Source organism: Acinetobacter pseudolwoffii, from assembly GCF_002803605.1.
GTDB lineage: Bacteria > Pseudomonadota > Gammaproteobacteria > Pseudomonadales > Moraxellaceae > Acinetobacter > Acinetobacter pseudolwoffii.
Genome location: NZ_PHRG01000001.1, coordinates 115,344 through 173,014, shown reverse-complemented (window position 1 = coordinate 173,014; position 57,671 = coordinate 115,344). Strand labels below are relative to the sequence as shown.

Genomic DNA, 57,671 nt, shown 5'->3' with positions numbered 1-57,671 from the left:
CAGGTGTTTCAGCAGCAGTTAAATCAGCAGTATGTTCCCCCGAAACTGGTTTTGTTCAATGGCATTGTGAATTCGGGTTGTGGTACGGCTCAGGCGGCGATGGGACCTTTCTACTGTCCGGCAGACCAGAAAGTTTATATCGATACCGCATTCTTTAAAGATATGCGTACTCAGATGGGGATTAGTGGGGAACAGAATGCCACCGAACTCTCCCGTAATGATCAGGCCGGAGATTTTGCGCAGGCTTATGTGGTGGCCCATGAAGTAGGTCATCATATCCAGACGATTTTGGGGATTTCCTCTCAAGTACAGCAGGCACGTCAGCAGGCAAGCGAGGTACAGAGTAACCAGCTTTCAGTGCGCCAAGAATTGCAGGCAGACTGTCTGGCTGGAGTCTGGGCCTACCATAATCATCAGCGCACCCAGTTTCTGGAACAGGGAGATGTGCAGGAAGCTATGGATGCCGCACATAAAATTGGTGATGACTATTTACAGAAACGTGCTCGCGGGCAGGTGGTACCGGACAGCTTTACCCATGGCAGCAGTGCGCAGCGCGTACAGTGGTTTAATACCGGCTTGAAATCGGGTCAGGTTTCGAATTGCGATACCTTTAACCAAAATATTTAGCTTGTTTCCAGATAAAAAAGGAGCAGGTGCCACTGCTTCTCATCATTTTAACTTTGGTTATAGTTTGAATCTATGACGTCATGAAATCCTGCTTTTGACAGGTCAAAAGCAGGCAAAAGTCTTTTGTTCGCCATACACAACATGCTTGTCGTGATGGCTAAGGTGTGACCTCCTTGTCACACTCGCATCTCCAAAATCTACTTAATTCAATTGTGGGGCAGCTGTGGAGCAGGCAATCCTTTTTTATTTATGCAGAAAACGCCGGAAATTTCTTAATATCTTGATACTGACAAATAAGGCGGCCAAAGCAAACAAGGCAATGGCAAAGACCGTATATTTGAGATTGTTGATGTCATTTTGATAGAACTGCTGCATATCATGGTTGGTATATTCGAGAGCCGTGACTTTGCCAGTCCGGCTATCTCTAAATTGAATTTTTTCAATATAAAACAGATTTCCCGCTTTAATTAGGTGGGCGCTCTGGATTTGACGGGTATGTGATTGATTGTCCTCATCACTACATAAAGCACTGTAATGCTCACAATTGATTTTGGCCACATAACCATTTCCTGCAATCAGAATAAAAATGGCATTGTCCGGTCGCTGGTTATTAGATACCAAAACATACTGTTCGCCAGTTGTACTTTTCAAGGGAATACGGGTTGCCTGCTGATAATGCTGTTCTGCCTGCAGAATCTCCTGAATTTTAGCGAAGCAGGTAAAACATAAGGATAAGGTGATCAGAAAAATCACGCTCGCAAAACAAAGACGAAAAATGGTTTTGACAGTTTGGTGCATGGGAGAAAAATTCAAAATAGAAAGATGGGAAAGCAAAAGCCGAGTGCTGATCTGTATGTTAAGTCATCATTCGGAAATACTGAAAAGAAACTTAACTCAATTCGATAAAAAGAGGATTAAACTTGTTTTGCTAGAATGCCTTTTTATTAATGCTCTGCTATTCAAATCTCTATTTTGACCATGCCGCTCGGCGCATATTGCTCCATCTCGCCCGACTTTAGGAAACCGAATGGGAAATTTCTTTTTTCTTCAGCTACTCACGGTGGTCTTTGCACTTTCCATTGCCACCACTATGTTTAATAAGCGTGTTTTAGGTTTTCCGCAAGCGATCGGTGTTCCGATTGTTTCGGCCATCTTTGTTTTTATTTTGCAATGGGGCGCCAGTTTATTACAAGGTAATCCATTCTTTAGTATTAATATTGACAATATCGAGCAGGCTGTTCGTAACATCGATTTTTATGACTTTCTGATCAATGGGGTGATCTGCTTTATTCTGACCTCATCTGCACTGAAGTTTAAGGTTTCAGATTTACGTAATCATTGGCGACCGATTGGTATTTTGGCAAGTTTAGCGCTGGTCTTTTGCGCGGTGTTCTTTGGTGCAGTTTTATATGGCTATCAGTTCCTGATTGGTAATCATGTGGATTTACTGGTGTTGTTATTACTTGGTGCGGCTTTAGGTGCGACTGATCCGATCGGCATTAAAGGCGTATTGAGTTCAGTTCGCGCACCGCATCATCTGATTGTCAAGCTGGAAGGCGAATCGTTATTTAATGATGCCATGTGTATCGCCTTATTTATGACCCTGCTCAATGTTCTGCAAGGCGAAAACTTTACGGTACTGGCTGTCATGCAAACTTTATTGTATGAGATTGTGGTGGCCGTACTGATTGGTCTGGGATTTGGCTTTGCAATATTAAGAATCTTGCGTGGCAAGCATGAAATGGAGTCACTGATTCTGACCACTGCTTTATTGGCATGTGGCTCTTATCTTATTGCTTTATTGGCCCATGCTTCAGCACCGATTGCCTGTGTCATTGGTGGCTTAATTGTCGGTAATAAATGGAAAGAAATTCTGGCCGATGCCGATATTGGTGACGTGAACCATTTCTGGCATACGGTTGAAGGGATTATTAACTCCTTCCTGTTTACTCTGATTGGCTTGGAGTTGTTTATTCTTGACCTGAGTACCAGTCTGGTCTTGGGCGGGATTGTGGCATTTATTATTTTACATCTAGCGCGCTTTGCTGCCAATCACTTGGCATTTGCCATGTTCCCCAAAATACGCCGAAAAAGCTATAACGGCAGTTTAACGATTTTGTCCTGGGGCGGTGTGCGTGGCGGGATTTCCCTGGCGCTTATTCTGGCGGTGGCCAATATTCCTCAGCTAGAGGCTTATAGCAGTATCTTGGTGGGCTATACCTTTATTGTGGTGCTCTTGTCGGGTCTGGTGTGTGGTCTGGGCTTACCTGCGGTGATGAATGCTTTTTACTATAATCCCGAGGAAGACACACAGGGCTTTAAAGGCTGGTACCAGCGTATGTGCCACAAGCTGAACCGTAAGGGTTTTCAATATATTGTTGGAGAAGATGTCAAAGGAAATGAAACCATCACTATTTTTCAGCCAGAGATTCTGATTGATCAGAAAGATATCGATGGTGTTGCTACTGTACATCATCCAGACAAAGTTCAAGAGGTAAAACGGCTGGAAAATCCAGATAATTTCTAAAGATAAAATCCAGAAGATAAAGCGCTACTGGATTATGTTTAATAGTGAAATGAGATCGCTTGACTCAGCATTTAATCAGGCGTGATTATTTTCCTATAGCTGTTAATAGGGGGATCAGGGCGTGATCTTTTATTTAAAGGTACTATTGAACAGATGAAATGCAGCAAGACAAGTTCAGCCAGTCAGGAAATGGCAGAGATGATTTTGACTGTGGTCAGTCAGATCCCTTATGCAAAAGTTGCAACCTATGGGCAGATTGCCAGACTGGCCGGTTTACCTCAACATGCACGTTTAGTGGGTCGGGTTTTAAGTCATCTGGAAGAAAATACCGACATTCCCTGGTATCGGGTGATCAATGCACAAGCTAAAATCAGTCTGAACAAGCTTGATTCATCTGGCCAGAATATTCAGCAACAAAAGCTGATACAGGAAGGGATTGTGCTGAATGGTGATCGTGTGGATTTAAAACGCTATCAGTGGGATGGTTGGGTCTAGATATAAAAAATCCCCGCTTTTAGAAAGTGGGGATTTTGAGTTTGATGCACGGATTACTTGCGAATAACCATCACTGGAATATCGGCCTGACCTAGAATGCTTTGAGCTACGCTGCCCAGGAACAGTTTCTTGAAGCCAGTACGGCCATGTGAACCAATTATGATCAGGTCAGAATTTAAATCTTTCGCTGCTTTGACAATCTCGCTATAAATCACCTGGCCTTCAAGTAGCTGGGTATCTACTTCAACACCTGCACCAGAGAATTTTGCTTTGGCTTCATCCAGAGTTTTTAAGATCGAGGTGCGAGCACGTTCAATCAGGTCGTTGGTTTGCGCTGCAGAGATATATTCCGCAGCAATATAAGGGTCGAGTGTCAGTACCTGTACCACTGTCACTTTACTGTTAAATGCTTTGGCAACTTCGACTGCTTTATCAACGGCAGCATAAGATGTTTCCGAACCGTCAATAGGAACTAAAATATGTTCAAAAGGCATTAGAATTCTCCTGTTGGGAATTAAGTGTTATAAAAATGATGACGCGTTAAACCGAGTACGAATAGTTGTTTATACTTTGATCATAGCCTGTATTGTATAAAAATAAAACCAAGTAAATACATAGGTATAATGTCTAATAGATTAAACAGTTAAACGCAGATTTCTGAGTTTTAAGCTTCATGGTTTATTAATTTTAAGTAATTGAATTATATGGATTTATAGAAATATTCAAGCTGATTGTCAATCACATTGAATGGATGCCGGGTCCAATTTGATTTGTGGTGCCAGTTGTTCATATTGATTTAAAATCGCCTGCGTCTCAGGTGCGAAAATTTGTTGTTGCAGTTGCTGGATTTTATGTTCGTTCACATGCAAACGTGCACAATAGAATGCAATCTGATTTTCTTTGGCAATGGCCAGTCGTTGAGTCTGATCATATTCCGGATAACGCTTGATTTGCTGTTGAGCCCGACTTAATTGCGCCAAGGTGCGTTTCTGTTGCATGCTCATGAATTGTTGATGATTAATCCACTGTGCCACATCGCGACGTACTCCATTGTAGTTGACAAAAATAGGAGAAATCACTTGGCAGGCGGTGATTGCTAAAGTGCTGAGCAAAAGAATCAGTATGTTAATTTTGTACATCGGTGAAAGCTCCAAGCATTAAAGTTCTTCATAAGAATATGTGAAATACCAAATAAAAAATCTAATATTGTTTAAAGTTTAAGAGTTTATTCTTCATTTGCATAAAGACTGAACATTTGTGTTTTAAAATGCTTGACGATAGCACCTGAAATTACGATAATGCGCACACAGTTTACGGCTATGTAGCTCAGTTGGTTAGAGCACCGCACTCATAATGCGGGGGTCACAAGTTCAAGTCTCGTCATAGCCACCATTTTAAAAGACCAAGCTCTCAGCTTGGTCTCTTTTTTTGTCTTTTAAAAAGTATGGCGCATGATAAAAATTATTTGAAGCATCCAGTAAAATTTCAGATATTTCCAAAATTATTTTTCTGTGATTGTTGATTAATTTTCTACTTTTAGCGTCGATATAAAAAAATCGCCCCAGTATTCACTCGGGCGATTCGATTTAAATAACTAAGAAAAGGGCTTAGTTACCTGCTTTCCAGCCATTGACGATTGGATAACGACGTTCGCGCCCATAAGAACGTGAACTGATTCGTGGTCCAATTGCACCTTGGCGGCGCTTGTATTCATTCATGTCGACCAGACGGATGACTTTTTTCACCACCTCGGCATCAAAACCTTTGTCAATAATATCGTCTTGACTCATGTCTTCTTCGATGTATGAATACAGGATGGCATCCAGAATGTCATACGAAGGTAAAGAGTCTTGATCGACCTGATCTGGACGCAGTTCTGCTGATGGTGGACGAGTAATAACACGTTCTGGAATCACGGGTGTTTCTGAAATACTGTTACGATATTTCGCCAGTTCAAATACAATGGTTTTGTACACATCTTTTAAGACGGCATAGCCACCAACCATGTCACCATACAGTGTGCAATAACCTACAGCCAGTTCAGATTTATTTCCGGTCGCAAGCACCAGATTGCCGAACTTGTTGGAAAGCGCCATTAATAAGGTGCCACGCGAACGTGCTTGCAGGTTTTCCTCAGTCGCATCTGCCGGGGCGCTTCCAAAGAACGGGAAGAGTACCTGCATAAAGCCGTTTACTACCGGATTGATTTCGGCAATACCAAAAGTTACACCCATATTTTTTGCTTGTTCAGCCGCATCTTCTACGCTGATTTGCGCGGTATAGGTATAAGGCATCATGACCGCCTGAACTTTGTCTGCACCAATGGCATCTGCAGCAATCGCAAGGGTCAGGGCAGAATCGATCCCACCCGATAGGCCCAGAATCACGCCGGGGAAGCCAGAACGCTGTACATAATCACGGGTTGCCATCACCAGGCTCTGATAGATCTCAGCCATGGTGTCCAGCGCAGGTGTAATTGTACCTTTGCTAAATTGAAGCTGTTCAGCATCATATTCTGCGATAGAAAGGCTTTCCTGGAAACTTGGGGCCTGTAGCGCGACTTCGCCAGATTTATTTAACACAAAGCTGGTACCGTCAAAGATCAGATCATCCTGACCACCGACCTGGTTACAATAGACCAGATTGATATTCAATTGTTTTACCAGAGCTGCCATGGTCTCGATACGGTGTTGTGGTTTACCCACTTCATATGGAGAGGCATTCAGTACCAGAGCAGTTTCGATATTGAGTTTTGCCAGCTGCTGTACAGTAGCTAAAGACCATGCGTCTTCACAAATCAGCACACCAAATTTGTGTCCGAGATATTCAAATACCAGATGTTGATGACCTTCACCGAAATAACGCTTTTCATCAAATACACCATAGTTTGGCAACACCTGTTTGTTATAAATACCCAGCACCTCACCATCTTTCATGACGGCTGCTGAGTTATAACGCTGGCCATCTTCAGTTTGATTTACAAAACCGAAGACCATCACAATATCTTTGACTTCAGTCAGTTTTTCAAAAGCAGCTTTGGTGCGTTTGGCCAGACTTGGACGAATTAATAGATCTTCTGCAGGGTAGCCCAAGATTGCAAGCTCAGGGAAGATAATCAGATCAGCCTTATCTTTTTTAGCCTGATTGGCCTGATCAATCATTTTTTGAGTATTTGCATCCAAATTGCCCACATGTGGAGAGAACTGAGCAATCGCAATTTTAAAACTTTTCATTCCAATTAAATCCTATTCCTATAGGTTAATACACTAAATCACTGATTTTTATAATTCTAATTATCCAGCTGAGTGCATTTTGATACTTAAAAAAATGCCAAATGGCAAAAGAAAAAACGTCTTTATCACATGATCGTTAAATCTTGATCTGCGAGCTAAAATATCATACTTGGGTTATTTTATCGAAATTTAATCCAGAAGCTAGAGCTGTTTTGCGAGAATGAATGTTGAAATGAAAAGTTATTATCCAAAAATAAAGAATATGTAGATTTTCTGCACATGAATAAATCTCAGGATTTAAATCATTTATTCATGGTCTTGATTTTCAAAATGCCAAATCAAGATGATATTTTGAATAAAAATGATTATATATCAATTGATTGTTTGACTATCTAAAATAATATTGGGTATTTTTTTAAGAAAAATATCTCGGGCAATATCACCTTGTTGTTCAATATTATACTGTGAAAATGATTTGTTGGGATTAAATTGATATTTGTAAGGATTATATTTCCCTAAGCTTAAAAGATAAGCACTTTGTAGAAATGCGCCCTTTAAAACCACATTAATCTGCTGTTGGTATTGATAAATATGGGTCATCTCATGAATAAACAGTGCCTGATAGGCCAAGCTTTCACATGAATAGTCTTCCCGATAATTTAAATTTCGTGCATGGATATAACCACTGGGTGCCATAATCACATGTCTGGATTGCCAGGGTAAATATGGGTGATTCATGATCCTGACTGCCGAATAGTCAATCAGATTGCCAAATACCTGCTGACAGATTCTGATTTCACCGGGCGTTAGGCTGCGGCACTTGAACTGTTCAAAACGGATGAATCTTAAAATAAACGGTAGGGCATACAACAACATCAAGTACAGATCCTGTTCAAGTTTTCAATCTATGAATATGGTCGAGGTTCATGCATTTTAAAAGGAATTAAAGAGGCTATATGTAGGATTTTGTCAGCACTAAAAAAACCACCCCAAAGGGTGGTTTTCTGTCTTGCAACGCCGTTCGAATTAACGAGCGATATCGCGTTGAACTTCACCAGTATAAAGCTGACGAGGACGACCGATCTTGTAAGGACCGCTGTGCATTTCTAACCAGTGGCTGATCCAGCCAACAGTACGTGCAAGCGCGAAGATCACAGTAAACATTTCTGTCGGGATACCAATCGCTTTAAGGATGATACCTGAGTAGAAGTCTACGTTCGGGTATAGGTTACGTTTGATGAAGTATTCGTCAGAAAGTGCAATACGTTCAAGTTCCATAGCCAAAGCAAGTTGTGGATCGTTGATGCCAAGCGCACCAAGAACTTCGTCACAAGTTTCTTTCATGACTTTCGCGCGTGGATCGAAGTTTTTGTAAACTCGGTGACCGAAGCCCATCAGTTTAACTTCTTTAGTCTTCACTTTTTCCATGAAGCCAGCAACGTTTTCTACAGAGCCGATTTCATCAAGCATCTTAAGAACAGCTTCGTTCGCGCCGCCATGAGCAGGGCCCCAAAGTGCCGAGATACCAGCAGCAATACATGCATACGGGTTAGCACCAGTAGAACCAGCTAAACGTACTGTAGACGTAGAGGCATTTTGTTCATGGTCAGCATGAAGCGTGAAGATACGATCCATTGCTTTAGCAAGGATAGGATCAACTTTGTAATCACGATCAGCAGGAGTCGCGAACATCATGTGAAGGAAGTTTTCAGCGTAGTTCAAGTCGTTACGTGGGTAAACAAACGGTTGACCGATTGTGTACTTGTAGCTCCAAGCCGCTAAAGTAGGGATCTTCGCAATTAAACGGATCGCTGTGATTTCACGGTGATCAACATTTTCGATGTCCAGATTGTTGTGGTAGAACGCAGATAACGCACCAACAACACCCACCATAATCGCCATAGGATGCGCATCACGACGGAAACCGTTATAGAAGCGGCTAACTTGGTCGTGAACCATTGTGTGGTTACGTACTTTAGCGTCGAATTCTTCTTTTTGCTCAGCAGTCGGAAGTTCGCCATTAAGAAGTAAATAGCAAGTTTCTAGGTAATCAGCTTTAGTCGCCAATTGATCAATTGGGTAGCCACGGTGTAAAAGTACACCTTTGTTACCGTCGATGAAGGTGATTTTAGACTCGCACGCCGCTGTTGCCATAAAACCAGGATCAAAAGTAAAGTGACCTGCAGCCAACACATCTTTAACGTCGATTACATCTGGGCCCAATGTGCCGCTGTAAATTGGTAGTTCAATTTCTTTGCCATCAAGCTGTAAAACGGCTTTCTTGCCAGTTGCTTCAGACATTCAATAGATCTCCTGTCCTGGTGAATGTATATCCGAGTTGTCTATCAATCTTTTAATGCACAAAACGGATGGATCAAAAATTTGCTATAAGATTAGTGAGTACTGAAATTTTGTCAATTATACTTATGGATGAAAAAATGACGCTTGCACAGCGGCTTAGTCACACCATCTTGGTATAAAAAGTTCAGTAAAATCACAGCATCAAACATCTATAATAAGTCAAATTTAAACAGAGGTGCAGAAAAAAATAGAGGGCCTGAATTATTTGTAAGCGTTTTTTCAGACTAAGAAATGCTGCGAAAAAGTATCGCTGATCTTATTGGGAGTTGTTAAAACTATATAAATCTCATAACTTACATGGTTTTTACTCATTTCCTTTGCACATGCAGAATTATAAATAAAAGCAATTAATTAAATTTTTGACTTGATTCAATTGATTAAAAAATAGCTTAATAAATGGCCAACTTTGCAGCAAAGGTCCCCAGTCTAAAAATAAATGAGTGATTTTTCGAATCCAAATCCTCTAAAGCGATCAAAAAATCCATCATCGAGTGCAGTCTAAGTGACTCTTTAAGCTCAGGTTATAATTATACCTGAAAGCAGACCCATCTTAATAACTGCTGCACTACCTGTATGAGCTTGATTTCCATTTAAATTAAATCGAGATTTTAAATAAGATTTGTGCTGCAACTGTGCATCTTTAGTCTAAATAGCGGTAATTGGCTTTAAAAAGAATAACAGAGTAAATTGATCAAGTTAATTATTTAAAAACAATTATATAGATGAAAGTTAGTGGATTCTTAGTCACTAAAGAACCTCATATGTTGTTGTTAATGATTCTTATTTAAAGGGTTTTTCTTGAAAAAGCCAAATCCATCTGTTTGTGTTTTAATAGTTGACGTTTTATAATTCAGTGTCGTTTTGATTTTAGGCATGTATTTGCCTAAGAATGCCAGCTTTCCTTCGAATTAATTCCAACAAACTCCGGATGGAGTTTTTACTTACAGGATGCCCGCTGTGAAAAGCAACAGACCTGTCAATTTGTCCATGGGTCAAGTTTTAGAAGTAAACTTAAAATCGCCCGTGGCTATTGCATCAATTCTACACCGTCTTTCAGGTGTTATCGTATTCTTACTCGTACCGGTCCTTCTCTGGATTTTAGACAAATCACTGTCTTCACCTGAAGGTTTTGCGCAAGTTCAAGAAATCATGAATGGTTTCATTGTTCGCTTCATTGTATGGGTATTTGTCGCCGGCTTGATTTTTCACTTTATTGCGGGTGTTAAGCATTTACTTGCTGACATTGGCGTTGCTGAAGAATTAGAAAGTGGCCGTGTCGCATCTACTATCGCATTAATCTTGTCTGCAATCGGTATTGTTGCAGCATTTGTATGGATCGTACTCTAATGAAAAGCGCTACTGGTTTAACAGGTTCAGGTTCTCGCGATTGGTTTCTCCAACGTGTTAGTGCTGTTATTTTGGCTGTTTATACCGTTGTTATTTTGGGTTGGATCCTGTGTAACAGTGGATTCAGCTATGAACAATGGTATGGCTTCATGATGACAACTCCAATGAAGATTCTATCTTTATTGTCAGTCTTATCTCTTGTTGCACACGCTTGGATTGGTATGTGGCAAGTTTTCACAGACTATGTGACGACTCGTCAAATGGGTCCTTCGGCGAATGGTTTGCGTATTGTACTGACTTCAGCAGTGATTATTGCTGTGTTGGCATATGCAATCTGGGCGATCCAGATTTTTTGGGCGAATTGATAGGAAACAATCATGGGCGCTATAAACCCTAAAGAAGATTACACAAATATTCCACACGAAACCTTCGATGCAGTCATCGTGGGTGGTGGTGGTTCAGGTATGCGTGCATCTTACCAACTTGCTCAAGCTGGTTTGAAAGTTGCGGTACTGACCAAAGTTTTCCCAACCCGTTCTCACACTGTGGCAGCGCAGGGTGGTATTGGTGCATCTCTTGGTAATATGCAAGAAGATAACTGGCACTACCATTTCTACGACACAGTAAAAGGTTCGGACTGGTTAGGTGACCAAGACGCAATCGAATTTATGACGCGTGAAGCACCTCAAGTGGTATACGAATTAGAACACTTGGGTATGCCATTTGACCGTAACGCTGATGGTACAATTTACCAGCGTCCATTCGGTGGCCACTCTGCGAACTACGGTGAAAAAGCGGTGCCACGTGCATGTGCTGCTGCCGACCGTACAGGTCACGCACTTCTTCACACGCTTTATCAAAGCAACGTGAAAATGGGTACACAATTCTTCGTAGAATGGATCGCACTTGATTTGATCCGTAACGAAGCAGGCGACGTACTTGGTGTCACTGCAATTGACCAGGAAACTGGTAAAATTGCTGTATTCCAAGGTAAAGCCACATTGTTTGCTACCGGTGGTGCGGGTCGTGTTTACCGTGCATCTACCAATGCCTATATCAATACTGGTGACGGTCTTGGCATGGCGGCGCGTGCAGGTATTCCATTGCAAGATATGGAATTCTGGCAGTTCCACCCTACGGGTGTTGCGGGTGCAGGTGTATTGTTGACTGAAGGCTGTCGTGGTGAAGGTGCAATCCTTCGTAACAAAGATGGCGAACCGTTCATGGAGCGTTATGCTCCAACTTTGAAAGACTTGGCGCCACGTGACTTCGTATCACGTTCTATGGACCAGGAAATCAAAGAGGGTCGTGGTTGTGGTCCTAAAGGTGACTATATCCTGCTTGATATGACGCATTTAGGTGCGGATACAATCATGAAGCGTCTGCCATCGGTATTCGAAATTGGCAAGAAATTCGCGAACGTGGATATCACCAAAGAACCAATTCCAGTAGTACCAACAATCCATTACCAAATGGGTGGTATTCCAACCAATATTCATGGTCAGGTTGTTGTGCCTGAGTCACGCGAAACTGAAGCGCTGGCGGCACATTACAACAAGGATACCGATGTTTATTCGACCAATGCAGCCGAACGTGATTTCACTAAGCCAGTGAAAGGTTTCTATGCAATTGGTGAATGTTCATGTGTATCTGTACATGGTGCAAACCGTTTAGGTACCAACTCACTGCTTGACTTGGTAGTATTTGGTAAGGCTGCGGGTAAACACATCATCGATTATGTGACTAAACATCACGGTGATGAGTACGAGCCACTACCAACAACTGTACTTGAGCAAACGGTTGCGCGTATTCGTAAACTTGACGAATCCACAACAGGTGAGAATGCTCAGGAAGTTGCAGATGCGATTCGTGACATCGTTCAAGATCATGCAGGTGTATTCCGTACATCGGCACTACTTGAGGAAGGTGTAAAGCAGATTCTTGCAATTGAACCACGTGTTCGTAATATTCATTTGAAAGACAAATCTAAAGTATTTAACACTGCACGTGTTGAAGCATTAGAAGTTGAAAACTTGTATGAAGTTGCAAAAGCGACCTTAATTTCAGCTGCTGCGCGTAAAGAATGTCGTGGTGCGCATACTGTGGTAGATTTCGAATTGTCACCGGATCATGCGGATTATCCATATGGTCGTCGTGATGATGAGTGGATGAAGCACACATTATGGTTCTCTGTGGACAACCGTCTTGAGTACAAGCCAGTTCGTTACCGTCCATTGTCGGTTGACGCGATTCCACCTAAACCACGTACATTCTAATCAGGAGAATTCAGATGAGTAGAGGTACTCGTACATTTCATATCTACCGCTATGATCCTGACAAGGATAAAGCACCGTACATGCAGACTTTTAAACTGGAATTGACTGACAAGCACCGTATGTTGCTTGATGCACTTCTAGCATTAAAAGTACAAGACGAATCTTTAACGTTCCGTCGTTCATGTCGTGAAGGTATTTGTGGTTCTGATGGTGTAAACATCAATGGTAAAAATGGTTTGGCGTGTCTTTGGAACCTGAACGATTTACCCAATGAAATTACTGTTCGTCCATTGCCTGGTCTTCCTGTAGTGAAAGATCTGGTGGTTGACATGAACCAGTTCTACGATCAGTACAACAAGATCCATCCATTCTTGATCAACAACCAGCCTGCGCCTCCAAAGGAACGTTTACAGTCTCCTGAAGAGCGTGAGCATCTTGATGGTCTGTATGAATGTATTCTATGTGCATGTTGTTCAACCTCATGCCCGTCATTCTGGTGGAATCCGGACAAGTTCCTAGGTCCTTCAGCATTGTTGAACGCTTACCGCTTCATCATTGACTCGCGTGATACTGGAACACAAGAGCGTTTGGCTCGTCTTGACGATCCATTCTCATTGTTCCGTTGTAAAGGCATCATGAACTGTGTATCTGTGTGTCCTAAAGGTTTGAACCCAACTAAAGCAATCGGTCACATCCGTAATATGCTTTTAGATATGGCAGGTTAATAGGCTGCTGATAGCAGTTTGGAAAAAAGCACACCACAAGGTGTGCTTTTTTTTGTGCAAACCATTGAAGCAAAATAAAAAATCATCAGATAAAAATAAAGATACTATACTTAAAATGTATAAAGTTGAGTCAGGTAGTCAGGAAATGACGGGTGATGTTAAGTGCCATAGAACAAGAACATGTAATTATTTGGGGTATTTATGATTTTTAGCTGTAAAACTGACCTGAAAAATAACAAGAACGATGTTATTATATAACGGAAATTTAAGGAGGGAGTGGATTGAAAGGTTTGCTCTCTTTTTATTTATCGGAAATGCTTAGGACTTAAGTCTACATTGAATCTATTTTTGAGATAAAGCACCATAGGTTAGAGTAAAATATCTGAACTGTATTTAGCCAATTTATGAAAGGTATGTGTCAAAAAAATCAATTGAAAACTTGAGAACATGTTAGCATTTAGCCTATGACTATCTTTAGAAAATGCCATTTCAGGTACATTTTTTAAACATTGCATAACCAGGGACTGGTATATAAAGGTAGGCTTGAGTCGCTTTAGAAAAAATCTTTGTTCCTACTTGTTTTTTCTAAGTCGATTTGCAAAAAATTGCCCGGTTTCGATCGGGTATTCAATGAGTAATGATACCGCTGAGGGGTGTTATTGTTCATTAAACATATCAAGATTTTCTTGGTGTGGTGATAACGCCTCATGGCTTATGCCTTATGGGGGACTAGTGTCATATTATCAATCTGACACTAATAATCCTGGGTTTTGCTTAAAAAGCATCCTGAAAATGTTTTTGCAATAGGAAATGGGTCCACAAATGCAAGAAGTTGCTGACGCTCTGCGTCTTGACACTGAACTTAGCGCTGATAGTGCAGCGTATATTGAAGAACTTTATGAGCAGTATTTGACGGCTCCGGATTCAGTAGGTGCTGACTGGCAAGAATACTTCGGTAAATTCCCAAAAGGTGATCAACCACACAGTAATGTACGTGAGCAATTCCTACTTTTAGGTCGTAATTCAAGCCGTATTCAGCCTGTTGTTCAATCAACTGTCAGCTCAGAGCATGAACGTCGCCAAATTGGCGTGTTGCAGCTGATTGCTGCATACCGTAATCGTGGTCACCAGAAAGCAAAACTGGATCCATTGGGTTTGGCGAAACGTGAAGTTGTGCCTGATCTAGATCTTGCTGCGCATGGTTTAACTCAGTCGGACCTAGATACGGTATTCAATACTGGCAACCTGGCGATCGGTAAAGAAGAAGCGACTTTGGCTGAGATGGTTCAGGCAATGGAAGCCACTTACTGTGGTTCAATCGGTGCTGAATACATGCACATCGTGGACACCAAAGAGAAACGTTGGATTCAACAACGTCTGGAAAGTGCACGCGGTCAATATGGTTTTAATGCTGAACAAAAGAAACATGTCCTTGAACGTTTAACCGCAGCTGAAGGCCTGGAAAAATATCTAGGTAATAAGTTTGTTGGTGCAAAACGTTTTGGCGTTGAAGGGGGTGAATCATTCATCCCGATGGTTAACGAAATTATTCAGCGTGCAGGTTCTGTTGGCTGTAAAGAAGTTGTAATCGGTATGCCTCACCGTGGCCGTTTGAACCTTCTGGTTAACATCATGGGTAAAAACCCGGCTGACCTGTTTGGTGAATTTGAAGGTAAATCGATTCACAAGAAAGGTTCTGGTGACGTTAAGTACCATCAAGGCTTCTCTTCAAACGTGATGACCCAAGGTGGCGAAGTTCACTTGGCATTGGCGTTTAACCCGTCACATTTGGAAATCGTTGGCCCTGTGGTTGAGGGTTCGGTACGTGCACGTCAAGTCCGTCGTAAAGACATTGGCGGCGATGACGTATTGCCATTAATCGTACATGGTGATGCTGCATTTGCAGGTCAGGGCGTCAACCAGGAAACTTTCCAGATGTCACAAACTCGCGGTTATACCGTGGGTGGTACAGTGCACATTGTGATTAATAACCAGGTGGGTTTCACCACTTCTGATCCACGTGATGCGCGTTCTACAGAATACTGTACTGATATCGCGAAAATGATCCAGGCGCCGATCTTCCATGTCAATGGGGATGATCCTGAAGCTGTGGTGTTCATTTCACAATTGGCACATGACTTCCGTCATACTTTCCGTAAAGACGTTGTGATTGACATGTTCTGCTACCGTCGTCGTGGTCATAACGAAGCGGATGAGCCGGCTGCAACTCAACCAATGATGTATCAAGTGATTAGCAAGAAAGCGACCACGCGTACGCTTTATGCGGATCAACTGGTACAACAGGGTGTTCTTGATCGTGCAAATGCAGATCAAATGGTTGAAAATTACCGTGCAGATCTGGAAGCGGGTAATCACGTTGCCAATGCGCTGGTACTTGAACCGAACAAGAAAATGTTTGTGGACTGGACGCCTTACTTGGGTCATGACTACACAGACGAATGGGATACGACTTTCCCGATCGAGCGTCTAAAAGAACTTGGCGCGAAAATGCGCGAACTTCCTGAAGGCTTCGTGATGCAGCGTCAGGTTGCGAAAGTGATCGATGACCGTCTGAAAATGCAAACGGGTGAAATGCCACTGAACTGGGGTGCTGCTGAAACTCTGGCGTATGCAACTGTACTAGATGATGGTTACTTGCTTCGTTTAACCGGTGAAGACGTAGGTCGTGGTACCTTCTCACACCGTCATGCAAAACTGCATAACCAGGTCGATGGTTCAACTTATCTTCCGCTGTGTAACCTGAAAGAAAACCAGCCGCGTACTGCAATCTATGACTCATTGTTGTCAGAAATGGCGGTATTGGCATTTGAATATGGTTATGCGACGACTCTTCCTAAGAGCTTGATCATTTGGGAAGCGCAATTCGGTGACTTCGCGAACTGTGCACAGGTTGTGATTGACCAGTTCATCTCGTCTGGTGAAACCAAATGGGAACGTGTCTGTGGTTTGACCATGCTTCTTCCACACGGTTTTGAAGGTCAGGGTCCGGAACATTCATCTGCACGTTTAGAGCGTTTCTTACAGCTATGTGCTGAAGACAACATGCAAGTGATCACACCGACGACGCCTGCACAGATTTATCATGCTTTACGTCGTCAAGCGATTCGTCCAATCCGTAAGCCATTGATCGTGACTTCACCGAAGTCTCTTCTTCGTCACAAACTTGCAACGTCTACGCTAGAAGAACTTGCAAACGGTAGCTTCCAGACCGTGATTGATGAAGTGGACAACATCAACAAGTCAGATGTAACCCGTCTGGTTCTGTGTGGTGGTAAGGTGTATTACGACCTGATTGAAAAACGTCGTGAAAAAGAATTGAACAATACTGCGATTGTGCGTATTGAACAATTATATCCATACCCAGAAAAACGCCTGACAGAAGTCCTTGCACAATATCCAAATGTGAAAGAACTGGTTTGGGCACAAGAAGAGCCTAAAAACCAAGGTGCTTGGTTGTTCATCGCTCCGCGTCTATATGACGATGTGATGAAAGCGGATAAACAAGTCCGTATTAGCTACGCTGGCCGTGAAGCATCTGCTGCACCGGCTTGTGGTTCACCATATTTGCATGCAAAACAACAAGCTCAGCTCATCAACGACGCGCTTGCGATCGACGCTGAATAATCCAGGAGATTCTAAGTAATGGCAACCGAAATTAAAGCACCGGTATTCCCAGAGTCAGTTGCGGACGGTACGATCGCAACTTGGCACAAACAACCAGGTGAAGCAGTATCACGTGATGAAGTGATCTGTGATATTGAGACTGATAAAGTTGTTTTAGAAGTTGTTGCTCCTGCAGACGGTACAATTGCCTCTATCATTAAAAATGAAGGCGACACTGTACTTTCAGCTGAAGTCATTGCACAGTTTGAAGAAGGTGCTGTTTCTGGCGCTGCTCAAACTCAAGCAGTTCAGTCTGAAGAGAAAGTTGAACAAGCTGCGGCGAATACTGAAGCAGGTAATTCACCAATCGTTGAACGTCAGCAAGTACAAGACCAAGCGCCAGCAGTGCGTAAAGCATTGACTGAATCTGGTGTTGCAGCAGCTGATGTTGCGGGTACAGGTCGTGGCGGTCGCATCACCAAAGAAGATGTGGCAAACCACCAAGCGAAACCAGCTGCTCCTGCTGCTGCGCCATTAAGCGTTGCTGTGGGCGAACGTATCGAAAAACGTGTTCCAATGACACGTCTTCGTAAGCGTGTTGCTGAACGTTTACTTGCAGCGACTCAAGAAACTGCAATGTTGACCACGTTCAACGAAGTGAACATGAAACCAATCATGGAAATGCGTGCTCAATACAAAGCTGCGTTTGAAAAACGTCATGGTGCACGTCTTGGCTTCATGTCATTCTTTGTTAAAGCAGCAACTGAAGCGCTAAAACGCTATCCGGCAGTGAACGCATCAATCGATGGCGATGACATTGTTTATCACGGTTACTATGACATTGGTGTTGCAGTTTCATCTGAGCGTGGTCTGGTGGTTCCTGTACTTCGTGATACAGACCGCATGAACTATGCCGAAGTTGAAAACGGTATTCGTGCATACGCTGCGAAAGCGCGTGATGGCAAATTAGGCATCGAAGACATGACTGGCGGTACATTCACGATTACCAATGGTGGTACTTTCGGTTCATTGTTATCTACTCCGATCTTGAACACGCCACAAACTGCGATTCTGGGTATGCATAAAATCCAGGAACGTCCGATGGCAGTGAATGGTCAAGTAGAAATCTTGCCTATGATGTACCTTGCATTGTCTTATGACCACCGTCTAATCGATGGTAAAGAAGCAGTCGGTTTCCTTGTAACAATCAAAGAATTGTTAGAAGAGCCAGCGCGTCTTATCCTTGATCTGTAATTTATTTATTAAGAATCTTCCCTAATCCCTTTTTAAAAAGAGGGCTTAGGTCTCCCTTTTGAAGGGAGATTAAAGGGGATTATTTGGAGATAAACATGTCTCAATTCGATTTAGTCGTAATTGGTGGTGGCCCGGGCGGCTACGAAGCAGCAATTCGTGCAGCTCAACTTGGTTTCAAAGTTGCGTGTATCGAAAAACGTATTCATAAAGGCAAGCCATCTTTAGGTGGCACCTGCTTAAACGTGGGTTGTATCCCGTCTAAAGCTTTGCTTGATTCTTCTCACCGTTACGAAGATACAGTGCAGCATCTAGATGATCACGGTATTACCACGGGTGAAGTGAAATTTGATCTTGCTAAACTTTTAGCGCGTAAAGACAAAATCGTTGACCAATTGACCATGGGTATTGATGGCTTGCTGAAAGGCAACGGCATCGAATGGTTAAAAGGTACAGGTAAATTACTTGCCGGTAAAAAAGTTGAGTTCGTTTCTCATGAAGGCGAAACTCAAATTTTAGAACCAAAATACGTGATTCTTGCGACTGGTTCTGTGCCAATCAATATCCCATCTGCACCTGTTGATCAAAACATTATTGTTGACTCAACTGGCGCACTTGAATTCCAAGAAGTACCGAAACGATTAGGCGTAATTGGTGCGGGCGTTATCGGTCTTGAATTAGGTTCAGTTTGGCGTCGTCTGGGTGCTGAAGTTGTTGTATTTGAAGCAATGGATGCATTCTTACCAATGGCTGATAAAGCCCTGGCAAAAGACTACCAAAAACTGTTGACTAAGCAAGGTCTTGATATTCGCGTTGGTGCGAAAGTTTCTGGTACTGAAGTGAACGGTTCTGAAGTGACTGTGAAGTACACTCAGGGCGGTGAAGACAAGACTCAAACTTTCGACAAGTTAATCGTATGTGTAGGCCGTCGTGCTTATGCTGAAGGTTTATTGGCGGATGATTGCGGCATTAAACTGACTGAGCGTGGTCTGGTTGAAGTGAACGATTGGTGTGCAACGTCTGTGGACGGCGTATACGCAATTGGTGACTTGGTTCGTGGTCCTATGCTTGCGCATAAAGCCATGGAAGAAGGCGTAATGGCCGTTGAACGTATTCACGGTCATGCCGCTCAAGTCAACTACGACACGATTATTTCTGTCATCTATACCCATCCGGAAGCGGCGTGGGTTGGTTTAACAGAACAGCAAGCCAAAGACAAAGGTCACGAAGTGAAAACCGGTCAATTCGGTTTTGCTGCAAACGGCCGTGCAATGGCTGCTGGCGAAAATGCCGGTTTTGTGAAGTTTGTTGCTGATGCGAAAACAGATCGTCTATTGGGTATGCACGTGATTGGACCTGCTGCGTCTGACATCGTACACCAAGGTATGATTGCACTTGAGTTTGTATCTTCAGTTGAAGATCTACAGTTGATGACTTTTGGTCATCCAACTTTCTCTGAAGTGGTACACGAAGCTGCACTTGCGGTCGATGGTCGTGCGATTCATGCGATTCAACGCAAACGTAAATAAAATTAAAAAAAGAGCGGCTTAGGTCGCTCTTTTTACATTTCATGGTTGTTTTTATGGGAACAATCATCTAAAAATAAAGATAACGATTTTAAGAAATGCTGGTACTGCTTTGACGGACGTCTGGGTACTGGTGGGTTTATAACAAGGCAAAGAAGTAATAAAAGGTTATTGAATGAATTTACATGAGTATCAAGCAAAAGCGCTATTAAAAAAATATGGTATGCCGGTACAGGAAGGGATACTTGCCACCAATGCCGATGAAACGGTACATGCTTTTGAGCAGTTAGGTGGAAAGTTCGCAGTACTGAAAGCTCAGGTGCATGCAGGTGGTCGTGGGAAGGCCGGTGGTGTAAAAGTCGTTAAATCGGCTACCGAGGCTGCTGAATATGCCAACCAGATCATCGGTTCAAACCTGGTAACTTATCAGACCGATGCCAATGGTCAGCCGGTAAATAGCATTTTAGTATCTGAGGATGTTTATCCTGTTGAGCGCGAACTTTATTTGGGTGCGGTGGTCGATCGTTCAACCCGCCGCATTACTTTTATGGCATCGACTGAAGGCGGTGTTGAAATTGAGAAAGTGGCCGAAGAAACCCCTGAAAAAATTATTAAAGTTGAAGTTGATCCTTTAGTGGGGCTCATGCCATTTCAGGCTCGCGAAGTGGCTTTTGCCCTAAAACTCAAAGATGGCCAAATTAATCAATTTGTTAAAGTCATGACTGCTGCTTATCAGGCATTTGTAGACAATGATTTTGCACTTTTTGAAATCAATCCGCTGTCGGTACGTGAAAATGGCGATATTCTGTGTGTGGATGCCAAAATCGGGATTGATTCGAATGCACTGTACCGTTTGCCTGAAGTGGCTGCGCTACGTGATAAGTCTCAGGAAAATGAACGTGAACTCAAAGCATCTGAATTTGATCTGAACTATGTGGCATTGGAAGGGAACATTGGCTGTATGGTGAATGGTGCCGGTCTTGCGATGGCAACCATGGATATTATCAAGCTTTATGGTGGTCAACCTGCCAACTTCCTCGATGTCGGTGGTGGTGCGACCAAAGAGCGCGTGATTGAAGCTTTTAAAATTATTCTGGCAGATCACTCTGTGCAGGGTGTGTTGATTAATATTTTTGGTGGAATTGTACGTTGTGACATGATTGCAGAAGCAATTATTGCGGCGGTTCAGGAAGTAAATGTGACCGTTCCTGTGGTTGTTCGCCTCGAAGGCAACAATGCGGAACTGGGTGCAAAATTACTGGATGAATCAGGTTTGAAATTGATTTCTGCAAATGGTCTTGCTGACGCTGCAGAAAAAATCGTTGCTGCTGTAAAAGCTTAAGGAGTATCAATCATGAGCGTATTAGTGAATAAAGACACCAAAGTATTGGTACAGGGCTTTACAGGAAAAAACGGCACATTTCATTCTGAGCAGGCTTTGGCTTACGGCACCAAAGTTGTCGGTGGTGTAACACCGGGTAAGGGTGGTCAAACCCATCTGGAATTACCAGTATTCAATACCATGCGCGAAGCGGTGAAAGAAACTGGCGCAGATGCTTCGGTGATTTATGTTCCTGCACCATTTGTGCTGGATTCTATTGTTGAAGCGGTTGATTCGGGCATTGAGTTAATTGTGGTGATCACTGAAGGTGTACCGACCATCGACATGCTTAAAGCCAAGCGTTATCTGGAAACCAATGGTAATGGCACGCGTTTAATCGGGCCAAACTGTCCGGGCATTATTACGCCGGGTGAATGTAAGATCGGGATCATGCCCGGTCATATTCATCAGCCGGGTAAAATTGGAATTATCTCGCGCTCAGGGACTTTGACCTATGAAGCCGTAGCGCAGACCACCAAGCTTGGACTGGGTCAGTCGACCTGTATCGGGATCGGGGGAGATCCGATTCCGGGCATGAACCAGATTGACTGCTTGAAACTGTTCCAGGACGATCCTCAGACTGAAGCCATTATTATGATTGGTGAAATTGGTGGTACCGCAGAAGAAGAGGCAGCGGAATATATTCAGGCTCATGTCACCAAGCCTGTGGTCGGTTATATTGCAGGTGTTACCGCACCTAAAGGCAAGCGTATGGGGCATGCGGGTGCAATTATTTCAGGTGGTAAAGGAACTGCTGAAGAAAAATTTGCTGCCTTTGAGCGTGCGGGTATGGCATATACCCGCAGTCCTGCGGAACTTGGTTCAACCATGTTGCAAGTATTGAAAGATAAAGGTTTGGTTTGATTTATAGATTAAACATGCACTAAAAAGCTCCCAGTTGGGAGCTTTTTTATATCTCATTCTATTTTTAAGTTTTAGCCTTCAGACTCTGGGTCATACCATTAATATCACCACCCTGAATACCAAGTTCATTCATTAGGCTGTCAATTAAGGGTGCTTGGCTGCGATAACGCAGGGCGCTATTTACCACCTGATCTGACAGGGCAACATTGCCATTTTCATGATGTGCATCTGTCTGACAGGAACCGGCATGACTGCCATGCAGGCCATTGACCTGAAGAATCTTGATGTCATCAATATTTTCCATCGGTTTAACACTTTCCCGGATAATTTCAGGCAAGTATTTCAACATGGCTAGGCGAATCTGCATTTCGACCTGTTCAGGTGACAGCACATTATTGGCTTCGTTGACTGCACGGGTACCTTCTGCATCGACCTGATACTGTTTTTCCATCGCCTGAGCCAGTAGAATTTTTGCGTCCGCTTCACCTTTGGCCTTAAGACGAACCTTTTCGGCTTCAGCTTCAGCAGCAATACGTACTGCTTCGGCATCATCTGCTGCGGCTTGTTTTCCGGCTTCAGCGGCAACCGTAATCGCAATTGCATCTTTTTCTGCGTGTTCTTTGGCTGCGACCAGCTCAACCGCTTTTTGACGCTCTGCCTGCTGGATTTGGCGTACAGTGATGACTTCTTCTTCCGCTTTTACCGCTTGAGCACGTGCCTGATCGGCTTGCGCTTTGGCTTCAGATTCGGCGCGAGATTTTTCTGCAATGGCAATGGCACGATCCTGTTCGGCCAGCTCAATAGTTTTCTTTTGTTCGACTTGGGCTTTTTGAATCAGCTGCGCTTTTTGGATATTCTCATTTTCTACATCACGGGCCGCTAAAATACGCTTGAGGTCGACTTCTCGTTCAGCAGCAATTTGTGCTTCTTCTGCTTCACGTTTTTTACCGGCTTCCTGAGCAGAAATTTCAGCCAGTTGCTCGGCACGGCGAATGGCAATTTCGCGTTCCTGTTGCAGCTTGGCATATTCTTCTTCACGAATGATTTGCAGGCGCGCCTGTTCTGCTTCCAGATTTTTAGTTTTGATCGCCAGGTCGGTATCCTGCTCGATATGATTTCGCTTGCGACGACGATCTTCAATGGTTTCAGTGAGCTTGGTCAGGCCTTCAGCATCAAAGGCATTTTGTGGATTGAAATATTTAAATCCAGTTTGATCCAGGCCAGTCAGGGAAACGGTTTCCAGTTCCAGACCATTTTTATGCAAATCTTCTGAAACCACTTGCTGTACTTTTTGTACAAAGTCGACCCGTTTTTCATGCAGTTCTTCCATGGCCATTTCTGCTGCTACTGCACGCAGTGAATCGACAAATTTGCCTTCGACCAGATTTTTTAATTCATTCGGTGACATGGTCTTTTGCCCGAGCGTTTGTGCGGCTGTTGCAATTGAATCAGCAGTAGGTTTGACCCGCACATAGAATTCGGCCATGACGTCCACGCGCATACGGTCACGGGTAATCAGTGCCTGATCATCTGCACGGCGCACTTCAAGACGCAGAGTGTTCATATTGACTTGAATAATTTCATGCAAGACTGGGAGCACGATTGCGCCTCCGCCCAAAATCACTTTTTCACCACCCCAACCGGTACGCACAAAGGAGATTTCTTTACTGGACCGGCGGTATAGGCGCGCAATGATGAGACCGAAGGTCACCAGTGCTGCAAAAATAATTCCAGAAATAATTAAAATATTATATAAATCAAAAGTTAACATTGTTATAAAGTCTCAGTTTGGTTCTGGCTGAATAAAATTAGAGTGCAGTGGCTTGAAAGCCATTTTTGGTTTTATGGGTCAGTACGACATTCTGACCTTGATTTAAAATTTGATTGGTTTCTGGTTCGACTAAAACATAATGGGTCTGGCCATGCTGATCCCGGACTTTGGCTTGTGCAGGAGAGTTGACTTTGGCATCACCCAGAATAATGATTGCGGTACGCCCAATAAGCTCGTCACTATAAATGGCAGAAGTTTCATCTTGAGGCATAAGCTTGCTGGCAGCCATGGCAAGCCAGCGCACTATCGGCATACACAGAAACAGACAGGCTGGGGAAATTAGCCATACATTGAAGAGCTGGCTGGTCAGGCGTTCAAATATTCCCTGAATCAATAAGCCACTCAGGCCATAACTGGTCAGAAAAATGATGAGCCAGATAAATAAAGGCAGACGTCCCAGATATAACCAGTCAAATACTTTGGTGAAAAAGCCGGGATGTTGATCTGGATTAATTTCTGGTTGCAGGGGGTCTTCAGGCAAAAACTGTTCTAACATATTCTGCGAGCCGCCACCGAGCAGCAGTAATATGCATTCCAGTGCAGCAAACATCAGCATCAGACTCAGGCTGATACTAAATACGATATTTGACGGATGAGTAAACAGTTCCCACATTTTTTATCTCTATAATTATGTTTTAGGAAAAGTGTAAGGAAGCCTCTGATGCTATAACGATAGCAGTAATTATTAATTTTGTATGCAAAAAAATAACAAAAAACCTTATAAACAAGGATTGAATATATTATGTATTTAATAATTATTGAACTATTAAAGTTAATAGTAAACTATAAGTTTATTTAGGATCTGCTAAAAAATTAATTATTTTCAATATGTTGTGTGAATTTTAAGGTTGTGTGGATTGGTTTTTCTGAGAAATATAGAAATACTGTGCCTTAGTATCTCTATATTTCTTTCTTAAAGACTTAGAGTAAGGCAGTCTGAATCCGGACTTTCATATCCAGAGTCTGTTGCAGAATATAGTTTTTTATCCATGTGATCTGTTCACCCATCGGGTTCACCTTGATCGCAGTATCCAGAAAATGCAGATCCGGCTGACTGAAAAGTTGCTGTTCCAAAGTCTGCTCCAGCATCTGGCTATTGCTGGTTAAAGGCAATGCCACCAGATAGAATGCTTTAGGGTAATTGTAAAATGCATAGAGTAAGTTAAAGGCTTTTTGATCACCTTTAAGATTACCCGCACCGATTTCATAAGCTGCATTCTGGTTGCTATACGTCACACCCAATAAGAATTCCCAATGACCTTCTTGCAAACGCAGACCAAACTGTAATCCGATCTGGTCGGCAGTCAATTCATGTTGCAAATAGATATTTAAAGGCTTGCCGTCTTCACTGAAAGGTTCTTGTAAGACTAAAATGTGTTGCTGATGCTGATAAATGTAACCTGCAAGCTCTGCTTGTTCCAGGCGAGTTTTTAGAGTGGAGAGATCAAAAGCGCTATAAGCCATAAGCAAAATATATCAAAGGGAGAATTTAGCCTACTCTATTAATTTTTCAGCATCTTGGAAACCACTACTTTAGATTATTTATCTATACTTTTATGGGTGATTTTAAAAATTAATACAGCAAAAATAGTCAGATGTGGTGACGTTCATTATTGATTCATAAAAACTGATATTTGTTATTAGTGAATTTTTATATGAGCTTTTGATATATCAATATCATAAAACAAGCAATGGCTAAGATAAGTAAATCACTATAATGAATATAAATTTTCAAAAGTGTCATAAGTACACGTTTTTCTAAGCTGGTGTTGTCCATGTCGTTAAATGAGGAAAGACTTACTCATCTCAAACAGCTTGAAGCTGAGAGTATTCATATTATCCGTGAAGTAGCAGCTGAATTTGAAAATCCAGTCATGCTTTATTCCATTGGTAAAGATTCAGCAGTCATGCTGCATCTTGCACTGAAAGCGTTTTATCCAGCCAAACTTCCATTCCCGCTACTGCATGTAGACACGGGTTGGAAATTTAAAGACATGATTGCTTTCCGTGACAACATGGCAAAAAAACATGGTTTTGATTTGATCGTGCATCAAAACAAAGAAGGAGTCGAGGCAGGCATCAATCCTTTCGATCATGGTAGTTCAAAATATACTGACATCATGAAGACCCAAGGTTTAAAACAAGCCTTAAATAAATACAAGTTTGATGCTGCTTTTGGTGGTGCGCGCCGTGATGAAGAAAAATCTCGTGCCAAAGAGCGTGTCTATTCATTCCGTGATGATAAACATCGTTGGGATCCCAAAAACCAACGCCCTGAACTTTGGAATCTTTACAACGGTAAAGTGAATCAAGGTGAAAGTATTCGTGTATTCCCGTTATCAAACTGGACCGAGTTGGATATCTGGCAATACATCTATTTGGAAAGTATTCCACTTGTGCCACTTTACCTGGCTGCAGAACGTCCTGTGGTTGAGCGTAGCGGTACACTTATTATGGTGGATGACGAACGTATGCCTTTAAAAGAAGGTGAAGTTCCACAAATGAAATCGGTACGTTTCCGTACTTTAGGTTGTTATCCATTAACAGGTGCAGTTGAATCAACTGCAGATACCTTGCCGGAAATTATCCAAGAAATGCTCTTGGCAACCAGCTCTGAGCGTCAGGGTCGTATGATTGACCATGATGAAGCAGGCTCGATGGAGAAGAAGAAGCAGGAAGGCTACTTCTAATTTAATCTCCCCCTAAAAATCTCCCCAAACCCCTCTTTGAGAAAGAGGGGCTTAAAAGTGGAGGAAGTCTCCCTTTTATAAAGGGAGATTTAGAGGGATTCAAAACCGATTTCTAAAGAATATGTGGAGCTTTGGGCAATGTCTCATCAATCAGAACTGATTAGCCAAGATATTTTGGGCTATTTGAAACAACATGAAAATAAAGACCTGTTGCGTTTCCTGACTTGCGGTAACGTAGATGATGGTAAATCGACTCTAATTGGTCGACTGCTTTACGATTCAAAATTGATTTATGAAGATCAATTGCAAGCCGTCACCCGTGACTCGAAAAAAGTCGGTACCACAGGCGATGCACCTGACTTGGCACTTCTGGTAGATGGTCTGCAGGCAGAACGTGAGCAGGGCATTACCATTGATGTCGCCTATCGTTATTTCTCGACTGAAAAGCGTAAGTTCATCATTGCCGATACTCCGGGACATGAGCAGTACACCCGTAACATGGCAACAGGTGCATCGACCTGTGACCTTGCGATTATCTTGATTGATGCGCGTTATGGTGTGCAAACTCAAACCCGTCGTCATACCTTTATTGCAAGCTTACTTGGTATTAAAAATATTGTTGTTGCGATCAACAAGATGGACCTGGTGAACTTCTCTGAAGCCCGCTTCAATGAAATTCAGGCAGAATATGCAGCATTCGTTGCGCAGTTGGGTGATCGTAAACCATCGAACATCATCTTTACGCCAATTTCTGCATTGAATGGCGATAACGTGGTGAACAAGTCCGCCAATACACCGTGGTACACCGGTGAAACGTTGATGGGTACGCTTGAGTCGGTAGAAATTAACCGTACTTCGGCAAAAGCAGATTTTCGTTTTCCTGTGCAATATGTCAACCGTCCAAACCTCGATTTCCGTGGTTTCTGCGGCACGATTGCACTTGGTGATATCAACGTTGGCGATACCGTAACGGCTTTACCATCAGGTAAATCATCAACAGTAAAAGAAATCGTTACTTTTGATGGCAATCTTGAGCATGCTGTTGCAGGTCAAGCGGTGACTTTAACACTCAACGATGAAATTGATATTTCACGTGGTAACGTATTAATTCGTGCCGATCAAGCGGTTCCAAATATTTCTCGTTCAGTTCAAGCGACTGTGGTGTGGATGGCGGATCAAGCGCTGGTGATTGGCAAGCTGTACAACATTAAGATTGGTACACAGACTGTTCCTGCAAAAGTGACAGCGATTCATTACCGTACCAACGTCAACACACTGGAGAAAGTTCAGGTCGAAAATCTTGAGTTGAATGCGATTGCCAATGTGACTGTTGAATTTGATGCGCCCGTGGTCTTTGATCGTTATCAAGACAGCCGTTATACCGGTTCATTTATCTTTATTGATCGTTTAAATAACGTGACGATTGGTGCAGGTATGGTGGAAGAATCAGTTGAATGGTCTGCACATGATGAGCCCGTGACTGCTGAAGTGCGTGCTGCGCGTTTGGGGCAAAAACCTGCTGCGCTGACTGTCTCGGCAAAAGCTTTGGAAAATGCTCAGGCACTTGAAAGTTTATTGATTCAGCAAGGCATCGTGGCAATTGCCAGAGCGGGTCTTGATGTTACACAAGTTGCATTGCTTCGTGAAACAGGTGTGGTGGTGATTACCGATACTGCTGAAGGTACGGACACCACTTTAATTATGGAAGCAGTCGAAGAGCTTGCTGATAAAATTGTAGAATTGGTTCGATTATAAGACTGAGTCGATTTAAAAAACCCGCTGTAAAGCGGGTTTTTTATTTGGATGCTTTTAAGTATGTAAATAATGTGCAGCCGTGTGAATGTTGAACTTTCACTTAAATTTCTTCTCGATATAATACAAATATTGAGGGGTGTTTATGAAAAAAATATTTATTTTAATCGGGTTGTGTTTGGCTTTTGGGGTGGACGCTAAACAGGCGACCAGTACAGATGCAATTAAGCAAAAAATTATCCAGCAGTCGATTGATCGTTATCCGGGGAATTGTCCATGTCCTTACAATACGGCCAGTAATGGCAGTTGCTGTGGTAAACGTAGTGCATATAATCGGGCGGGTGGGCATGCACCTTTGTGTTATCCGGAAGATGTCAGTGATCGGATGGTCAAAGAGTATAAAAGCCGTGGTTAATTACCAAGTCCGGATTTTACCGAGGGGTAAAAACGAAATTTTCTCTACAGTTTATCTTCAGATATGTATGCTTCAATTATTCAGAAAAATCAGTTAGGGATTGAGATAGAATCGTCTTTATCTCCGTTAGACTTTTTGCGCCAGCAATCCTTTTAATGATTGTGCCATTTTTAAAAATAAGCGTAGAAGGCAGACCATAAACATGATAGCGCAAGGTTAATACTGGAGATTGGTCGATATTTACTTTGCCAAATTTGATTTCGGGCTTGCTTTCAGCATATTGCGCTGCCAGTTCATTAAAGACCGGAAAATTCTGAATACAAGGCTTACACCATTCGGCATAAAAGCGAATGACTGCAAAACCTTCGAACCATTCAAAATTACTGTAATTATTCTCGTTATACTCAATGATCTCGCTCATATCCATCTCCTATCAATTTTTTGAATAGTGACTTGATTATACATAAGTCCGACTTGGCTTCATTCCTCAGCTTAACTATGTTCAAATAAAGCCAAGTATCTTGAATATTCAATAAGCAGGGAAATATATGTCACAAGCAAGCATGCAACAGGTCATTATTACAGAACCGGGCGATATCGATAAATTGGCTTATGAAACGGTTGCGATCCCCGAAGCCAAAGCAGATGAAGTTCTGGTGAAAGTCCATGCTTTCGGAATTAACCGTCCAGATATTTTGCAACGTCAAGGTTTGTATCCAATGCCGAAAGGCGTAACACCAGTCCCGGGTCTTGAAGTCGCGGGTGAAGTGATTGCAGTCGGTGCTGAGGTAAGCCAGTTTAAAGTTGGTGATAAAGTCTGTGGCTTGACCAATGGTGGTGGTTATGCAGAATATTGTGTCGTACCAGAAAGCCAGACCTTGAATATTCCGGAAGGTGTAAGCTTTACACAGGCGGCAGCCATTCCTGAAACCTTTTTTACCGTGTGGGCCAATGTGTTCCAGATGGGGCAGGCCAAAGCAGGGGAAACCGTGCTGATTCATGGCGGGAGCAGCGGCATTGGCACTACTGCTTTAATGTTATGTAAAGCACTCGGAATCAAAAGCTTTGCGACTGTCGGTACGGATGACAAGGTTGCAGCTATTTCAGAGTTAACTTATGCGATTAACTATAAAACGCAAGACTTTGAGCAAGTGATTAATGAAGCAACTGACAATGGCGGGGTCGATGTCATTCTGGATATGGTGGGTGGGCCATATTTAGAGCGGAACCTGAGTTTGCTGCGTCGTGATGGACGTCTGGTGTATATCGCCTTTTTGGGCGGTCGTAAAGCCAAAGAGGTTAATTTAGGTCCTATCATGATGAAACGTCTGACCATTACAGGTTCGACCATGCGAGCACGAAGCACCGCTGAAAAAGCGGAAATTGCACAAGGTCTCAAAGAGCAAGTGGCACCGTTATGGGCGAAAGGTGAATGTCTGCCTATGATTTATAAAACTTTCAAGTTTGATCAAATCCAAGAAGCACATGCAGCCATGGATACCGGAGAACATGTCGGTAAAGTGGTGGTTGAAGTAATTTGATCGAATGTGATCGAGTCAAAAAATACCAGTGATTTCACTGGTATTTTTCGGTTTTAAATAAAAATTTAACAACAAAAAAATGTATATTATTTTGAATAAAAGTTAAAAAATAACAACTATGCGACACAACCTGTCAAGAATGATAGGTAAATTGCACTCATAGATAATTCCGACTAAAAGATTCAACATTCACATGAATATGAGATGGAAAAATATATGAAAATTATTTCAGCACCTTATAGTCCTAAACATGGTTCAAAAGCGTTAGGGCGTATTCATAAAATGATTATACGCGGGACAATCACTTGGACAAAACTACATGAATTATATGGTGCGATGCTGCATCTAGAGCGCTATGTGGAAAGATTAACCACCCAGAATAGTCATTCAGGTCAAAAACGATCCAGAAAATCTAAATAAGCAGTTATATTTTTATAGTCAATAGATAACGAGGACTTTATATAGATAAATGCCTTAGACTTTGTCCTAATATTACTCACTTATTGAGATTGAGTATAATTAATTAAATATTGAGCTATAAGTAAGTACATAACAGTGTATTAAGTGGGGATTTATGAAGCGGCAAGCTTCAACACATGAACGTCTTGCAGAGCGTTTAGCCAGAATTTTGACCAAATTAAATGTCGGATATCAACTTCGGGCTACCGAATTGGCTGCAGAATTCCAGGTCAGCACCCGCACCATAGAGCGTGATTTCGATCGGCTAAGCTCTTACTTGCCTTTACTTCAGGATGAACAAAAAAGATATTATCTGGATACCTCTTATTTGGGACGGTTTAAGCTACAAGATATTCAAAACTTTGCTCAACTTTCCGGGATTAGTGAGCTTTATCCGGCGTTGGATATGTCGTTTTTACGTGAATTGTTAGATGATCGTGCCAATCTGGTATTTTCTGCAAAAGGCTATCATTTTGAAGACACCAAACAGTTTGCTGAGCATTTTAAAACTTTAGCCGCTGCTATTCATAAGCGTTATTATATTCATTTACGTTATCGTGAAGAATCCAGAAATATCCAGCCTTATCGTTTAATCCATCATCATGGCATTTGGTATCTGGCGGGTATAGATCAGGGAAAACTAGGCACCTACCGTCTCAGTCAGATTCAGCAAGTTGAATTGTTGCTTGATCTGAAGCCCTTTGAACATGAGGCTGAAATATTAAAAATTCTGGAGGATGAAGAAGGGATCTGGTTTGGGCAGCAGAAACAACAAGTCTGGGTAAAAATTCAGCCAGAAGTCGCCATGTTTTTTAAAGAGCGTCGTTTATTTCCGGAACAACAGATTGAGCAAGAGTCAGCATCGGGAGGGTTGTTAATCAGTTGTCAGATTCGCCATGAAATGCAGCTTTTACCTTTGGTGCGTTACTGGATGCCCCACATCAAGATTACTGAGCCTGTACATTTTCAGCAGAAACTGGAGCAAGATTTAGAACGTTATTTACGTTCTGCGGGATAAAATCGCACGTCTGTATAAGATGGCTTGATTGATAGTTTGACTTATTTTCTAAATTTCAGACATAAAAAAACCAGCTTAATGCTGGAGATTTTATTGCACCATTTTAACAAGGATTAAAATGGTGCCCGAGGCCAGACTCGAACTGGCACGCTTTGTGGGCGGGGGATTTTAAATCCCCTGTGTCTACCGATTTCACCACTCGGGCTTTAACAAGATGGAGGCGGAGGTCGGAATCGAACCGGCGTCCACGGAGTTGCAGTCCGCTGCATGACCACTCTGCCACCCCGCCACGTCTTGTTGATGCGTATATTATCAAGCCCTGAAAAAAAAACAATAGCATATTCATTTGTATGCGCATAAAAACAGCATCTGGCGGAAAATATTTAAATTATTCATGTAGAATGTGCAAAATTGATTCATATCAACACTTGGGAGAAATGCCGTGGCATTAGTTCTAGACGGTCGTGCATTGGCGAAGCAAATTGAAGCTGACTTGTTTACTCGCGTAGAAGCGCTGAAAGCAAAATCAGGTCGTACTCCAATTCTTGCGACGATTTTGGTAGGTGACGATGGTGCATCTGCAACTTATGTGCGTATGAAAGGCAATGCTTGTCGCCGTGTTGGTATGGATTCATTGAAAGTTGAGCTTCCAACAGAAACCACAACTAAACAACTTCTTGCAGAAATTGAAAAGTTAAATGCCAATCCAGATGTACATGGTATTCTGCTTCAGCATCCGGTTCCTGCGCAAATTGATGAGCGTGCATGTTTCGATGCGATCTCGCTTGAAAAAGATGTCGATGGTGTCACTTGCCTGGGTTACGGGCGTATGGCGATGGGCGAAGCTGCCTATGGTTCAGCGACGCCTGCCGGGATCATGACGATTTTGAAAGAAAACAACATTGAAATCGCGGGTAAACATGCGGTGGTTGTCGGTCGTTCTGCAATTTTGGGCAAACCAATGGCGGCAATGCTGCTTGAAGCCAACGCAACTGTGACCATTTGCCATTCACGCACTCAAAACTTACCTGAATTTGTAAAACAAGCCGATATTATTGTTGGTGCGGTCGGTAAAGCGGAATTGATTCAAAAAGACTGGATCAAACCAGGTGCAGTGGTGGTTGATGCAGGTTTCCATCCACGGGATGGCGGTGGGGTAGGTGATATCCAGTTGCAAGGCATTGAAAACATTGCGTCTGCTTATACCCCGGTTCCGGGTGGTGTGGGCCCGATGACCATCACCACTTTGATTCGTCAAACGGTAGAAGCTGCTGAAAAAGCGCTTGGTTAATTAAATCCTCCCTGACCCTCCTTTTTCAAAGAAGGGAAGCTAATCATCAATTTTTAGATGGAAGTTCCCCTCTTTCCTAAAGAGGGGTTAGGGGAGATTTTTTGAATATATAGATATAAATTAAAAGAAAACCTAATGAGCTGTACCTTTCAATTGCCTAAAGCTCCTCAGCATCTGCTAAAAGCCTTACATGATGTGATTCCACATTGTGAATTACAGGCGCAGCAGCTTCCCGATACGCCTATTTCTTTATGGCTCATTCCACCGGTATTTCCAACAGATAAACTCGATGATGAAGTGATTCGTCGTATCTGGAATGATACGCCGTATTGGATCTTTTGTTGGGCGTCTGGCTTGTCTATGGCTCAATGGCTATTGGCTGAACCACAGCATGTCAAAGACAAGGTGGTACTGGATTTTGGTGCGGGTTCGGGTGTAGTGGCGATCGCAGCGAAAATAGCAGGCGCAAAACGGGTGATTTGCTGTGATATCGACCAGATCAGTCTGGATGCATGTCGTGCCAATGCAGAGCTGAATAGTGTCGAGCTTGAATATTTGGATGATCTGTATAAGGCAGAGCAGCTAGATATTCTGTTAGCCGCAGATGTGCTGTATGACCAGTGTAACCGTTTTTTCTTGGATGAATTTTTAAAATTTGCACCTGAAGTATGGGTGGCAGACAGTCGAGTCAAAAATTTTAGTCATCCAAAGTATATAAAGCTGGATGAACGTAGCGCGACGACCTGGCCAGACCTGGATGAATCGCCGGAATTTCGTAATGTCAGTTTTTATAAAACACGTTGAATTTGAAAAATAAAAAGGGCAATAAGCCCTTTTTATTGTGTTGCTTTGAATATATCGGATATTAAGAACAAGTATAACGAATGACACGCATCGTGGTTGGGCGGGTGTCTAAGGCTTCGCGTGCACCGAGATTCTCGCTATTATATAGATCTGGGGTATTGCTTAAGCTGATTTGCGTGCGGCTATTACCTAATTGGCGGCCATATTGTTCCTGCTCCGCAAGTGGATTAGAAATTTCATTGGTGCTTAAAATCTGGATATTATAGGTTTTTGAACCGCCCAAAGTCTGTTGACAGGCTGCCTGCAATTTTCTTTCATCCTGATTAGGCCGTCCTGAAAGCGTATAGCTCAAGGTTACTGTATTGCCTGAACGTTCCAGAATTTCATAGCCACTTTTTCCGTTGAATTGATGTGGTGCAGTCTGACACGCACTTAACATGAAGCTGCTTGCAGCCAGAGCTAAAATGACCGTTGTTCTTTTCATATTTATATTTCCTAAAGTCTTGCGCTAATTATGCCATAGTTTGCTTCAACTGCTGCTCTGGTCAATTGTGATCAATTGTTTATCCATTTAATAAAAAAGGCCGCTTACGCGACCTTTTTTGAATCAAATCAGCAATTAAGCAGATTTAACCGCAGCAATTAATTCTGCTTGACGTTGTTTTAACGCCTCTGGCAAACGACCACCAAGTTTGTCGAACAATTCAGTGTGGCTTTCAAGTTCTTTGATCCATTGATCTTTATCTTGAGCAGTCACAAGGTCAAATTGTTCTTTAGTAAAGTCAGAACCAGTCCAGTTCAACTGTTCATAAGTTGGAACGCGGCCAATTGGTGTGTCAACAGCAGTTGCACGACCTTCACAGCGGTCAATGATCCACTCAAGAACGCGCATGTTTTGACCGAAACCAGGCCATACGAAGTTGCCTTCAGCGTCACGACGGAACCAGTTCACGTTATAGATCCCAGGAAGTTTGTTGCCAGCAGCTTCAGCTTTCTCAGCAACTTGCTCGCCCATTTCTAACCAGTGCGTGAAGTAATCCGCCATGTTGTAGCCAGCGAAAGGAAGCATCGCGAACGGGTCACGACGAACAATACCTTGTTGACCAACAGCAGCAGCAGTGGTTTCAGAGCCCATGGTTGCAGCTTTGTAAACACCATCAACCCAGTCAAATGCTTCTGAAATTAGAGGCACTGTGTCCGCGCGGCGACCACCGAAGATGAACGCAGAAATTGGAACACCTGCTGGATTTTCCCAGTCAGCGTCAATCGAAGGGCATTGACCAGCAGCAACAGTGAAGCGAGCATTTGGATGCGCAGCTTTTTCTTCGCCAGTGTGAGGTTGACCTTTCCAGTTGGTCAGGTTAGCAGGTACTTCTTTAGAAAGACCTTCCCACCAAACTTCACCGTTGTCAGTTACAGCAACGTTGGTATAGATCACATCTTTAGTTAATGTTGCCATACAGTTCGGGTTGGTCTTGGTATTTGTACCCGGTGCTACACCGAAGAAACCAGCTTCAGGGTTGATTGCATATAGACGACCGTCTTCACCTGGTTTGATCCAAGCAATATCGTCACCTACAGTTTCAATTTTCCAGCCTTCGTAGCCCGCTGGTGGAATCAACATCGCGAAGTTGGTTTTACCACATGCAGATGGGAATGCCGCTGCGATATAGTGTTTTTCGCCTTGTGGATTGGTCACGCCAAGGATCAGCATGTGTTCAGCTAACCAGCCTTGTTGACGACCCATAAATGATGCAATACGTAAAGCCAGGCATTTTTTACCAAGCAATGCGTTACCGCCGTAACCAGAACCGTAAGACCAGATCTCACGAGTTTCTGGATAATGCACGATGTATTTTTCAGGGTTGCAAGGCCATGCAACGTCTTTTTCGCCTTGTTCTAGCGGAGCGCCCACAGTATGTACACATGGAACGTATTCGCCATCAGTACCTAGAACGTCATAAACAGCTTTACCCATGCGAGCCATTTTAGACATGCTTACAGCAACGTAAGGAGAATCTGTTAATTCGATACCGATGTGTGCAATATGAGAACCTAAAGGACCCATAGAGAAAGGCACAACGTACAAAGTACGACCTTTCATAGAACCATCAAACAAACCGTTGAGGCGAGCACGCATTTCAGCAGGTGCTTCCCAGTTGTTGGTTGCGCCAGCGTCTTCTTTGTTTTCAGAGCAAATGTAAGTACGACCTTCAACACGAGCAACGTCAGAAGGATCAGAATTCGCAAGATAAGAACCAGGATGAGTTTCTTGATTCAGTGCTTGCATTGTGCCGTTAGCGATCATCAAGTCGATATAACGTTGATATTCTTCTGCGCTACCGTCACACCATTCAATTTTTGCTGGTTTTGTTAATTTAGCAATCTCTTCCACCCAAGCAATAAGCTTAGGGTGACGAACGAATTCTGGTGCGTTCACTTGGGTCATGGTGAGGCCTATCTCAAATGTGTACAAAAAGGATGTACAAAGTACAATCCGAACAATAAAAATGTTGCCCGGATGATATATGAAAAAAAGTGGCTGTATTAAAGCATAAAATGATAAAAAAAATAAGACCAAAGAAGCACTAGATTTCTTTTGGCATATAATGCTATTTTATTTGTAAATATAATGAAAACAATAAGATAAAACTGAATATTTGAATTACCTTGGTTATTTATTTTAATTATGGGTGGTATTTATTTTAAAAATTATTAATAAAATCAATTTATTAATTTTAGAGCACGTCTCATATTCGTTATTGATTAAATAAATGGTTGCCATTTGAATTTTACATAAAGCTACTGTTAATTGTCTATGAATTGGACAAAATGCCAATAGGCTTCATAAAGTTGTGCGAAAAATGTCTAATCAATCTAAACCCTTATCGCTTATTTATAATCATAATGCTGGTTTTCGCATACAAGGGCCAGAAGGGATCTATGAACAACTGACTGAAATATTTTCAGCGCAAGGTTATCAGACTAAAGCCTATGAAATCAATGATTCACAGCAATTTGATCATGTTATGGCGGAGGTGTTGACACGACATTTAGCGTCGGATGAAGCAGGCATCGTGGTGGCAGCAGGTGGGGATGGTACTTTAAATACAGTCGCCAAGCATTTATTAAATACGCAAATTTCTGTCGGAATTTTACCCTTGGGTACTTTTAATTATGTAGCCAAATTATTAGATATTCCCCTGGATTTAATTGAAGCCGCTAAAGTGATTGCCACGGGACAATCTAAACGTATCAATGTAGCCCAAATTAATCAGGATATTTATCTGAATAATGCCAGTTTGGGTCTGTATCCCTTATTTATCAAAAAACGTGAAGATTATAACCGGCGGTTTGGTCGATTGCCGTTACATGCCTATACTTCCGCACTGGATGTGCTGATTCGCGACCGTAAGGAACTGAAACTGGAAATCTGGGTAGATCACAAGAAATATCCGGTAAAAACACCCCTGATCTTTTTTGGCAACAATCCCTTGCAACTGGCAGATATGAAAATGCAGATTGCCAAAGCAGCAGAGCAGGGTAAAGTCGCAGGAGTGGTGGTTTCTAAAAGTGATAAGCTAACTTTATTTAAGCTTGTGTATCAGTTGGTTCGTGGCAAGATTGATCAGGCTTCGGATGTTTACAGTTTTGCTGCCGATCAAGTCCGTATCGAATCTAGATCCAAGAAATTGATGGTGGCGATTGATGGCGAAATCGTAGAAATGGCACCGCCCCTCAATATTTCTGTTTTAAAAAACAGCCTGAGTGTAAGGGTGTCGCATGATCCTGCATCTGTCTGATCTGCATTTTGGGACAGAAAAACCCGAGTGTTTAGAGGCAATTCGACAGTTCTGTCAGACTCATCCTCTGGAAGCGGTCGTCGTCAGTGGTGATCTGACCCAACGCGCACGTTTAAGTCAGTTTTTGGCCTGTAAACGGTTTTTAGATCAGCTTGGGACACCTTATCTGGTAATTCCGGGTAATCATGATATTCCGCTCTATCATTTATGGAATCGGCTGTTCAATCCATTTACCCGTTATCAGCTTTTTTTTGGTGAACTTGAACCGACACTTGAAACAGACAACTTTTATCTGGTGGGGGTGAACTCAATCCGGCGCCGCTATCACACCAAAGGGCATTTATCGCTTGAGCAGATTCAGCGTATTGATCGGAAATTAGGCCAAGCGCCTTCTTCCAAATTAAAAATTATTGTCAGCCATCAACCGTTCTATGTGCCTTTTCAAAATAAGCGCGGTTTTAAGGATAGTCCATTGATGGCCAAAATTGCTTTAGAAGCTTGGGCAGCACATGGCCTGTTTGCAGTCTTGCATGGACATCTGCATCAACCTGCGGTTTATGATTTGAACCTGATCTTTGATTTGGGGGCAGATCATCCTGTTTATGATGTACATGCAGGTACTTCAGCCTCGCATCGGCTACATAAAAAAGAGCCAAATAGTTTTAATCTGATTGATGCATCAGGAAAAATTTCCCAGTATTTATTCGATGACGTGACCCAGTCCTTTCTGTTAAAGCCTGATATGTTGAATAAATAGACGAAAAATCAGTATTCGTTAAAAAAAAGCAATTTTTTTTCATTTTTGCCCTTGAAGCGTTTTATTCCATCTCCATAAAAGTGACATCAAAAATTTTTGATGATGACCCATGGAATAATTAAGTCGTCATCAGTGACCTAAAAAGACTTAGTCTGATGGAGTTAAATATGAGCAACATTCGTCCATTACATGACCGCGTTGTTATTCGTCGTGTTGAAGAAGAAACTAAAACAGCTGGCGGTATTTTACTTCCTGGTTCTGCTGCAGAAAAACCAGCTCAAGGTGAAATCATTGCTGTAGGTAATGGTCAAATCACTGACAATGGTGTACGTGCACTAGATGTAAAAGTTGGCGATAAAGTATTGTTCGGTACGTATGCGGGTACAACTGTGAAAGTTGACGGCGAAGAACTTCTTATTATGAAAGAATCTGACATTTTAGCGGTATTTGCTTAATTTCCGTTTAAAGTCGTCTTATGTTCATCAGAATTTAAAAGATATTAAAAGTATTTGGAGTCAAAAATGTCAGCTAAAGACGTAAAATTTGGTGATTCAGCGCGCAGCAAAATGATTGCTGGTGTGAACATCCTTGCAGATGCAGTGAAAGTAACACTAGGTCCTAAAGGCCGTAACGTTGTGATCGACCGTTCTTTCGGTGCGCCGCACATCACCAAAGATGGTGTAACGGTTGCCAAAGAAATCACCCTAAAAGATAAATTCGAAAATATGGGTGCTCAACTGGTTCGTGAAGTGTCTTCAAAAACCAATGACATCGCAGGTGACGGTACAACCACTGCAACTGTATTGGCTCAAGCAATTTTGAACGAAGGCATCAAGTCAGTGACAGCGGGTATGAACCCAATGGACCTGAAACGCGGTATTGATATTGCAGTTAAATCTTTGGTTGCTGAAATTAAAGCAACTGCTCAACCTGCGTCTGATTCTAAAGCGATTGAACAAGTCGGTTCGATCTCTGCAAACTCTGACACCACTGTAGGTAAACTGATTGCGCAAGCAATGGAAAAAGTGGGCAAAGAAGGTGTCATTACTGTAGAAGAAGGTTCAGGCTTTGAAGATTCTCTAGATGTGGTAGAGGGTATGCAGTTTGACCGCGGTTACATCTCGCCATACTTCGCAAACAAGCAAGACACGCTAACTGCGGAGCTTGAAAATCCGTTCATTCTTCTGGTTGACAAAAAAATCAGCAACATTCGTGAGTTGATCACAGTGCTTGAAGCAGTTGCGAAAACAGGTAAACCGCTTTTGATCATCGCTGAAGATGTTGAAGGCGAAGCGTTGGCAACTTTGGTTGTCAACAACATGCGCGGCATCATCAAAGTATGTGCAGTAAAAGCGCCTGGTTTTGGTGATCGTCGTAAAGCGATGCTGCAAGACATCGCGATCTTGACTGGCGGTACGGTGATTTCTGAAGAAATTGGCATGCAGCTAGATCAAACTGCACTTGAACATTTAGGTACTGCACATAAAGTGACTGTATCTAAAGAAAACACAGTGATTGTGGATGGTGCGGGTAATGCAGGTCAAATTTCTGAACGTGTTCAGCAAATCCGTGCGCAAATTGAAGAATCTACGTCTGAATATGACAAAGAAAAACTTCAAGAACGTGTTGCTAAATTGGCAGGCGGTGTTGCAGTGATCAAAATCGGTGCTGCGACTGAAGTTGAAATGAAAGAGAAGAAAGACCGTGTAGACGATGCCCTTCATGCAACGCGTGCTGCGGTTGAAGAAGGTGTGGTTGCAGGTGGTGGTGTTGCACTGGTACGTGCAGCGAAAGTATTGGATAACGTAACTGGCGCGAATGATGACCAAAATGTAGGTATCAACATTCTACGTCGTGCGATTGAAGCGCCGCTTCGTCAAATCGTATCGAATGCGGGTGATGAGCCTTCAGTGGTGATCAATGCTGTGAAAAATGGCGAAGGCAACTTCGGTTATAACGCGGCAACAGGTGTTTATGGCGATATGCTCGAAATGGGTATTCTTGACCCAGCAAAAGTAACGCGTTCTGCACTTGAGCATGCTGCTTCTGTTGCTGCATTAATGTTGACAACTGAATGTATGATCACGGATATTCCAGAAGACAAGCCTGCAATGCCTGATATGGGCGGCATGGGTGGTATGGGCGGCATGATGTAATTCATGTTGATCATTTGATCTTGAAAAATCCCTACCTCAGGTAGGGATTTTTTTTATTTCTTGATAAAAAAGTACGATTTCAATAAAAAATAGAGTAAAATTTGAGACATAAGTTTGATCTAGATTAAAAAATGCAAACTGGGTATCATTTTTTATTAAAAAATTGATTAATGTTTATTTTTGTAACATTTGATCTTGGAATATATAATTTTTTGATTTATGATTTAATCAAAATATAATTGATGTGCGGCTATATGAACAGTACAGTTATAAATAATGAGGGGAAAAGTTCAGAGGATCATTCTGAACTGGTATTGATTAGTAAATGTGAATTAAAGTCTTTATACCGAAAATTAAAGGAATATGAAGATCGTTTACGGAGGTATGAGCATGAGCATAAAAAAATTTTAGCTTATTTCACGCATAAAAATTACAATTGATTTAACTCATCAATCAACTTTTTAATGATATCTTTATGATGATTTTTTAAAGCGCGAAACTTCAGATAATAGTCTAGATCTCCAATATCATGTTCTGAAATCTGAGCACTCGGACTAATATCCTGGTCTCCAAATCTTAGCCATTGATTAGATACATTTAGCCAGATTGCTAAAATAGAAAGTTTATCTTGGCTAGGGATGGCCTTACCTAATAACCAGTTATTTGCAGATTGTACTGAAATTGGGCTGCCGTCATAACGGTGATTGAATTCCCTAGATAAAAAAGTAGGGCTAATAGGGTGTGCAGCATCCAGTAAAGCTTGTTTCAATCGTTCAGCAAATAATTTTTTTTCTTGTTGATTGCTCATAAATTAAGTTCTCTCTTTCTATCTCATCATACACTTTATAAGTTTTATCTTAAAAATGTATTTAAAATACTACAATGATTTTAAGAGCATAATTTTAAGAAAACTCGACTCATATTTCAATTGTAACAAAGTTTTTTAGCCTATCTTGTTGTAATTATTTGTAATTATTATTTGTTTCTATATTTTATGTTGAGTTTAGCTTAATACAAATATCAGGTAATCAATCTGTTAATTAATCAAGGTTACTTTATCACTTTTTTATTTTTAAATCTCTATTTAAAACATAAGTTTAAGCTTTTTTTTCTAACTTTTTTGAACTAAAATCAATTTTAAATTTAAAAATAAATCAAATATTGATTGATATATTTGTTTCGTTTTGTATATTATTGACTCAGGATCGCTCTAGCGGCGGTATGGGGTGGATGGCATTCTCCAGAACAACCAGACATTCAACTCAGTTTTACTGGTTTACACCATCCCAGGGTAGGCCAGTTTTTTTATAAGAAATGGATATATATATGAAACTTAATACAGCTTTTAAACTTTCAGCTTTAGCATTTGCTATGGCTGTCCCAACTGTTGTAAATGCAACAACAATTACCCAATCTTCTGTAAATGCTGCTGATGGCTCTAATAATATTAACCTTACAGCTATGGGAGATGAGAATAATGTAGTAATTACAGCAGCTAAAGATGTTGTTATTACCGTTGATGGTAATGCTGGTAGTGTTGGTTCATTCTACATAAATAAGGGCAATCAAAATTTACTAAACTTAGATTCTTACAGTGGTTTGAACGTTAATACTAATTTAACTGTTAATGGCATCCTGACAGCAAATACATTAGCTGTTAATACATTGCAACATAATGCTGTAGAGGTAAATGCGGATGTTGTAAATACAAAAGTTGTTGATTTAGGTAGTAAGAGCAGTAACGTCTTTACTCCAGGCAGTCCAAATACTGCACAACTTCCAGTTGCTTTGCGTTTGGCTGAAGATGGCACAACATATTTTTATGAAATTGCAGATGGTCTGGGTAATAATGCAGCTAATGATAGCAACTTGCCTTCAACCTACATCTTGTCAGGAACAAACTTGCAATTATTCACCGATACCACAAATTCTACATTTGTAAATGGTGGTACTGCTTCTAATGTGCGCGTTGGTACAACGGATGTAACAAGCGTTACTAAAGAGCTAGATAATGAAAATCTGACTTATGCCGAATCGTTAAAAACCACTAATGCGATTCAAGCAGATTTTGCTGTAACAGATGCTACAGGTTCAACTAACGCTAACCCAGGTGTTTATGTGGATCAAGGCCGTACTTATGATTTAACAAATAAATCAATCGATACGGGTATTATTGGTACTGTTGGCAGTAATAATATTTATGGTGTAGATTTAAAGACAGAGCAAGGTAAATATTTAGCAAGTGATGACTCTCTAATTACTGGTTCAGTTAATCAAGCTACTTTAACTAGTGATGCTTTAGTAATTAAAACAACTGTAGATGATTTAACTAAAACAACAGAAATTACAGCAGATGGTATTAAGCTTAATAATGTATCTGTAGCAACAGTTGATGATGTTACTACGGGTGATGAAGCAACTCTAGCTGCTGCAACTGCATATACAGATACAACTGCTGCAACTTTACGTGAAGAAGCTGCTGCTGAATCTGTTCGTTTAGATGGTCGTGTAGATACAGTAGAAGCATCTGTAACAGCACTTGACTCTAAAGTTGATACAGAAGTCGCTCGTTTAGATGGTCGTGTAGATACAGTAGAAGCATCTGTAACAGCACTTGACTCTAAAGTTGATACAGAAGTCGCTCGTTTAGATGGTCGTGTAGATACAGTAGAAGCATCTGTAACAGCACTTGACTCAAAAGTTGACACAGAAGTTAATCGTTTAGACGGTCGTGTAGATACAGTTGAATCATCTGTAACAGCACTGGATTCAAAAGTTGATACAGAAGTAGCTCGTTTAGATAGCGATATTGCAAATGCAAATGCTGCTGCAACTGCATATACAGATTCAACTGCACAAACTTTACGTGACGAAGCTGCTACTGAATCTGCTCGTGTAGATACTGCAATCGTTGCTGGTGTAACAGATGCTAACGATTACACAGATACAACTGCTGCAACTTTACGTACTGAAGCTGCTACTGAATCTGCTCGTGTAGATACTGCAATCGTTGCTGGTGTAACAGATGCTAACGATTACACAGATACAACTGCTGCAACTTTACGTACTGAAGCTGCTACTGAATCTGCTCGTGTAAATACAGCAATTGTTGACGGTGATGCTGCGACTTTAGCATCTGCAAATGCAACTACTGCTTCAACTGCACAAACTTTACGTACTGAAGCTGCTGCTGAATCTGCTCGTGTAAATACAGCAATTGTTGACGGTGATGCTGCGACTTTAGCATCTGCAAATGCTTATACAAATACACAAGTAGCTAACGTAAATTCACGTATGAACCAGTTGAATTCACGTGTTGATGACGTAGAAAAAACTGCTTACCGTGGTATCGCTATTGCATTAGCGGCTCAACAACAAATTCCTAACATCGGTGCTGGTCAATTCGCTGTATTTGGCGGTGTAGGTCACTATGAAGGTGAGTCTGCTGGTGCCCTAGGTGTTGCAAGCGTGTTTGCTGATGGCCGTACTTCTGTAAGTGCTGCTCTTGGTTTCGCTGGCGGTAACGAAGTTGGTGGCCGTGTAGGTGTATCATACGTATTTGGCGGTAAATAATTACTCCTTATACTGACCTATAAAAAAAATCCCCGCAATATGCGGGGATTTTTTATGTCTTTACAAAATTATGATGAAGACTTTTTAACTAATTTGTAATTTAAATTACTCTCGATTTTCTTACCTGATTCAACATCACGTGCTTCGATAAAATTTTCGTCAACAAAGAATTTACGGTTTTCAGCTTTGTTATCTAATGTGATGAGTGACGGATCCTGAGGATCAAAACTAAAACTGCCTTTGAGCTCAAATTCATTATTATTAGCTTTCCCTAAATATTCTTCACTCAGTTCATAAGTCTTATCTGAATTAAGCTGTAACTCGACTTTAATGCCTTCACAGTCGGCACAAGGAAATACACCTTCATATTCACCTGCCCAATCTAATGAGGTCTCTGCGCTATCAGCCCGAGTCAGATTGGTACCGGGGTTATTTTGCTCCGTCATCGCTGGGCTGGATGGTGCATTATGATTCATTGGCTCATTGTCATTCTGTTTTGAACATGCTGTCAACGTTGATGAAATAGCGACTGCCATCGCAGCGGTGAATATAAATTTCTTCATTGTTTTGATCCTATGGATTTATTTGTTAGCTAATTACATTAAAAGCAGTCTGTATAGATAAATAGAGCAATCTTGTTAAAGTTTGATTCATTAGGTGAATCAGATCAAAGTTATTCATCAATCAATAGACTTTAGGGATTTTCATAAAATATTAAAGGCATTTTATGTCGTTTCACCAAGGGCTGCTTGGCGCTATGATTAAGAAAGAACTATGAAAAATGAGGCAGCAATGAAATTAGAACAAGAAAATAATCTTATTGCAAAAATTTATGATGCTGCATTATTGCCAGCTTTGTGGCTGGAGGTGATCGAAGATATCGTGAGCTACACTAAAAGTAAGAGTGCAATCTTTACCGGTCTGGATCAGCTTAATCCAGGCTATGATTTTGTTCACACGTATAATATCCCGAATGAAAGTTTGGCTGCCTATCAGGATGAGCGTATCAGAGTGATTGATATGAAGCTCCATATGCCCTTATGGAATGATATTGAGATGGGGGATGCGCTAAATCAGAATTGTCAGCATTATGCAGAGCGGCCCGGTACGGATCATTATGTATTTTATGAAAAATGTTTAAAGCCAACAGGTGTCTGCTATCTGGCAGGCGTGTTGCTCGATCGAGGTCATTATCGCTGGGCCGTACTCGGTATCCATCGTGCGCCTGAGGTGCAGCCTTTTGAACAGGCAGAGCTGGATTTTCTAAGACGCATCAGTATTCATTTACGCCGGGCTTTGCAAATTCACCGGCAAATCAGCTTGATTCAACAAGATAATTTAAGCTTGTATACCGTATTGGATAGTTTAAAAACAGGGATTGTACTGCTCGATCAAAACCTGTGTTTAAGTTATTCCAATCCTGTTGCGCAAAAGATGCTTGATCAGAGTTCATGTCTGGATCTCGATATACATAACCGTCTAAAAACCAATTATGCTCAGCAGGTACGTTTTGATCAGCTTCTGGAAAGTGCTTTGCTGGAAGATACGACCATTCAGACTGAAGTAGGTGGAGTCTTGGCGTTGAGTGATGGGGCAGGCTCACAATTCATGCTGACGGTGGTGCCATTTAAAAAATTAAGAAATATGCAACATTTACAGTCTGCTCAGCATCAAATTGCCTTATTTATGACAGATAAAAACCAGCATTATTCCCTGTCAAGAGCTTACCTACAACAGTGTTACCAGCTTTCCAAAAGAGAGTTTGATTTATGCGAGTTGTTAATTAATGGTTATAAAATAGAAGATATTGCAGAACAGTGTGGCATTACGTTGAGTTCGGTACGGACGTATTTTAAAAATATTTATGAAAAAACCCAATGTTGTTCGCAAATCGAACTGATGCATTTATTGATGGGTTGTACCATTCAATTTGAGCATATTAAATAAAATGCCCCAATCTTATGATTGGAGCATTTTAATTTGGTTTAGTTTAGTCGAGAGAGTGTAAAAGTACCTTCGCCACTTACAGTAAATGTTAGTGTATTGGTACCAATAGTGCCTGATAAACCTAAATGTGCATTGGTATCAGAGAGGCCTGCACAACCATTTGTATCGATAGCGATAGCATTAACAAATAATTTACCATTTTGAAGCTGGTAGGTACCATATTCGATACCTGGTCCACCACAAGGTGTTTCCCCAGCTTCAACTTGATCATCTCCTACAGCATCAATTAGGGTATAGGTATTATCCGTTTTGAAAACAAATAATTGTTTACCTGAGCTTGAACTCCACGCACCTATAATTCCTGAGTTATGACGAGGAAATTTAGTAAAAGTTGCACTTTCATTTGGATTTTGGGCTTCTGAAATTTTTAATTCAGTGCCATTCAATGATATTTTCATATCACGTGTAACACCGAAATCCGTTAAACCCCAATCTTCATTCGTGTCTATTGAGGATTGAGCCCGTAAGTCTCCAGACAATGCATCAATAGATAATTCACCGTATTCCATGCCATTGGCGCTATCTGATGGTGCACTGAAAATCGGTTCACCAAGCATATATTTTCCGTCTTTGGTGATTTGCAGTACAACTTCTGACTCTTCATTCTTCGCATACCAAACACCGGCAAGATCTTTGAGCAGTGCTTGGTTAAAGTTATCTTTTGCTGTTTCCGCTGTAACGACCTGTTTAGTTTCAAAACCGACTATGCTTGCAAGGACAGGTTGAAAGCTTTCAATAAACTCTGTTGTCGGTTTGGAAAAATCAATAGAATTGGCAGTGAGTTGAGGCATTGAATCTGGAATTTGGATTCCATCGTCATGCACACCATTAGAATCTAAAGATTGTAAGAAAATGAGCATATTAGTACGTGTCGTTTCGTCCTCAGCTAACTCGACTGGAGTAATACGTTCAGATCCAGTGACAGTTCCAAGGTCGATATTACCGATAGAGAAGGTAATTTCATCACCTTCTTGATATTCAAATTCTCCCTGTGCGTTTGTCGTTTTAGATATACCATTAATGGTATAAGTTGCACCTTCAACAGGGCCATCGGTTAGGACACCTATTTGAGTTGTTGTGGATGGGGGAATGTTAGACGAATCATTATCCGAACCGCCGCAGGCACTAAGTAACCCCGCTAAAGCAATACAAAGTAAAGTTTTTTTCATTAGAATCTTCCTGAAATTTATAATGTGGATTCAGTATAAAAAGACCCTCATATTTGCCATATCCCAAAATTAGGAGGTTAAGATCTTTTTAATGTATGAATCCTTTAAATTGGAAAGAAATTCCTATTTATATGGGGAAGCAATCTGAACTATCCGTAAATTGATGTATGAGATAAGTTGAAGGTGGCAAAAATAATCAACTATTCATTTAAAAATTCTAATTATACAAATATAGATTAATTGTTTATTTATTGATCATAGAGCACTATCTATATTTGCCGAGGTTGCTAAAATTCGCGCAATTTTGAATAGAATTGGTGCGTGACGTGTTTGAGAAGTTAGCAGAACAAAGCCTGAACCTGATGGGTTGGGAAATTGATAACCATTGGCCCCTAGATTTAGACCAATGTGTCATGATTGCTGCTCCTCATACCAGTAATTGGGATGCACTGTATGCGCGACTGGCCTTAAAAGCATTGGGCGTAAATGTTCGCTTAACCATTAAAGACAGTTACATGAAATTGCCATTTGGGCCTTTTGTGCGTGCTATGGGCGGTATCGGGATTGATCGCCGTCCTAAACAGCCGGGTGAGCCGCGTCCGAGCATGGTACAGGTGATGACGGATTTATTTAAGACCCATCCCAAACTGGTCATGCTGGTCACACCAGAAGCAACGCGTGCCAAACAGGAACAGTGGAAGACCGGTTTTTATCATGTTGCCATCAATGCGGGTGTGCCGATTGCTTTGGCTTATATGGACTATGCCAAGAAAAAAACTGGTGTAGGTAAAATTGTTTATCCGACAGGGGATTATGAAAAAGATATGGCGGAAATCATGGCATTTTATGCAGATATTCAGCCAAAATTCCCTGAATGTTTCAGTGTCGATCAGCGTTATTATCAGAATTAAAATTGCATTGTAAAAAAAGCAGGGTATTTTACCTGCTTTTTTTATTGCCTAAGAATTAAGAATATCAGACAAATACTACTTAGTTTTCAGAAGCGGGTAAAATTCCACCGAGGCTTTGACAGGCACTTTTATACAGCTCATATTGCTGTTGCACAACTTCCGATAAGGGAATATCAAATAACTTTTCACCTTGGTGATAATGCTCGATATACGCTTCGGCCTTGGATTTTGTGCTATAGAGCGAATGCTGATAATAATCGGTCATGCTGGTATGCGACATCTGTGACATCTCGATCTGGGAGCACTGGAAATTTTGCAGCAGCTGTTCCGATTTTTTCAGATCGCTAGACATACAACCTGCCAGCAATAAGGTACTGAGCAATGTCGTGATAAATTTCATAGAAAATAGACAAAAGGTTTTATGGGAACACCGTATTGTAGAAGTAAAATCCGGTCACAAAACCTTTTTAATCTACCAGATGGTCAAAAAATAGAACAATAGAATCTAAAAATCCCGGTCTATTCTCTGGTCAGTTAACCTTTAACCAGGCCACCATCCACAATCAGGTTTTGTCCGGTTACTGCACGTGAATAAGGCGATAAAAACATCAGGATTGCAGCAGAAAACTCCTCCGGTGTTATCACGCGGCGTAAAGGAGTTGATTGAGCAATCAGATCAAAAACAAAGTCTGGTGTGGCTTTACTGGCATCTGTGGTTTGTAACAGGCCGCCAGAGAGCATATTGACATTAATACCATATTGTCCCAAATCCTGCGCCGTAGTGCGGGTAAAGGCCAGTAAAGCCGCTTTTGCTGCGGTATAGTCATGATAGGGAACCACCGGATTTTGCACCAAGTTTGTGCCGATATTGACGATCCGGCCAAAACCCGCATGCTTCATATCGTCCAGTGCGGCTTGCGTGGTATTGAGGGCGGCCTGTACTGCACCACTGAATTGACGCGACATGGTCTCCCAAGTTAAATCTTCAACCTTAGGACGATCATCCCCATTAAATTCAAACTGAATCAGCGCATTATTGACGACCGCATGAATCGCTTCCCCGAAATGCTTTTTTGCAGCAGCAAATAAAGTCCGTACCTGATCAGCCTGAGTGACATCGGCCTGATAAATAAAGACCTGCTCGGGATACTGCTGCGCAAGCTGTTCGGCGGTTTGCTGACTGCTATGATAATTGACGACGACGCGAGCACCTTCTGCCAATAGGGCTTGAGTAATCGCCAAACCCAAGCCACGTGCTCCGCCGGTAACGAGAACAATCTGATCACGAATCTGCATAATGATGATCTATATTACGAAATATTGGCTCTAACATAGCAGTTATGTCAGCGGATTCAAGCTTGGGGCAAAGTAAATCAACTCTGCATGAGATTGGGCTTAAATGAATTGGGACGCTATAAGAAAACAGCCGGCGCTGAACAGCAAACTCAAAATAATACGTTTAAACAGCAGTTCAGAAATTTTATAGAAGAGTTTTGCCCCTAAAATGGCCGGAATACTGACAAAAACTATTAACACTGCCATATAGGGTAAATGACTTTGATCGATCATACCTTGCCATAGATAGGTACCGAGTGCGAAGACCTGAACTGCAAAATTAAAATGCCTCAAGATATAGCGTTGCTGGGCTTTCGGGAGTTGTTTCAACATCACCCATGCTGAAGGGACAGCTCCGCAGAAACCACCGAGTCCACCTAATATTCCACCCATCAATCCGATACTACTGTCGGCTATTTTTCCCGAGCGCTGAATGGTTTTGATTTGTGGATTGAGCAGCATCAGCGGAGACCAGAGCACCAGAAAAATGCCCAAAACCAATTTAAATGTATCAGCTTGGATGATGTGCAGCAGGTAAGTGCCGAGCGGTACGCCAATCAGACCAGCCACTAAATAAGGCAGTAGCCACTGTTTAGATAATATTGGGGGCTTCTGTTCCTGCGTCAGTGAAATTAAATGACTCCAGATGGAAGCAAATACCAGCAAGGGCGCTGCCAGTTGCGGAGCCAATACCCAGACCCAGAATGACATGGCAATCAGGGCAAAGGCAAAACCGGTCAGCCCCTGTACGAAACCAGCGACCATTGCACCAAGAATAAATAACAGCCAGGTCATAAAGGTCAGGTCAGAAGGAAAGGCAGCAGTATTCTAAAGATCAGGGCAAAAGCCAAGCTTTTAGTTAGCTGTATTTATGCAAACTAAAGTTCAAATGTGCGTAAAATATTAAAACGAAAATAAGGAATGAGTTTTTTATTCCTGCATAAAAAATGCATAAATCACTACAACAGAGCAACAATGAGTTCGTTTAGTCTCCATGAACTCGCCTGATACTGATAGGGTGCAGTAAAGAGATTAGGGACATGATTAAAAAAGCGATTTTACTTTCTGTATTGGCAGTGTCATTAACTGGTTGTGTGGTTGATCCATGGGATGATGGTTCTCGTGATCACCGGGATCGCAACGGACATTATGATCGAGACCACAAGGATCGTGACTGGAAAAATCGGGAGCATAGAGATCATCGGGATTGGAAGCGTGACAGAGGTGACAACCGTGATTGGCGCCGTGATCGTGACTAAAATGATTCTCGCATCTTTCAGTTTGACTATTATTGACAAAAAAGGATTCCACCGCGGAATCCTTTTTTAATGGGTCTTAATTGTAACTTTATTTAAGAAACACTTTTTTGATAAAGCCCTGCACGCACTGTGCCGGCTTTGGTATTTTTAATGAGTCGCCATGACGCTGGTAATTTAAGCAACTGTAGATCACGGTCTGCTTCCACATAAATATAAGCATTATTTTTCACCAGATGATCCGCCTGTAATGCCAGCTCTTCCCATAAGTTCAGGCTATACGGTGGATCGAGAAAAACCAGATCAAATTGTGTTTGCAGGCTGGTTAACGCTTGCTGCGCCGTTGCTATTTTCAATTGGGCGCGTGCTTTGGTGACTTGTAATAGTTCAAGATTCTGGGTCAGGAATTGTGCCTGAGTACGATCTGGTTCAATCATGACGACTGAGGCCGCACCACGCGATAAGGCTTCAAAAGCCAAGGCACCAGATCCTGCACAAATGTCCAAAACCTGTGCATTTTGTACGTCCCACATAAGCCAGTTAAACAGGGTTTCGCGTACTCGATCAGGCGTCGGGCGTAAACCCTCAATACTGGCAAAAGGTAGTTGACGACGTTTCCAGTCACCCCCAATAATTCGAAGTTGGTTTTTCATTTTAGTCTCGTTCTACCGGTGTGGGAGCAGGAGGTGCTACAGCTGGAGCAGCTGCATTTGCAGATGGATTGGTGGCAGGATCTGGTGGCTGAATATTGGCTGGAGCTACAGTTGCTGCATCTTGACTCAACATGCCTGCACCACTTGGCAATTCAGCAGGCTTGATTCCGGCTGTCATCAGACCACCACTGAGCTGATGACCTTGCGGGCGTACCGGCTTCTTATCTTTATGCAGCAACCAGTAATCAAAAATCGGACGAGCCAGCACAGTGGCTGCACTACCGCCACGACCATTTTCCAGAATGACCGCAATCGCAATTTCAGGATTTTCAGCAGGTGCAAAACCGACAAACAGGCCATGATCCAGCTGACGGTCGGTCAATAAGGATTCATTATAACGCTTGCCTTGAGCAATACTCTTCACCTGAGCTGTACCAGTTTTACCTGCAATGGAATATTGTAAGCCACTTTTGATGCCTCGGCCTGTACCAGATTGAATCACGTCGACCATGGCATCACGCATCTTGATCCAGTCTTCTTCCTGACCATTAAAATCGATTTTGCCGTGGGTACCATTATGTACCTTGAACGTTTTGGCACCGCGACTTTCACGTAACACATGCGGAATGACTTTATTGCCATGGTTGGCGGTAATGGCCGTTGCCATGGCCAGTTGTAACGGCGTTGAAGTGAAAGCCCCCTGACCGATACTCACCGAAATAGTTTCACCTCGTAACCATTTGGCGTTACGGGTACGCATCTTCCATTCCGGGTTCGGGTACAGTCCTGAGCTTTCACTTGGTAAATCCACGCCGGTTTTTTCACCAAAACCAAACTGACGCATCCAGGTGTTCATTTTCTCAATGCCCATGCGGTAGGACATGACATAGAAATAAGTATCACAAGAAACGACCTGAGCTTTGTGCATGTTGACTGCGCCATGCCCGGATTTTTTATGGTCACGGAAGCGGTGACTATCGCCCGGCAGACTGAAATAGCCCGGATCAGAAATAGTGGTATCCCAGTCCACCAGACCATAATGCAGGCCGCCCAATGCAAACATCGGTTTAATGGTTGAACCAGGAGGATAAACCCCTTGCACGGCGCGGTTGTATAAAGGTTGATCCAGATTATCACGCAGATCACTATAATCTTTATGACTGATACCGGTCACAAACAGATTTGGATTGAAACTTGGGCTGGAAACCAGCGCCAGAATTTCCCCAGTTTTCGGATTCATCGCCACAATCGCACCACGGCGTCCAGCCAGTTGCTCTGAAGCCACCACCTGCAAACCATAATCCAGTGACAAGAACAGATCATTACCGCGCACCGGATCCTTACGGCCCAAATGCCGTAGCACATTACCAAAAGCATCCGCTTCTACCGATTCATTTCCTGGCACCCCATGCAGAAGTTCTTCATAGGATTTTTCTACCCCAATTTTCCCGATCAGGTTGGTCCCGGCATACAGATCCTTGTCAATGGCTTTGAGTTCTTTGTCATTAATCCGGCCCACATAACCAATCACATGGGCAAACAGATCGCCATGCGGATAATAGCGGGTCATCTGGGTTTCAATATTCACGCCCGGAAACTGATATTTGACCTCGCTAAAACGGGCAATATCATTTTCATTCAGGTTGAGCTTGATCGAAACCCGTTCGGTTCTACGTGCTGTTTTGATCCGGCTTTGGAAGCGTTCAATATCTTCTTCAGTCAGCTCCAGAATAGGCTTCAGACGTTCCAAAGTCTGGTCAATATCCTGCACATCGGCGCGGCTTAAAGTTGCGGTAAAAACCGGGTAGTTATCGGCCAGCAATACGCCGTTACGGTCATAAATATAACCGCGCGCTGGAGGCAGAGGTTGCAGACGAATCCGGTTTTGGTCAGAAGCGGTACTGAAGGTCTCGAAATTAAAGAGTTGTAAATAGGCATAGCGGCTAACCAGCAGCAGCATAAAAAAGATGACTATTCCAACAGAAATCCATACTCGACTACGATAGATGCGCTTTTCTTGTTGTGCATTTTTTAAAGGAAAGTGCTGCTTCATACGCGATCGACTTGAGACCTGAGGAAAGGAGGAAAGAATCAAAGTGGAATATTCTAACGCAACTGGACTTGATTTGATAATGAAAAACTGCCATTACGATCAGTTCCTTTAAGCTTTGACTTTGCAGACATGAAAATTGTAAAGTGCTGTATATAAGAGTTGTGATAATTCTGATACAGTAAAATCGAATAAAAATAGGACTATACCAAAAACTATAATTAAGGAAGATGGTGAAGGAATGAACAAGGTTTACCCTTTGTTGGCGTTTGCATTGTGGGCGAACGGGGCCTATGCACATGATCAAATCAATAATACTGCAGATAAAGTAGAAGCTACTCAGGCAAAAGCCTTTAATGTTGGGGCTGGTTTTACCCGGAAGCTGGTACATTTAAATACTGAATGGGTTAATCCTTATGGGATTGCTTATGTGAAAGGTGGGGTTTTTCTGGATGATGATCGAACGATAGGGGGACAAGTAGGCTTTCGTTATCCTGCACATCTGACCGGCAAGGATAAAAATGGGTATTATATCGGAGGCTATGCGGGTCATATTGAAAGCAAACGCGTCGACAATGAATACAAGGCCCGCTTAGGTGCTGGAATTGATTTGGCCTATGTTTTGTTGAGTTCAGAGCGAATCAGCAGTTTTAGTGTCGGCATTGGTGCCGGAGAGAAATTTGAAGATCGAAATGGTCGTGTGGTGGCCGAAACTGAACCGCGACTACAATTTTCCTATACTTTAAGTATCGGTTTATAGACAAAATATTTGACCTTATAAATATGTGTATTCTGTGAACAAAAAATTAAATATGGAACTTATGCATGCTTGAGTACGTCAACGAATTGTGGCAAACCTTTGTGAATCGCCCGGATTTTTGGGCCGTGCTCAGCATTATTCCGGTGACCGCATTTGTAACGTGGGCTCACGTCTGGATGGCACTGAAAATGGTGTTTTATCCGATCAATTTTTGGGGTGTCCATCTCGGTCCTGTACCTGTCGGCTGGCAGGGGATCGTGCCACGCAAAGCTGGCCGTATTTCAGGCATTATTACCGATAACACTTTGTCTAAACTAGGTTCCATCCGCGAATTTTTAGAGGCCATGGATCCAGATGATATGGCACGGATCATTGGTGAACAGGTCGGTTTCGAACTGGAACATCTGATTGATGAAGTGATGATGGATCGTAATGCAGTCCTTTGGGAAAACCTGCCTTTTGCCATCAAACGCAGAATTTATGCACAGGCACAAAAACAAATGCCGGCAATTTTGCGTGAATTGGTGACCGAGCTGACCATGAACGTCGAGTCACTTGTCGATATGCGTGAAATGGTGGTCAGCCAGATGGAAGGTGACCGTCGGTTAATGGTGCGCATGTTTCTGAAAGTGGGCCAAAAAGAAATCAATTTTATTTGGCATATCAGTGCACTCATCGGCATGTTCTTTGGTATTTTCCAGATGATTGTCTGGTTCGTGGTGCCTTGGCACTGGACTGTCCCGTTCTGGGCTGCCATCTGGGGCTTTTTGACCAACTGGATTGCAATCTGGATGGTATTCAACCCGCTCTATCCGCACCCGGTAAAGTACCCGCAATTCTTTAGCCGTACCACAAGTCGCAAGTTTCCATGGATTAAACCTGTCATTCCGCGTATTGGCACCTATAACATACAAGGCGCATTTATGAAACGTCAGGATGAAGTCTCTGATGTTTTCGCAAGTGTAGTCACAGAAGATCTGATTACGTTAAAATCGATCATGACCGAGATGATGTATGGCGGGAAAAAAGACAAAACCCGCCGCATTGTCAAACGTCATATTAATGAAATTATGGAAACACCCCTGGTTCGGACCTCTTTACAGCTGTCTTTAGGGCCAAAAGAGTATGCAAAACTCAAGACGGACTTGATCGATCGCTCGATTGAAATTACGATGGTGCCTGTATGCGACCCAGCATTTAATGCGAGCCGTGCACAGAAAATCTATCAAATGTTTAGAGACCGCATACGCGAGTTGACTCCGAAGGAGTTTCAGAATCTTTTACGTCCTGCATTTCAGGAAGATGAATGGATTCTGATTTTATTGGGTGGGGTAACCGGTTTTGTCGCGGGTTTAATCCATTTGTTTGTGGCTTTCTTATAATGAGATGCCGGGGGACACAATCGGGCGATTGTGGTCGTGGCGTCATACATATTGTTTAAATGAGGATGTTTATATATGCGCATTATCTTACTCGGACCACCTGGAGCAGGTAAAGGTACACAAGCTCAGTTGATCTGTAAGCGCTACAATATCCCACAAATTTCAACCGGTGATATGCTCCGTGCTGCAATTCGTGAAGGAACTGAATTAGGTCTACAAGCTAAAAGTGTCATGGACAATGGCGGTTTGGTTTCTGATGAGTTGATCATTGGTCTGGTCAAAGAGCGTATTGCGCAACCTGATTGTGTAAATGGCTGTATTTTTGATGGTTTCCCGCGTACCATTCCTCAAGCAGAAGCTTTAGAAAACGAAGGTATCAACATCGATCACGTGATTGAAATCGATGTTCCAGATGAAGAGATCGTACAACGTCTTTCTGGCCGTCGTCAGCACCCGGCATCTGGCCGTGTGTATCACATCGTTTACAACCCGCCAAAAGTGGAAGGTAAAGATGACGAAACGGGTGAAGATCTGGTTCAGCGTCCAGATGATCTGGAAGCGACAATTCGTAAGCGTTTAGGTTCTTACCATACTGAAACTGAGCAACTGGTGGGCTTCTATCAGGGCCGTGCAGCATCAGGTGAAAATGCACCGACTTACAACAAGTTAAACGGTCTGCGTCCAATCGATCAGGTTCAGACTGAGCTTTTCGCGATTCTGGATCAAGCAAAATAATCGGCTAACGATGATTTTGACAATCGAAGAGCCCTAAGTCATATTAGGGCTCTTTTTTATTGCGTATTTGAACAGGTGCTGTGGCTATGAAATTTGGCGTGTTGGTGTTAATGATTATATTTCTGGCAGTGTTGGTGGGTCTGTTCTATATGAGTTTTAAAATACTGAATAAAGTACGTCAGGAAGAACGTGCAGAAAATGCAGCCAAGCATCCACAACGCCAGTTGCACCCGAAATTGCAGGCGGAGCTTGAACAGCGCAAAAAAGAACAGGAACAGGCTGAACACGATCAGAATAAATAATTCGGCATGCTTCAGTGGAAGCTGAGTCCAGTTTTAAATAAAAGCGGTATGCTGAAAATTGTAGAAAAGGTGAGGTATTGATCACCTTTTTTTCGGTCTTAGTTTAGTTCTGCAATTCTATTCAGAAATAGCGATATTCTTCACTGCAATTGCGCGTGCTGCACCAAATTCAAAACGATCAGGCCAGTTACACACATCGGCGACCACACATTCATGACATTTCGGTTTACGGGCCATACAGCAATAACGGCCATGTAAAATCAGCCAGTGATGAGAATCAATGATAAATTCTTTCGGAATCACTTTGACCAGTCGATGCTCAACTTCAAGCACATTTTTACCTGTAGCCAGCCCGGTACGGTTACCAACCCGGAAAATATGTGTATCCACCGCCATGGTCGGTTGACCAAAGGCAGTATTCAGCACCACATTGGCCGTTTTCCGTCCCACACCCGGCAAGGCTTCCAGATCCGCACGATTATCCGGTACCACGCTGTTGTGCTTCTGAATCAGCATCTCACAGGCTTTAATTACGTTGACTGCTTTTGAGTTATATAAACCAATGGTCTTGATATATTCCTTTAAACCATCCACACCGAGCGCATAAATCGCTTCCGGTGTATTGGCGACTGGAAACAGTTTGTCCGTGGCCTTATTCACGCTGACATCGGTGGCTTGGGCAGAGAGCGTTACTGCCACCAGTAATTCAAAGGGATTGGCATAATTCAGTTCGGTTTTCGGATTGGGGCGCTGTTCACGCAGGCGTTCAAAAAAGGTCTGAATC

General features: G+C 42.3%; 53 protein-coding genes and 3 tRNA genes (2 of these 56 cut by a window edge). 33 read left to right on the top strand and 23 right to left on the bottom strand.

Translation table 11 applies throughout. From position 1 onward, the window contains the following. Nucleotides 1-627 carry the 3' portion of a KPN_02809 family neutral zinc metallopeptidase gene (gene ypfJ / locus CWI32_RS00855; RefSeq protein ID WP_100534416.1) on the top strand. The gene continues 279 nt to the left of window position 1, outside the view, so only the last 627 of its 906 coding nucleotides appear in the window; its start codon lies off the left edge, out of view; it ends in the stop codon at nucleotides 625-627. Between the two features lie 243 nt (nucleotides 628-870). On the opposite strand, the gene CWI32_RS00850 is transcribed toward ypfJ, so the two are convergent. Further along, nucleotides 871-1,425, bottom strand: a complete 555-nt coding sequence (locus tag CWI32_RS00850) for a hypothetical protein (RefSeq protein ID WP_100534415.1) — start codon at nucleotides 1,423-1,425, stop codon at nucleotides 871-873. A gap of 229 nt (nucleotides 1,426-1,654) precedes the next feature. Between CWI32_RS00850 and CWI32_RS00840 the strand changes: the two genes are divergently transcribed. Together CWI32_RS00840 and CWI32_RS00835 are read left to right on the top strand one after the other, a co-directional pair. Further along, nucleotides 1,655-3,154, top strand: a complete 1,500-nt coding sequence (locus tag CWI32_RS00840; RefSeq protein WP_005171990.1) for a cation:proton antiporter — start codon at nucleotides 1,655-1,657, stop codon at nucleotides 3,152-3,154. 198 nt (nucleotides 3,155-3,352) lie between these two features. Next, a complete protein-coding gene (locus CWI32_RS00835) occupies nucleotides 3,353-3,649 on the top strand; it encodes an MGMT family protein (protein WP_074383182.1) in 297 nt (98 codons plus the stop codon). A gap of 53 nt (nucleotides 3,650-3,702) precedes the next feature. On the opposite strand, the gene CWI32_RS00830 is transcribed toward CWI32_RS00835, so the two are convergent. Next, nucleotides 3,703-4,143 (bottom strand): universal stress protein, encoded by a 441-nt coding sequence (locus tag CWI32_RS00830; RefSeq protein ID WP_005096273.1) that lies wholly within the window; start codon nucleotides 4,141-4,143, stop codon nucleotides 3,703-3,705. A 240-nt stretch (nucleotides 4,144-4,383) separates the two neighbouring features. Then, on the bottom strand, nucleotides 4,384-4,788 hold the full coding sequence (locus CWI32_RS00825) for a hypothetical protein (protein WP_005171986.1): 405 nt from the start codon (nucleotides 4,786-4,788) through the stop codon (nucleotides 4,384-4,386). A 176-nt stretch (nucleotides 4,789-4,964) separates the two neighbouring features. Here CWI32_RS00825 and CWI32_RS00820 point away from each other — a divergent pair. After that, nucleotides 4,965-5,041, top strand: a tRNA-Met gene (locus CWI32_RS00820). A gap of 215 nt (nucleotides 5,042-5,256) precedes the next feature. On the opposite strand, the gene CWI32_RS00815 is transcribed toward CWI32_RS00820, so the two are convergent. The 3 genes from CWI32_RS00815 to gltA all read right to left on the bottom strand — a co-directional run bounded on the left by CWI32_RS00815 (nucleotide 5,257) and on the right by gltA (nucleotide 9,183). After that, nucleotides 5,257-6,882 (bottom strand): NAD+ synthase, encoded by a 1,626-nt coding sequence (locus CWI32_RS00815; protein WP_100534413.1) that lies wholly within the window; start codon nucleotides 6,880-6,882, stop codon nucleotides 5,257-5,259. Between the two features lie 372 nt (nucleotides 6,883-7,254). Next, nucleotides 7,255-7,758: a hypothetical protein gene (locus CWI32_RS00810; protein ID WP_100355279.1), complete on the bottom strand. Its 504-nt coding sequence runs from the start codon at nucleotides 7,756-7,758 to the stop codon at nucleotides 7,255-7,257. Between the two features lie 150 nt (nucleotides 7,759-7,908). After that, nucleotides 7,909-9,183 carry a citrate synthase gene (gene gltA / locus CWI32_RS00805; RefSeq protein ID WP_005096279.1) on the bottom strand — a complete coding sequence of 425 codons (1,275 nt, stop codon included), beginning with the start codon at nucleotides 9,181-9,183 and terminating at the stop codon, nucleotides 7,909-7,911. A gap of 1,008 nt (nucleotides 9,184-10,191) precedes the next feature. Between gltA and sdhC the strand changes: the two genes are divergently transcribed. From sdhC to sucD, 9 genes are all read left to right on the top strand, one after another. Beyond that, nucleotides 10,192-10,590 carry a succinate dehydrogenase, cytochrome b556 subunit gene (gene sdhC, locus CWI32_RS00800; protein ID WP_074383085.1) on the top strand — a complete coding sequence of 133 codons (399 nt, stop codon included), beginning with the start codon at nucleotides 10,192-10,194 and terminating at the stop codon, nucleotides 10,588-10,590. Beyond that, nucleotides 10,590-10,955 (top strand): succinate dehydrogenase, hydrophobic membrane anchor protein, encoded by a 366-nt coding sequence (gene sdhD / locus CWI32_RS00795; protein ID WP_005096282.1) that lies wholly within the window; start codon nucleotides 10,590-10,592, stop codon nucleotides 10,953-10,955. The genes sdhC and sdhD overlap by 1 nt, the downstream gene beginning before the upstream one ends. A gap of 12 nt (nucleotides 10,956-10,967) precedes the next feature. Further along, entirely contained in the window at nucleotides 10,968-12,866 is a 1,899-nt protein-coding gene (sdhA, locus tag CWI32_RS00790; RefSeq protein WP_005171973.1) for a succinate dehydrogenase flavoprotein subunit, read from the top strand. A 14-nt stretch (nucleotides 12,867-12,880) separates the two neighbouring features. Beyond that, nucleotides 12,881-13,591 (top strand): succinate dehydrogenase iron-sulfur subunit, encoded by a 711-nt coding sequence (locus tag CWI32_RS00785; RefSeq protein ID WP_005171970.1) that lies wholly within the window; start codon nucleotides 12,881-12,883, stop codon nucleotides 13,589-13,591. Nucleotides 13,592-14,413: 822 nt separating this feature from the next. Next, nucleotides 14,414-17,236, top strand: coding sequence for a 2-oxoglutarate dehydrogenase E1 component (locus CWI32_RS00780; protein ID WP_074383181.1), 2,823 nt, complete (start codon nucleotides 14,414-14,416; stop codon nucleotides 17,234-17,236). 18 nt (nucleotides 17,237-17,254) lie between these two features. Further along, on the top strand, nucleotides 17,255-18,469 hold the full coding sequence (gene odhB / locus CWI32_RS00775; RefSeq protein ID WP_100534412.1) for a 2-oxoglutarate dehydrogenase complex dihydrolipoyllysine-residue succinyltransferase: 1,215 nt from the start codon (nucleotides 17,255-17,257) through the stop codon (nucleotides 18,467-18,469). Nucleotides 18,470-18,564: 95 nt separating this feature from the next. Continuing rightward, nucleotides 18,565-19,995, top strand: a complete 1,431-nt coding sequence (lpdA, locus tag CWI32_RS00770) for a dihydrolipoyl dehydrogenase (RefSeq protein WP_005096288.1) — start codon at nucleotides 18,565-18,567, stop codon at nucleotides 19,993-19,995. Between the two features lie 172 nt (nucleotides 19,996-20,167). After that, entirely contained in the window at nucleotides 20,168-21,334 is a 1,167-nt protein-coding gene (sucC, locus tag CWI32_RS00765; protein ID WP_005096289.1) for an ADP-forming succinate--CoA ligase subunit beta, read from the top strand. Nucleotides 21,335-21,346: 12 nt separating this feature from the next. Continuing rightward, nucleotides 21,347-22,237 carry a succinate--CoA ligase subunit alpha gene (sucD, locus tag CWI32_RS00760; protein WP_005096290.1) on the top strand — a complete coding sequence of 297 codons (891 nt, stop codon included), beginning with the start codon at nucleotides 21,347-21,349 and terminating at the stop codon, nucleotides 22,235-22,237. A 64-nt stretch (nucleotides 22,238-22,301) separates the two neighbouring features. On the opposite strand, the gene CWI32_RS00755 is transcribed toward sucD, so the two are convergent. The 3 genes from CWI32_RS00755 to CWI32_RS00745 form a co-directional block, all read right to left on the bottom strand. Next, a complete protein-coding gene (locus tag CWI32_RS00755) occupies nucleotides 22,302-24,008 on the bottom strand; it encodes a flotillin family protein (RefSeq protein WP_005096291.1) in 1,707 nt (568 codons plus the stop codon). A 37-nt stretch (nucleotides 24,009-24,045) separates the two neighbouring features. Then, entirely contained in the window at nucleotides 24,046-24,681 is a 636-nt protein-coding gene (locus CWI32_RS00750) for a YqiJ family protein (RefSeq protein ID WP_005096292.1), read from the bottom strand. Between the two features lie 308 nt (nucleotides 24,682-24,989). Then, entirely contained in the window at nucleotides 24,990-25,532 is a 543-nt protein-coding gene (locus CWI32_RS00745) for a hypothetical protein (protein ID WP_005171949.1), read from the bottom strand. 311 nt (nucleotides 25,533-25,843) lie between these two features. On the opposite strand from CWI32_RS00745, the gene cysD reads away from it, so the two are divergent. The 3 genes from cysD (at nucleotide 25,844) to CWI32_RS00730 (ending at nucleotide 28,925) form a co-directional block, all read left to right on the top strand. Next, nucleotides 25,844-26,758 (top strand): sulfate adenylyltransferase subunit CysD, encoded by a 915-nt coding sequence (gene cysD, locus CWI32_RS00740; protein ID WP_005096294.1) that lies wholly within the window; start codon nucleotides 25,844-25,846, stop codon nucleotides 26,756-26,758. Between the two features lie 138 nt (nucleotides 26,759-26,896). Beyond that, the gene (cysN, locus tag CWI32_RS00735; RefSeq protein WP_100534411.1) at nucleotides 26,897-28,513 is read left to right on the top strand and encodes a sulfate adenylyltransferase subunit CysN; all 1,617 of its coding nucleotides are present in this window, start codon (nucleotides 26,897-26,899) and stop codon (nucleotides 28,511-28,513) included. A gap of 142 nt (nucleotides 28,514-28,655) precedes the next feature. Further along, nucleotides 28,656-28,925 (top strand): hypothetical protein, encoded by a 270-nt coding sequence (locus CWI32_RS00730; RefSeq protein ID WP_100534410.1) that lies wholly within the window; start codon nucleotides 28,656-28,658, stop codon nucleotides 28,923-28,925. Between the two features lie 76 nt (nucleotides 28,926-29,001). Here CWI32_RS00730 and CWI32_RS00725 read toward each other — a convergent pair whose 3' ends face one another. Continuing rightward, a complete protein-coding gene (locus tag CWI32_RS00725) occupies nucleotides 29,002-29,346 on the bottom strand; it encodes a thioredoxin family protein (RefSeq protein WP_005171940.1) in 345 nt (114 codons plus the stop codon). Nucleotides 29,347-29,473: 127 nt separating this feature from the next. On the opposite strand from CWI32_RS00725, the gene CWI32_RS00720 reads away from it, so the two are divergent. From CWI32_RS00720 to CWI32_RS00710, 3 genes are all read left to right on the top strand, one after another. Beyond that, on the top strand, nucleotides 29,474-30,466 hold the full coding sequence (locus CWI32_RS00720) for an NAD(P)H-quinone oxidoreductase (protein WP_100534409.1): 993 nt from the start codon (nucleotides 29,474-29,476) through the stop codon (nucleotides 30,464-30,466). 216 nt (nucleotides 30,467-30,682) lie between these two features. Next, the gene (locus tag CWI32_RS00715; RefSeq protein ID WP_100534742.1) at nucleotides 30,683-30,886 is read left to right on the top strand and encodes a hypothetical protein; all 204 of its coding nucleotides are present in this window, start codon (nucleotides 30,683-30,685) and stop codon (nucleotides 30,884-30,886) included. Nucleotides 30,887-31,040: 154 nt separating this feature from the next. Next, nucleotides 31,041-31,943 carry a helix-turn-helix transcriptional regulator gene (locus tag CWI32_RS00710; RefSeq protein WP_100534408.1) on the top strand — a complete coding sequence of 301 codons (903 nt, stop codon included), beginning with the start codon at nucleotides 31,041-31,043 and terminating at the stop codon, nucleotides 31,941-31,943. A 119-nt stretch (nucleotides 31,944-32,062) separates the two neighbouring features. Here the strand turns inward: CWI32_RS00710 and CWI32_RS00705 are convergent. Together CWI32_RS00705 and CWI32_RS00700 are read right to left on the bottom strand one after the other, a co-directional pair. Continuing rightward, nucleotides 32,063-32,148 (bottom strand) — tRNA-Leu (locus CWI32_RS00705). A 10-nt stretch (nucleotides 32,149-32,158) separates the two neighbouring features. Then, nucleotides 32,159-32,232, bottom strand: a tRNA-Cys gene (locus CWI32_RS00700). 153 nt (nucleotides 32,233-32,385) lie between these two features. On the opposite strand from CWI32_RS00700, the gene folD reads away from it, so the two are divergent. Together folD and CWI32_RS00690 are read left to right on the top strand one after the other, a co-directional pair. After that, the gene (gene folD / locus CWI32_RS00695; RefSeq protein ID WP_100534407.1) at nucleotides 32,386-33,234 is read left to right on the top strand and encodes a bifunctional methylenetetrahydrofolate dehydrogenase/methenyltetrahydrofolate cyclohydrolase FolD; all 849 of its coding nucleotides are present in this window, start codon (nucleotides 32,386-32,388) and stop codon (nucleotides 33,232-33,234) included. A gap of 135 nt (nucleotides 33,235-33,369) precedes the next feature. Next, nucleotides 33,370-34,038: a class I SAM-dependent methyltransferase gene (locus CWI32_RS00690; RefSeq protein ID WP_100534406.1), complete on the top strand. Its 669-nt coding sequence runs from the start codon at nucleotides 33,370-33,372 to the stop codon at nucleotides 34,036-34,038. 61 nt (nucleotides 34,039-34,099) lie between these two features. Here the strand turns inward: CWI32_RS00690 and CWI32_RS00685 are convergent, their stop codons facing one another. Continuing rightward, on the bottom strand, nucleotides 34,100-34,522 hold the full coding sequence (locus CWI32_RS00685; RefSeq protein WP_100534405.1) for a hypothetical protein: 423 nt from the start codon (nucleotides 34,520-34,522) through the stop codon (nucleotides 34,100-34,102). A gap of 135 nt (nucleotides 34,523-34,657) precedes the next feature. Next, nucleotides 34,658-36,487 (bottom strand): phosphoenolpyruvate carboxykinase (GTP), encoded by a 1,830-nt coding sequence (locus CWI32_RS00680; RefSeq protein WP_005096308.1) that lies wholly within the window; start codon nucleotides 36,485-36,487, stop codon nucleotides 34,658-34,660. A 415-nt stretch (nucleotides 36,488-36,902) separates the two neighbouring features. Between CWI32_RS00680 and CWI32_RS00675 the strand changes: the two genes are divergently transcribed. From CWI32_RS00675 to groL, 4 genes are all read left to right on the top strand, one after another. Next, nucleotides 36,903-37,841, top strand: a complete 939-nt coding sequence (locus tag CWI32_RS00675) for a diacylglycerol/lipid kinase family protein (protein ID WP_100534404.1) — start codon at nucleotides 36,903-36,905, stop codon at nucleotides 37,839-37,841. Further along, a complete protein-coding gene (locus CWI32_RS00670; RefSeq protein ID WP_100534403.1) occupies nucleotides 37,822-38,598 on the top strand; it encodes a metallophosphoesterase family protein in 777 nt (258 codons plus the stop codon). The genes CWI32_RS00675 and CWI32_RS00670 overlap by 20 nt, the downstream gene beginning before the upstream one ends. Before the next feature lie 167 nt (nucleotides 38,599-38,765). Continuing rightward, entirely contained in the window at nucleotides 38,766-39,053 is a 288-nt protein-coding gene (locus tag CWI32_RS00665; protein ID WP_005096311.1) for a co-chaperone GroES, read from the top strand. Nucleotides 39,054-39,119: 66 nt separating this feature from the next. After that, entirely contained in the window at nucleotides 39,120-40,754 is a 1,635-nt protein-coding gene (groL, locus tag CWI32_RS00660; RefSeq protein ID WP_005096312.1) for a chaperonin GroEL, read from the top strand. A gap of 430 nt (nucleotides 40,755-41,184) precedes the next feature. On the opposite strand, the gene CWI32_RS15225 is transcribed toward groL, so the two are convergent. Next, a complete protein-coding gene (locus tag CWI32_RS15225; RefSeq protein WP_180077226.1) occupies nucleotides 41,185-41,562 on the bottom strand; it encodes a hypothetical protein in 378 nt (125 codons plus the stop codon). Nucleotides 41,563-42,080: 518 nt separating this feature from the next. On the opposite strand from CWI32_RS15225, the gene CWI32_RS15290 reads away from it, so the two are divergent. Beyond that, nucleotides 42,081-44,327: a YadA-like family protein gene (locus CWI32_RS15290; protein ID WP_252146083.1), complete on the top strand. Its 2,247-nt coding sequence runs from the start codon at nucleotides 42,081-42,083 to the stop codon at nucleotides 44,325-44,327. 68 nt (nucleotides 44,328-44,395) lie between these two features. Here CWI32_RS15290 and CWI32_RS00645 read toward each other — a convergent pair whose 3' ends face one another. After that, entirely contained in the window at nucleotides 44,396-44,890 is a 495-nt protein-coding gene (locus tag CWI32_RS00645) for a copper resistance protein NlpE (RefSeq protein ID WP_100534402.1), read from the bottom strand. A 229-nt stretch (nucleotides 44,891-45,119) separates the two neighbouring features. On the opposite strand from CWI32_RS00645, the gene CWI32_RS00640 reads away from it, so the two are divergent. Beyond that, nucleotides 45,120-46,274 carry a LuxR C-terminal-related transcriptional regulator gene (locus CWI32_RS00640; RefSeq protein ID WP_100534740.1) on the top strand — a complete coding sequence of 385 codons (1,155 nt, stop codon included), beginning with the start codon at nucleotides 45,120-45,122 and terminating at the stop codon, nucleotides 46,272-46,274. A gap of 38 nt (nucleotides 46,275-46,312) precedes the next feature. Here the strand turns inward: CWI32_RS00640 and CWI32_RS00635 are convergent, their stop codons facing one another. After that, nucleotides 46,313-47,503 carry a hypothetical protein gene (locus tag CWI32_RS00635; protein ID WP_100534401.1) on the bottom strand — a complete coding sequence of 397 codons (1,191 nt, stop codon included), beginning with the start codon at nucleotides 47,501-47,503 and terminating at the stop codon, nucleotides 46,313-46,315. A 362-nt stretch (nucleotides 47,504-47,865) separates the two neighbouring features. Here CWI32_RS00635 and CWI32_RS00630 point away from each other — a divergent pair, with 362 nt between their 5' ends. Further along, on the top strand, nucleotides 47,866-48,414 hold the full coding sequence (locus tag CWI32_RS00630) for a 1-acyl-sn-glycerol-3-phosphate acyltransferase (RefSeq protein WP_171304324.1): 549 nt from the start codon (nucleotides 47,866-47,868) through the stop codon (nucleotides 48,412-48,414). A gap of 79 nt (nucleotides 48,415-48,493) precedes the next feature. Here the strand turns inward: CWI32_RS00630 and CWI32_RS00625 are convergent, their stop codons facing one another. From CWI32_RS00625 to CWI32_RS00615, 3 genes are all read right to left on the bottom strand, one after another. Then, nucleotides 48,494-48,814, bottom strand: coding sequence for a hypothetical protein (locus tag CWI32_RS00625; RefSeq protein WP_005096317.1), 321 nt, complete (start codon nucleotides 48,812-48,814; stop codon nucleotides 48,494-48,496). A gap of 134 nt (nucleotides 48,815-48,948) precedes the next feature. After that, nucleotides 48,949-49,710 carry a 3-oxoacyl-ACP reductase gene (locus CWI32_RS00620; RefSeq protein WP_100534400.1) on the bottom strand — a complete coding sequence of 254 codons (762 nt, stop codon included), beginning with the start codon at nucleotides 49,708-49,710 and terminating at the stop codon, nucleotides 48,949-48,951. 99 nt (nucleotides 49,711-49,809) lie between these two features. Further along, entirely contained in the window at nucleotides 49,810-50,544 is a 735-nt protein-coding gene (locus tag CWI32_RS00615; protein WP_005171912.1) for a sulfite exporter TauE/SafE family protein, read from the bottom strand. Nucleotides 50,545-50,789: 245 nt separating this feature from the next. On the opposite strand from CWI32_RS00615, the gene CWI32_RS00610 reads away from it, so the two are divergent. Next, nucleotides 50,790-51,008 carry a hypothetical protein gene (locus tag CWI32_RS00610; protein ID WP_005171910.1) on the top strand — a complete coding sequence of 73 codons (219 nt, stop codon included), beginning with the start codon at nucleotides 50,790-50,792 and terminating at the stop codon, nucleotides 51,006-51,008. A 92-nt stretch (nucleotides 51,009-51,100) separates the two neighbouring features. Here CWI32_RS00610 and rsmD read toward each other — a convergent pair whose 3' ends face one another. Both rsmD and mrdA read right to left on the bottom strand, forming a co-directional pair. Next, a complete protein-coding gene (rsmD, locus tag CWI32_RS00605; RefSeq protein ID WP_005096323.1) occupies nucleotides 51,101-51,658 on the bottom strand; it encodes a 16S rRNA (guanine(966)-N(2))-methyltransferase RsmD in 558 nt (185 codons plus the stop codon). A gap of 1 nt (nucleotide 51,659) precedes the next feature. Beyond that, nucleotides 51,660-53,711 carry a penicillin-binding protein 2 gene (gene mrdA, locus CWI32_RS00600; protein WP_005171906.1) on the bottom strand — a complete coding sequence of 684 codons (2,052 nt, stop codon included), beginning with the start codon at nucleotides 53,709-53,711 and terminating at the stop codon, nucleotides 51,660-51,662. Between the two features lie 238 nt (nucleotides 53,712-53,949). On the opposite strand from mrdA, the gene CWI32_RS00595 reads away from it, so the two are divergent. The 4 genes from CWI32_RS00595 (at nucleotide 53,950) to CWI32_RS00580 (ending at nucleotide 56,887) form a co-directional block, all read left to right on the top strand. Next, the gene (locus CWI32_RS00595; protein ID WP_100534399.1) at nucleotides 53,950-54,468 is read left to right on the top strand and encodes a hypothetical protein; all 519 of its coding nucleotides are present in this window, start codon (nucleotides 53,950-53,952) and stop codon (nucleotides 54,466-54,468) included. A gap of 65 nt (nucleotides 54,469-54,533) precedes the next feature. Further along, entirely contained in the window at nucleotides 54,534-55,850 is a 1,317-nt protein-coding gene (locus CWI32_RS00590; RefSeq protein WP_005096327.1) for a DUF445 domain-containing protein, read from the top strand. Nucleotides 55,851-55,925: 75 nt separating this feature from the next. Continuing rightward, nucleotides 55,926-56,585, top strand: coding sequence for an adenylate kinase (gene adk / locus CWI32_RS00585; protein ID WP_005096329.1), 660 nt, complete (start codon nucleotides 55,926-55,928; stop codon nucleotides 56,583-56,585). A gap of 86 nt (nucleotides 56,586-56,671) precedes the next feature. Next, nucleotides 56,672-56,887, top strand: a complete 216-nt coding sequence (locus CWI32_RS00580) for a hypothetical protein (RefSeq protein WP_100534398.1) — start codon at nucleotides 56,672-56,674, stop codon at nucleotides 56,885-56,887. A gap of 117 nt (nucleotides 56,888-57,004) precedes the next feature. On the opposite strand, the gene nth is transcribed toward CWI32_RS00580, so the two are convergent. Continuing rightward, nucleotides 57,005-57,671, bottom strand: partial view of an endonuclease III gene (gene nth, locus CWI32_RS00575; RefSeq protein ID WP_100534397.1) — the 3' portion only. It continues 47 nt past the right edge of the window; the window shows 667 of its 714 coding nt (coding positions 48-714); its start codon lies off the right edge, out of view — the gene reads right to left on this strand; it ends in the stop codon at nucleotides 57,005-57,007.

Bases quoted from the DNA above. Each gene is read 5' to 3' on its own strand.
- CWI32_RS00850 (WP_100534415.1), bottom strand. From the start codon at position 1,425: ATGCACCAAACTGTCAAAACCATTTTTCGTCTTTGTTTTGCGAGCGTG.
- CWI32_RS00840 (WP_005171990.1), top strand. From the start codon at position 1,655: ATGGGAAATTTCTTTTTTCTTCAGCTACTCACGGTGGTCTTTGCACTT.
- CWI32_RS00835 (WP_074383182.1), top strand. From the start codon at position 3,353: ATGATTTTGACTGTGGTCAGTCAGATCCCTTATGCAAAAGTTGCAACC.
- CWI32_RS00830 (WP_005096273.1), bottom strand. From the start codon at position 4,143: ATGCCTTTTGAACATATTTTAGTTCCTATTGACGGTTCGGAAACATCT.
- CWI32_RS00825 (WP_005171986.1), bottom strand. From the start codon at position 4,788: ATGTACAAAATTAACATACTGATTCTTTTGCTCAGCACTTTAGCAATC.
- CWI32_RS00815 (WP_100534413.1), bottom strand. From the start codon at position 6,882: ATGAAAAGTTTTAAAATTGCGATTGCTCAGTTCTCTCCACATGTGGGC.
- CWI32_RS00810 (WP_100355279.1), bottom strand. From the start codon at position 7,758: ATGTTGTTGTATGCCCTACCGTTTATTTTAAGATTCATCCGTTTTGAA.
- gltA (WP_005096279.1), bottom strand. From the start codon at position 9,183: ATGTCTGAAGCAACTGGCAAGAAAGCCGTTTTACAGCTTGATGGCAAA.
- sdhC (WP_074383085.1), top strand. From the start codon at position 10,192: ATGCCCGCTGTGAAAAGCAACAGACCTGTCAATTTGTCCATGGGTCAA.
- sdhD (WP_005096282.1), top strand. From the start codon at position 10,590: ATGAAAAGCGCTACTGGTTTAACAGGTTCAGGTTCTCGCGATTGGTTT.
- sdhA (WP_005171973.1), top strand. From the start codon at position 10,968: ATGGGCGCTATAAACCCTAAAGAAGATTACACAAATATTCCACACGAA.
- CWI32_RS00785 (WP_005171970.1), top strand. From the start codon at position 12,881: ATGAGTAGAGGTACTCGTACATTTCATATCTACCGCTATGATCCTGAC.
- CWI32_RS00780 (WP_074383181.1), top strand. From the start codon at position 14,414: ATGCAAGAAGTTGCTGACGCTCTGCGTCTTGACACTGAACTTAGCGCT.
- odhB (WP_100534412.1), top strand. From the start codon at position 17,255: ATGGCAACCGAAATTAAAGCACCGGTATTCCCAGAGTCAGTTGCGGAC.
- lpdA (WP_005096288.1), top strand. From the start codon at position 18,565: ATGTCTCAATTCGATTTAGTCGTAATTGGTGGTGGCCCGGGCGGCTAC.
- sucC (WP_005096289.1), top strand. From the start codon at position 20,168: ATGAATTTACATGAGTATCAAGCAAAAGCGCTATTAAAAAAATATGGT.
- sucD (WP_005096290.1), top strand. From the start codon at position 21,347: ATGAGCGTATTAGTGAATAAAGACACCAAAGTATTGGTACAGGGCTTT.
- CWI32_RS00755 (WP_005096291.1), bottom strand. From the start codon at position 24,008: ATGTTAACTTTTGATTTATATAATATTTTAATTATTTCTGGAATTATT.
- CWI32_RS00750 (WP_005096292.1), bottom strand. From the start codon at position 24,681: ATGTGGGAACTGTTTACTCATCCGTCAAATATCGTATTTAGTATCAGC.
- CWI32_RS00745 (WP_005171949.1), bottom strand. From the start codon at position 25,532: ATGGCTTATAGCGCTTTTGATCTCTCCACTCTAAAAACTCGCCTGGAA.
- cysD (WP_005096294.1), top strand. From the start codon at position 25,844: ATGTCGTTAAATGAGGAAAGACTTACTCATCTCAAACAGCTTGAAGCT.
- cysN (WP_100534411.1), top strand. From the start codon at position 26,897: ATGTCTCATCAATCAGAACTGATTAGCCAAGATATTTTGGGCTATTTG.
- CWI32_RS00730 (WP_100534410.1), top strand. From the start codon at position 28,656: ATGAAAAAAATATTTATTTTAATCGGGTTGTGTTTGGCTTTTGGGGTG.
- CWI32_RS00725 (WP_005171940.1), bottom strand. From the start codon at position 29,346: ATGAGCGAGATCATTGAGTATAACGAGAATAATTACAGTAATTTTGAA.
- CWI32_RS00720 (WP_100534409.1), top strand. From the start codon at position 29,474: ATGTCACAAGCAAGCATGCAACAGGTCATTATTACAGAACCGGGCGAT.
- CWI32_RS00715 (WP_100534742.1), top strand. From the start codon at position 30,683: ATGAAAATTATTTCAGCACCTTATAGTCCTAAACATGGTTCAAAAGCG.
- CWI32_RS00710 (WP_100534408.1), top strand. From the start codon at position 31,041: ATGAAGCGGCAAGCTTCAACACATGAACGTCTTGCAGAGCGTTTAGCC.
- CWI32_RS00690 (WP_100534406.1), top strand. From the start codon at position 33,370: ATGAGCTGTACCTTTCAATTGCCTAAAGCTCCTCAGCATCTGCTAAAA.
- CWI32_RS00685 (WP_100534405.1), bottom strand. From the start codon at position 34,522: ATGAAAAGAACAACGGTCATTTTAGCTCTGGCTGCAAGCAGCTTCATG.
- CWI32_RS00680 (WP_005096308.1), bottom strand. From the start codon at position 36,487: ATGACCCAAGTGAACGCACCAGAATTCGTTCGTCACCCTAAGCTTATT.
- CWI32_RS00675 (WP_100534404.1), top strand. From the start codon at position 36,903: ATGTCTAATCAATCTAAACCCTTATCGCTTATTTATAATCATAATGCT.
- CWI32_RS00670 (WP_100534403.1), top strand. From the start codon at position 37,822: ATGATCCTGCATCTGTCTGATCTGCATTTTGGGACAGAAAAACCCGAG.
- CWI32_RS00665 (WP_005096311.1), top strand. From the start codon at position 38,766: ATGAGCAACATTCGTCCATTACATGACCGCGTTGTTATTCGTCGTGTT.
- groL (WP_005096312.1), top strand. From the start codon at position 39,120: ATGTCAGCTAAAGACGTAAAATTTGGTGATTCAGCGCGCAGCAAAATG.
- CWI32_RS15225 (WP_180077226.1), bottom strand. From the start codon at position 41,562: ATGAGCAATCAACAAGAAAAAAAATTATTTGCTGAACGATTGAAACAA.
- CWI32_RS15290 (WP_252146083.1), top strand. From the start codon at position 42,081: ATGAAACTTAATACAGCTTTTAAACTTTCAGCTTTAGCATTTGCTATG.
- CWI32_RS00645 (WP_100534402.1), bottom strand. From the start codon at position 44,890: ATGAAGAAATTTATATTCACCGCTGCGATGGCAGTCGCTATTTCATCA.
- CWI32_RS00640 (WP_100534740.1), top strand. From the start codon at position 45,120: ATGAAATTAGAACAAGAAAATAATCTTATTGCAAAAATTTATGATGCT.
- CWI32_RS00635 (WP_100534401.1), bottom strand. From the start codon at position 47,503: ATGAAAAAAACTTTACTTTGTATTGCTTTAGCGGGGTTACTTAGTGCC.
- CWI32_RS00630 (WP_171304324.1), top strand. From the start codon at position 47,866: ATGGGTTGGGAAATTGATAACCATTGGCCCCTAGATTTAGACCAATGT.
- CWI32_RS00625 (WP_005096317.1), bottom strand. From the start codon at position 48,814: ATGAAATTTATCACGACATTGCTCAGTACCTTATTGCTGGCAGGTTGT.
- CWI32_RS00620 (WP_100534400.1), bottom strand. From the start codon at position 49,710: ATGCAGATTCGTGATCAGATTGTTCTCGTTACCGGCGGAGCACGTGGC.
- CWI32_RS00615 (WP_005171912.1), bottom strand. From the start codon at position 50,544: ATGACCTGGCTGTTATTTATTCTTGGTGCAATGGTCGCTGGTTTCGTA.
- CWI32_RS00610 (WP_005171910.1), top strand. From the start codon at position 50,790: ATGATTAAAAAAGCGATTTTACTTTCTGTATTGGCAGTGTCATTAACT.
- rsmD (WP_005096323.1), bottom strand. From the start codon at position 51,658: ATGAAAAACCAACTTCGAATTATTGGGGGTGACTGGAAACGTCGTCAA.
- mrdA (WP_005171906.1), bottom strand. From the start codon at position 53,711: ATGAAGCAGCACTTTCCTTTAAAAAATGCACAACAAGAAAAGCGCATC.
- CWI32_RS00595 (WP_100534399.1), top strand. From the start codon at position 53,950: ATGAACAAGGTTTACCCTTTGTTGGCGTTTGCATTGTGGGCGAACGGG.
- CWI32_RS00590 (WP_005096327.1), top strand. From the start codon at position 54,534: ATGCTTGAGTACGTCAACGAATTGTGGCAAACCTTTGTGAATCGCCCG.
- adk (WP_005096329.1), top strand. From the start codon at position 55,926: ATGCGCATTATCTTACTCGGACCACCTGGAGCAGGTAAAGGTACACAA.
- CWI32_RS00580 (WP_100534398.1), top strand. From the start codon at position 56,672: ATGAAATTTGGCGTGTTGGTGTTAATGATTATATTTCTGGCAGTGTTG.